54 protein-coding genes (2 of these 54 running past the window's edge) are annotated in these 56,725 nt (G+C 68.0%); 20 read left to right on the top strand and 34 right to left on the bottom strand.

What is annotated here, in order from left to right:
* Both BLV57_RS31250 and BLV57_RS31245 read left to right on the top strand, forming a co-directional pair.
* Positions 1-73, top strand: partial view of an AfsR/SARP family transcriptional regulator gene (locus BLV57_RS31250; RefSeq protein WP_091294862.1) — the 3' end only. It extends 2,561 nt beyond the left edge of the window; 73 of the gene's 2,634 nt are visible here — the last part of the coding sequence; its start codon lies beyond the left edge, outside the window; the stop codon is at positions 71-73.
* Positions 74-161: 88 nt separating this feature from the next.
* Entirely contained in the window at positions 162-638 is a 477-nt protein-coding gene (locus tag BLV57_RS31245) for a hypothetical protein (RefSeq protein ID WP_091294860.1), read from the top strand.
* On the opposite strand, the gene BLV57_RS31240 is transcribed toward BLV57_RS31245, so the two are convergent.
* Entirely contained in the window at positions 635-1,357 is a 723-nt protein-coding gene (locus BLV57_RS31240; protein WP_091294859.1) for a YidC/Oxa1 family membrane protein insertase, read from the bottom strand. The two genes, BLV57_RS31245 and BLV57_RS31240, sit on opposite strands and share 4 nt — an antisense overlap.
* Before the next feature lie 65 nt (positions 1,358-1,422).
* Positions 1,423-1,695, bottom strand: a complete 273-nt coding sequence (locus tag BLV57_RS31235; RefSeq protein ID WP_091294857.1) for a DUF6412 domain-containing protein — start codon at positions 1,693-1,695, stop codon at positions 1,423-1,425.
* Positions 1,696-1,901: 206 nt separating this feature from the next.
* Between BLV57_RS31235 and rho the strand changes: the two genes are divergently transcribed.
* Positions 1,902-2,972 (top strand): transcription termination factor Rho, encoded by a 1,071-nt coding sequence (rho, locus tag BLV57_RS31230; RefSeq protein ID WP_218134907.1) that lies wholly within the window; start codon positions 1,902-1,904, stop codon positions 2,970-2,972.
* Here the strand turns inward: rho and BLV57_RS31225 are convergent.
* The 4 genes from BLV57_RS31225 to BLV57_RS31210 all read right to left on the bottom strand — a co-directional run bounded on the left by BLV57_RS31225 (position 2,969) and on the right by BLV57_RS31210 (position 6,167).
* Entirely contained in the window at positions 2,969-3,736 is a 768-nt protein-coding gene (locus tag BLV57_RS31225) for an SDR family NAD(P)-dependent oxidoreductase (RefSeq protein ID WP_091294855.1), read from the bottom strand. The genes rho and BLV57_RS31225 overlap by 4 nt on opposite strands.
* 95 nt (positions 3,737-3,831) lie before the next feature.
* Positions 3,832-4,563 (bottom strand): hypothetical protein, encoded by a 732-nt coding sequence (locus BLV57_RS43445; RefSeq protein WP_176968887.1) that lies wholly within the window; start codon positions 4,561-4,563, stop codon positions 3,832-3,834.
* Between the two features lie 157 nt (positions 4,564-4,720).
* On the bottom strand, positions 4,721-5,659 hold the full coding sequence (locus BLV57_RS31215) for a hypothetical protein (protein WP_091294851.1): 939 nt from the start codon (positions 5,657-5,659) through the stop codon (positions 4,721-4,723).
* Between the two features lie 7 nt (positions 5,660-5,666).
* Complete coding sequence (locus BLV57_RS31210) at positions 5,667-6,167, bottom strand: toll/interleukin-1 receptor domain-containing protein (RefSeq protein WP_091294849.1); 501 nt, start codon at positions 6,165-6,167, stop codon at positions 5,667-5,669.
* 116 nt (positions 6,168-6,283) lie between these two features.
* Here BLV57_RS31210 and BLV57_RS31205 point away from each other — a divergent pair, with 116 nt between their 5' ends.
* A complete protein-coding gene (locus BLV57_RS31205) occupies positions 6,284-7,558 on the top strand; it encodes an MFS transporter (protein ID WP_245757590.1) in 1,275 nt (424 codons plus the stop codon).
* Here the strand turns inward: BLV57_RS31205 and BLV57_RS31200 are convergent.
* From BLV57_RS31200 to BLV57_RS31125, 16 genes are all read right to left on the bottom strand, one after another.
* A complete protein-coding gene (locus BLV57_RS31200; RefSeq protein WP_091294847.1) occupies positions 7,500-8,705 on the bottom strand; it encodes an MFS transporter in 1,206 nt (401 codons plus the stop codon). The two genes, BLV57_RS31205 and BLV57_RS31200, sit on opposite strands and share 59 nt — an antisense overlap.
* A complete protein-coding gene (locus BLV57_RS31195; RefSeq protein WP_091294845.1) occupies positions 8,702-9,922 on the bottom strand; it encodes an ATP-grasp domain-containing protein in 1,221 nt (406 codons plus the stop codon). Before BLV57_RS31195 ends, BLV57_RS31200 begins: the two co-directional genes overlap by 4 nt.
* A gap of 10 nt (positions 9,923-9,932) precedes the next feature.
* Positions 9,933-11,228 carry an ATP-grasp domain-containing protein gene (locus BLV57_RS31190; RefSeq protein WP_091294844.1) on the bottom strand — a complete coding sequence of 432 codons (1,296 nt, stop codon included), beginning with the start codon at positions 11,226-11,228 and terminating at the stop codon, positions 9,933-9,935.
* A gap of 11 nt (positions 11,229-11,239) precedes the next feature.
* Positions 11,240-12,589, bottom strand: coding sequence for a class-II fumarase/aspartase family protein (locus BLV57_RS31185; RefSeq protein WP_091294842.1), 1,350 nt, complete (start codon positions 12,587-12,589; stop codon positions 11,240-11,242).
* A complete protein-coding gene (locus BLV57_RS31180; protein ID WP_091294840.1) occupies positions 12,586-14,547 on the bottom strand; it encodes an FAD/NAD(P)-binding protein in 1,962 nt (653 codons plus the stop codon). Before BLV57_RS31180 ends, BLV57_RS31185 begins: the two co-directional genes overlap by 4 nt.
* A gap of 8 nt (positions 14,548-14,555) precedes the next feature.
* Positions 14,556-14,891: a hypothetical protein gene (locus tag BLV57_RS31175; protein WP_091294839.1), complete on the bottom strand. Its 336-nt coding sequence runs from the start codon at positions 14,889-14,891 to the stop codon at positions 14,556-14,558.
* A 27-nt stretch (positions 14,892-14,918) separates the two neighbouring features.
* The gene (aroF, locus tag BLV57_RS31170; protein WP_091294837.1) at positions 14,919-15,959 is read right to left on the bottom strand and encodes a 3-deoxy-7-phosphoheptulonate synthase; all 1,041 of its coding nucleotides are present in this window, start codon (positions 15,957-15,959) and stop codon (positions 14,919-14,921) included.
* A gap of 163 nt (positions 15,960-16,122) precedes the next feature.
* On the bottom strand, positions 16,123-17,781 hold the full coding sequence (locus BLV57_RS31165; protein ID WP_091294836.1) for a class I adenylate-forming enzyme family protein: 1,659 nt from the start codon (positions 17,779-17,781) through the stop codon (positions 16,123-16,125).
* Positions 17,782-17,886: 105 nt separating this feature from the next.
* The gene (locus tag BLV57_RS31160) at positions 17,887-18,633 is read right to left on the bottom strand and encodes a prephenate dehydrogenase/arogenate dehydrogenase family protein (protein ID WP_218134906.1); all 747 of its coding nucleotides are present in this window, start codon (positions 18,631-18,633) and stop codon (positions 17,887-17,889) included.
* A 98-nt stretch (positions 18,634-18,731) separates the two neighbouring features.
* Positions 18,732-20,813: an aminodeoxychorismate synthase component I gene (gene pabB, locus BLV57_RS31155; RefSeq protein ID WP_091294832.1), complete on the bottom strand. Its 2,082-nt coding sequence runs from the start codon at positions 20,811-20,813 to the stop codon at positions 18,732-18,734.
* Positions 20,814-20,827: 14 nt separating this feature from the next.
* A complete protein-coding gene (locus BLV57_RS31150) occupies positions 20,828-21,118 on the bottom strand; it encodes a chorismate mutase family protein (RefSeq protein WP_091294831.1) in 291 nt (96 codons plus the stop codon).
* Positions 21,119-21,152: 34 nt separating this feature from the next.
* Positions 21,153-21,635 carry an ATP-grasp domain-containing protein gene (locus BLV57_RS31145; RefSeq protein WP_091294829.1) on the bottom strand — a complete coding sequence of 161 codons (483 nt, stop codon included), beginning with the start codon at positions 21,633-21,635 and terminating at the stop codon, positions 21,153-21,155.
* Positions 21,636-21,711: 76 nt separating this feature from the next.
* Positions 21,712-22,311, bottom strand: a complete 600-nt coding sequence (locus BLV57_RS31140) for a mycothiol-dependent nitroreductase Rv2466c family protein (protein WP_091294828.1) — start codon at positions 22,309-22,311, stop codon at positions 21,712-21,714.
* A 27-nt stretch (positions 22,312-22,338) separates the two neighbouring features.
* On the bottom strand, positions 22,339-22,791 hold the full coding sequence (locus BLV57_RS31135) for a hypothetical protein (RefSeq protein WP_091294826.1): 453 nt from the start codon (positions 22,789-22,791) through the stop codon (positions 22,339-22,341).
* Positions 22,792-23,052: 261 nt separating this feature from the next.
* Entirely contained in the window at positions 23,053-23,625 is a 573-nt protein-coding gene (locus BLV57_RS31130; protein WP_143047187.1) for a hypothetical protein, read from the bottom strand.
* 17 nt (positions 23,626-23,642) lie between these two features.
* Positions 23,643-24,569 carry a hypothetical protein gene (locus BLV57_RS31125; RefSeq protein WP_091294823.1) on the bottom strand — a complete coding sequence of 309 codons (927 nt, stop codon included), beginning with the start codon at positions 24,567-24,569 and terminating at the stop codon, positions 23,643-23,645.
* Positions 24,570-24,752: 183 nt separating this feature from the next.
* Here BLV57_RS31125 and BLV57_RS31120 point away from each other — a divergent pair, with 183 nt between their 5' ends.
* The 9 genes from BLV57_RS31120 to BLV57_RS31085 all read left to right on the top strand — a co-directional run bounded on the left by BLV57_RS31120 (position 24,753) and on the right by BLV57_RS31085 (position 31,687).
* The gene (locus BLV57_RS31120; RefSeq protein WP_091294821.1) at positions 24,753-24,956 is read left to right on the top strand and encodes a hypothetical protein; all 204 of its coding nucleotides are present in this window, start codon (positions 24,753-24,755) and stop codon (positions 24,954-24,956) included.
* A gap of 460 nt (positions 24,957-25,416) precedes the next feature.
* Positions 25,417-25,920, top strand: coding sequence for a hypothetical protein (locus tag BLV57_RS31115; protein WP_091294819.1), 504 nt, complete (start codon positions 25,417-25,419; stop codon positions 25,918-25,920).
* 23 nt (positions 25,921-25,943) lie between these two features.
* A complete protein-coding gene (locus BLV57_RS31110) occupies positions 25,944-26,513 on the top strand; it encodes a DUF3558 domain-containing protein (RefSeq protein ID WP_176968886.1) in 570 nt (189 codons plus the stop codon).
* Positions 26,510-27,748, top strand: a complete 1,239-nt coding sequence (locus BLV57_RS31105; protein ID WP_091294817.1) for a hypothetical protein — start codon at positions 26,510-26,512, stop codon at positions 27,746-27,748. The genes BLV57_RS31110 and BLV57_RS31105 overlap by 4 nt, the downstream gene beginning before the upstream one ends.
* A complete protein-coding gene (locus BLV57_RS31100) occupies positions 27,748-28,491 on the top strand; it encodes an ESX secretion-associated protein EspG (protein WP_091295143.1) in 744 nt (247 codons plus the stop codon). The genes BLV57_RS31105 and BLV57_RS31100 overlap by 1 nt, the downstream gene beginning before the upstream one ends.
* Positions 28,492-28,662: 171 nt before the next feature.
* On the top strand, positions 28,663-29,037 hold the full coding sequence (locus BLV57_RS43010; RefSeq protein ID WP_143047185.1) for a hypothetical protein: 375 nt from the start codon (positions 28,663-28,665) through the stop codon (positions 29,035-29,037).
* A gap of 33 nt (positions 29,038-29,070) precedes the next feature.
* Positions 29,071-29,814 carry an ABC transporter ATP-binding protein gene (locus tag BLV57_RS31095; protein WP_091294815.1) on the top strand — a complete coding sequence of 248 codons (744 nt, stop codon included), beginning with the start codon at positions 29,071-29,073 and terminating at the stop codon, positions 29,812-29,814.
* Complete coding sequence (locus BLV57_RS31090; RefSeq protein WP_091294813.1) at positions 29,811-31,073, top strand: hypothetical protein; 1,263 nt, start codon at positions 29,811-29,813, stop codon at positions 31,071-31,073. The genes BLV57_RS31095 and BLV57_RS31090 overlap by 4 nt, the downstream gene beginning before the upstream one ends.
* The gene (locus BLV57_RS31085; RefSeq protein ID WP_091294812.1) at positions 31,070-31,687 is read left to right on the top strand and encodes a hypothetical protein; all 618 of its coding nucleotides are present in this window, start codon (positions 31,070-31,072) and stop codon (positions 31,685-31,687) included. Before BLV57_RS31090 ends, BLV57_RS31085 begins: the two co-directional genes overlap by 4 nt.
* Before the next feature lie 5 nt (positions 31,688-31,692).
* Here BLV57_RS31085 and BLV57_RS31080 read toward each other — a convergent pair whose 3' ends face one another.
* Positions 31,693-34,827 carry an AfsR/SARP family transcriptional regulator gene (locus tag BLV57_RS31080; protein ID WP_281244445.1) on the bottom strand — a complete coding sequence of 1,045 codons (3,135 nt, stop codon included), beginning with the start codon at positions 34,825-34,827 and terminating at the stop codon, positions 31,693-31,695.
* A 272-nt stretch (positions 34,828-35,099) separates the two neighbouring features.
* Complete coding sequence (locus BLV57_RS31075) at positions 35,100-36,530, bottom strand: glycoside hydrolase family 28 protein (RefSeq protein ID WP_091294809.1); 1,431 nt, start codon at positions 36,528-36,530, stop codon at positions 35,100-35,102.
* A gap of 192 nt (positions 36,531-36,722) precedes the next feature.
* Between BLV57_RS31075 and BLV57_RS31070 the strand changes: the two genes are divergently transcribed.
* Positions 36,723-37,910, top strand: a complete 1,188-nt coding sequence (locus BLV57_RS31070) for an alpha/beta hydrolase family protein (protein ID WP_091294807.1) — start codon at positions 36,723-36,725, stop codon at positions 37,908-37,910.
* Positions 37,911-37,959: 49 nt separating this feature from the next.
* Here the strand turns inward: BLV57_RS31070 and BLV57_RS31065 are convergent, their stop codons facing one another.
* The 5 genes from BLV57_RS31065 to BLV57_RS31045 all read right to left on the bottom strand — a co-directional run bounded on the left by BLV57_RS31065 (position 37,960) and on the right by BLV57_RS31045 (position 43,772).
* Positions 37,960-39,960 (bottom strand): FG-GAP-like repeat-containing protein, encoded by a 2,001-nt coding sequence (locus tag BLV57_RS31065; RefSeq protein WP_091294805.1) that lies wholly within the window; start codon positions 39,958-39,960, stop codon positions 37,960-37,962.
* 109 nt (positions 39,961-40,069) lie between these two features.
* Positions 40,070-40,975: an alpha/beta fold hydrolase gene (locus BLV57_RS31060; RefSeq protein WP_091294802.1), complete on the bottom strand. Its 906-nt coding sequence runs from the start codon at positions 40,973-40,975 to the stop codon at positions 40,070-40,072.
* Complete coding sequence (locus tag BLV57_RS31055) at positions 40,972-42,033, bottom strand: tartrate dehydrogenase (RefSeq protein WP_091294801.1); 1,062 nt, start codon at positions 42,031-42,033, stop codon at positions 40,972-40,974. Before BLV57_RS31055 ends, BLV57_RS31060 begins: the two co-directional genes overlap by 4 nt.
* A gap of 56 nt (positions 42,034-42,089) precedes the next feature.
* On the bottom strand, positions 42,090-42,974 hold the full coding sequence (locus tag BLV57_RS31050) for a LysR family transcriptional regulator (protein WP_091294799.1): 885 nt from the start codon (positions 42,972-42,974) through the stop codon (positions 42,090-42,092).
* 24 nt (positions 42,975-42,998) lie between these two features.
* On the bottom strand, positions 42,999-43,772 hold the full coding sequence (locus BLV57_RS31045) for a heparin lyase I family protein (RefSeq protein WP_091294796.1): 774 nt from the start codon (positions 43,770-43,772) through the stop codon (positions 42,999-43,001).
* 211 nt (positions 43,773-43,983) lie between these two features.
* Here BLV57_RS31045 and BLV57_RS31040 point away from each other — a divergent pair, with 211 nt between their 5' ends.
* Complete coding sequence (locus BLV57_RS31040; RefSeq protein ID WP_091294795.1) at positions 43,984-45,195, top strand: family 8 glycosyl hydrolase; 1,212 nt, start codon at positions 43,984-43,986, stop codon at positions 45,193-45,195.
* A gap of 53 nt (positions 45,196-45,248) precedes the next feature.
* Here the strand turns inward: BLV57_RS31040 and BLV57_RS31035 are convergent, their stop codons facing one another.
* The gene (locus BLV57_RS31035; protein ID WP_091294793.1) at positions 45,249-47,990 is read right to left on the bottom strand and encodes an ATP-binding protein; all 2,742 of its coding nucleotides are present in this window, start codon (positions 47,988-47,990) and stop codon (positions 45,249-45,251) included.
* Positions 47,991-48,126: 136 nt separating this feature from the next.
* On the opposite strand from BLV57_RS31035, the gene BLV57_RS31030 reads away from it, so the two are divergent.
* Positions 48,127-49,290 (top strand): sensor histidine kinase, encoded by a 1,164-nt coding sequence (locus BLV57_RS31030; RefSeq protein WP_176968884.1) that lies wholly within the window; start codon positions 48,127-48,129, stop codon positions 49,288-49,290.
* A 337-nt stretch (positions 49,291-49,627) separates the two neighbouring features.
* On the opposite strand, the gene BLV57_RS31025 is transcribed toward BLV57_RS31030, so the two are convergent.
* The 4 genes from BLV57_RS31025 to BLV57_RS31010 are packed head-to-tail and all read right to left on the bottom strand — an operon-like array spanning position 49,628 to position 52,440.
* Positions 49,628-50,032, bottom strand: coding sequence for a PPOX class F420-dependent oxidoreductase (locus BLV57_RS31025; RefSeq protein ID WP_091294790.1), 405 nt, complete (start codon positions 50,030-50,032; stop codon positions 49,628-49,630).
* A 16-nt stretch (positions 50,033-50,048) separates the two neighbouring features.
* Positions 50,049-51,302, bottom strand: a complete 1,254-nt coding sequence (locus BLV57_RS31020; protein WP_245757589.1) for an alginate lyase family protein — start codon at positions 51,300-51,302, stop codon at positions 50,049-50,051.
* A gap of 46 nt (positions 51,303-51,348) precedes the next feature.
* Positions 51,349-52,182, bottom strand: coding sequence for an alpha/beta fold hydrolase (locus BLV57_RS31015; RefSeq protein ID WP_091294789.1), 834 nt, complete (start codon positions 52,180-52,182; stop codon positions 51,349-51,351).
* Between the two features lie 21 nt (positions 52,183-52,203).
* A complete protein-coding gene (locus BLV57_RS31010) occupies positions 52,204-52,440 on the bottom strand; it encodes a hypothetical protein (protein ID WP_091294787.1) in 237 nt (78 codons plus the stop codon).
* A gap of 155 nt (positions 52,441-52,595) precedes the next feature.
* Between BLV57_RS31010 and BLV57_RS31005 the strand changes: the two genes are divergently transcribed.
* The 4 genes in view from BLV57_RS31005 to BLV57_RS30990 are tightly spaced (each overlapping or abutting the next) and all read left to right on the top strand, a layout consistent with a single transcriptional unit that may run on beyond the window.
* Positions 52,596-53,531, top strand: a complete 936-nt coding sequence (locus BLV57_RS31005) for an ABC transporter substrate-binding protein (protein WP_091294786.1) — start codon at positions 52,596-52,598, stop codon at positions 53,529-53,531.
* Positions 53,518-54,393 carry an amino acid ABC transporter permease gene (locus BLV57_RS31000; RefSeq protein WP_091294784.1) on the top strand — a complete coding sequence of 292 codons (876 nt, stop codon included), beginning with the start codon at positions 53,518-53,520 and terminating at the stop codon, positions 54,391-54,393. Before BLV57_RS31005 ends, BLV57_RS31000 begins: the two co-directional genes overlap by 14 nt.
* A complete protein-coding gene (locus BLV57_RS30995; RefSeq protein ID WP_091294782.1) occupies positions 54,386-55,156 on the top strand; it encodes an amino acid ABC transporter ATP-binding protein in 771 nt (256 codons plus the stop codon). The genes BLV57_RS31000 and BLV57_RS30995 overlap by 8 nt, the downstream gene beginning before the upstream one ends.
* Positions 55,153-56,725 carry the 5' portion of an aminotransferase class V-fold PLP-dependent enzyme gene (locus BLV57_RS30990; RefSeq protein ID WP_091294780.1) on the top strand. 140 nt of this gene lie beyond the right edge of the window, so only the first 1,573 of its 1,713 coding nucleotides appear in the window; the start codon lies at positions 55,153-55,155; the stop codon falls past the right edge of the window. The genes BLV57_RS30995 and BLV57_RS30990 overlap by 4 nt, the downstream gene beginning before the upstream one ends.

The raw sequence follows: 56,725 nt of genomic DNA, 5'->3' as shown, positions 1-56,725 counted from the left end.
AAACAGCAGGTCACAAGGTTGTGAGCGAACTCGTGAAGCATTGACGAAGATCAGTGGGGCACCTGGTTCCTGAGTGTCACATCCGGGGTGTGTTTGGCGAAGTTATGGCGGTGCCGCCGAAGCTCCAGCGCGTTGGGATCCACCGACTCTGGAGGCACTCCATGCGCGTACTCCCGCGGCTGGCGGTGGCCGTCACGGCCATCGGAGCGGCGCTCTTGTTCACTACGGGCACCGCTTCGGCCGTCACGAAACTGAGCCAGTCCGCCGCCCAGTCGCAGCTGGGCGGCGCCGGCATCACCCACTCGTCGAGTGGTGGCTGCACCAACCGGTACGTCTCGACGTGCACGTCGTACGAGCAGATCAACCAGAGCACCGTGAGCCAGGCGATCACGCTCAAGCGGTCCAGCGGCTGCGCGATCAACATCACCGGCGGCACCGAGGTCGGGCACGCCTCCGGCACCTACAGTCACTGGAACGGCTACAAGATCGACATCTCGCACAACAGCTGCATCGACTCCTACGTCAAGAACAGCTTCACCTACATCGGGCTGCGTGGCGACGGGTATCCGCAGTGGAAATCCGCCGCCGGGAACCTCTATTGCGATGAGGGCAGCCACTGGGACATCACGTACTTCTAGGCCTCCCGTGTCCGGTCGCGAGGGGAAACCGCTGTGAGGGCGGCGTTTTCCCCTCGCGGCCTCCGGAGCCAGGCGCGTTCGGCGACCGTCCAGGTGGTCGTCGTCAGCAGGTAGAGTCCGGCCGCGAGTGGTACGAAACCGGCGGCCAAGACAGTGCCGTAAGGCAGCAGGCGCAGGAATTTGGGGCTGTCGGGCGATTGCCGGGCCTGCCAGCGCGACGAGAACCAGGCGACGACCGCGAGCAGCGCGGCGAGTCCGAAGTAGACGGGACTGCCGGACAGCGCGGGCCAGTGGGCGCCGAGCGGACTGCCGAAGAGCGTTCCCGCCAGCAGTGAATTCGCTTCGCCCGCCACGGTCGCGGACGAGAAGAGCTGGTACATCACCCAGAAAAACGGCAGCTGGGCGAACATCGGCAGGCAACCGGCGAACAATGAGACACCGGATTCTTCCTGGAGTTTCGCCACTTCTTGGCGCAATCGGTCAGGGTTGTTCGCGTACTTCTTCTGCAGCTTCTGCAGCTCGGGCTGCATCGCCGCGCGGGCGCGTTCCCCGCGAAGAGCCGCCCTGCTCAAGGGATGCAGCAGCAGGCGGACGCACAGGGTGAACACGATGATCGCGACCGAGACGGCCAGTGGGCCGGTGACGGGCTGGGTGATCGAGGCGAGCCAGGTGACGAGGTGATATGCGCCGGAAACGGGCACGTCGAGGAAACCGAACATGGGCAGCACTCCGCTGAAGAAGAAAAGGGTTGGGGGATAAGCGGATTGGCTGCGTAAAGAAAGCGCTACGCAGCCAGGCTGCGCAGTCCGGGTGCGCGGGGGCGCCGTCGCCCTCGGGCGTCAGGGTCTCGTAGGCGCAGGAAAGCCGCGCGTCGCGAACGCTCGCGCAGTGCGGTGGCGCGGCCGCGTACGGGCGAGGACCACAGGGTGAGTTCGCCGCCGTGCGCGTGCGAGACGAGCAGGATGACCAAGAGGCTCGCGGCGAGCACCGAGGCGAAGGCGAGCAGTGCGCCAGGGCTGGTCAGCACCGGAAATGCGAGCTGTAGCAACGTGGACACGCGACCTCCCCTCAGGCTCGGCCGAAGTGTACCGGAAGCGGGGTGCGTTGCGTTTCGGTGCGAAGCCGCGTATGCTGATGGTGCTCCCAGTGGAAGTCGGCTATCTGAGCCGCCCCGGGACCTCTTCCCGAAGTCAGGCCTTCCGGTCTCGCTTCCCTCTTTCCCGCGATCCGTTCTGGTCGCGTTCGCATCCTTGGAGAACACCCATGCCTGAAAACACCATCTATGGAATTGTTGACATACAAACGAAAACCGCGTTCGTCAGGTCCGGCTACAACGCCGGCCCCGACGACGTCCCGCTGCCGCAGGCGACCGTGCGCAAGTACGCGCTGCGCCAAGGCGACGTGATCAGCGGCACTACGACGCACATCGACACCGTCAATGGCGCCGAACCCAGCAGGAACCGCCCCGAATTCACCGCGCTGACGCCGATCCACCCCGACCAGCGACTCCTGCTCGAAACCAAACCCAACCTGCTGCTCACCCGGCTGATCGACCTGGTGATGCCGATCGGCAAAGGTCAGCGCGCGCTGATCCCGGCGCCGCCCAAAGCCGGTAAAACCTCTGTGCTGCAAGGCATCGCGCACGCCTTGTCGGTCAACCACCCCGAATGCGAGCTCATGGTCGTGCTCGTCGACGAACGTCCGGAAGAGGTCACCGACCTGCGGCGGTCCATCGACGGCGAGGTCATCGCGTCGACCTTCGACCGACCTCCCACCGAGCACATCGCCGTCGCCGAGCTCGCCATCGAGCGCGCCAAGCGCCGCGTCGAGAACGGCGAGGACATCGTGCTGCTGCTCGACTCGCTCACCCGGCTCGGCCGCGCGTACAACCTGGCAGGGAAACCGTCCGGCCGCATCCTGTCCGGGGGTGTCGACGCCGGCACGCTGCAGCCGCTCAAGCGCTTCCTCGGCGCGGCGCGCAACGTCGAGCACGGAGGCTCGCTGACGATTATCGCCACCGCGCTGGTCGAAACCGGGTCGCTGGCCGACACATTGTTCTTCGAAGAGCTCAAGAGCACCGGCAACGCCGAGCTCAAGCTCGACCGCAAGCTCGCCGAGCGCCGCGTGTTCCCCGCGGTCGACGTCATCGCGTCCGGCACCCGCCGCGAGGAGCTGCTGGTGTCCCGCGAGGAGCTCGCCGTCATGCACGACGTGCGCCGCGCGCTGCACGGCCCGAACGCCACCGAGCAGCTGCTCGACCAGCTGCGCAAGACCGGCTCGAACGCCGAATTCCTGCTCCGCGTTTCCGCGTCGGTCGCCCCGCGCGCCGCTTAACCGCCCATCACGCCGATGTTCGCGCCGCCGCTGACCTCGATGACCTGCCCGGTGATCCACCGGCCGTCGTCGGACACGAGCAGCGCGACGGCGTCCGCGATGTCCGCGGGCTGCCCGATCCGGCCCAGCGCGATCGAGGCCGAGAGTGCTTCGATGATCCCCGGCTGCTCCCGCACCGGCGCGATGAGATCGGTGTCGGTCACCCCTGGCGAGACCACGTTGACCGTGATCTGCCGCTGGCCCAGCGGGATCGCGAGGGTCCGGCCCAGCATTTCCAGTGCGCCTTTCGTCATTCCGTAGACCAGCGCGGCGGGAAGGGGCACCCGGGTGATGGACGAGGAGATCAGCACGACGCGCCCGCCGTCGTTGAGCAGCGGAAGCGCCTGCTGCAGCAGGAAGAACGGTGCTCGCACATTCACCGCGAACGTTTCGTCGAACGTCGTGGGCGTGGCCATGGTGAGTGAACCGGGGCCGCCGGAACCGGCATTGCTGACCAGAATGTCCAAAGGACGGCCATCGAGGCCCGCTTGGAGACCGGTCAGCAGGTTTTCCACATCTCCGTCGACACCCAGCGGCGCCTTGACCGGAAACGCGGCGCCACCTTCGTGTTCGATGGCCGCGACCGTCTCCTTGGCGGCGGTGTCGCTGCTGCCGTAGTGCACGGCGACGAGTGCGCCGTCGGCGGCCAGCCTGCGGGCGATGCCGCGGCCGATGCCCCGCGACGCTCCGGTCACCAGCGCGGTCTTGCCGGTCAGGTCCGCCATCGAAATGCCCCTTGTCGGTCGATCCGGTGCGTGCTGGATCCACCTTGGCGCAGCGCGCTCACTGGCGGCGCACTGTCGCCCGATACGCCGTCAGGTCAGCGCGGCCGGGCAGAGGCGAGCACGCTGTCGAAGATCTCGGCCGACTCGGCCCAGCTCGCCTCCGAGGACGAGGTGTAGACGACGTAGTCGGTGTTGCCGATACGCCAATAAACCCCGCGCGCGTGCGTGGGCTTACCGCTCTTGGTGAAGGTGAACTCCCAGTCGACGGCTTCGCTCGCGCTCCCGAAGTCGATCTTGTCCAGGCGTACGCGCTGGTAGTCGGTGCTGATGGCGGTGTTGCGCGTCTCGTTGCGCGCGGTGATGTCGAACAAGGAGCCCGATGACGACGACGGGTTGCCGCCGAAGCGGATCAGCCTGGTGGCCTCGTCGGGGTCGGTCGCCTCGCGGTTGCTCGCGACGGCGCCCGCGTGCACCGGCCAGGAGGGTGGCAGCGAAACGACCAGCCCGGCCGGGCCGGTCACCGGCTTAAGTTCCGGGGACGGAGACGAGGTCGTGGTGGTCGTCGTGGTGGACGAGGGCGGGCGGCTGGGGGAGCGCGACGACGAGGGCCCGAGGAGTGGCTCTTGTGTGGCCACCGGCGGCGGGGCGGCGTCCTGCAGGCGCTTGGCGCTGGAGATCGCGACGTAGACGATGCCGGCGACCACGGCGACGGCGAGCGCCAGCACCGCGGTGATGATCGCGGTGGTCCAGCGCCGGGGGCGCGGGGGCACGAGCACGGCGAACCGGTCCGTGTCCATTTCGCTGGACGGAGAGCTCCCGTCGGACAACGCGTTGTCCTTTCGTCGGCCGCCACTGCTTTTGTTTCAGTTCAGGATCGACCCTGGAGAATTCAAATTCAAGCCGTAACAATAGGTGGCTTCGGGCGATATCGGCAATCGGGACAGCCCGGGTTTCGATCGCCGAGGGGGCGACCGAAACCGCGGGTCAGAGGTGGTCCAGCAAGGTGACTGTCCGTGCCGCCACCTCCGCGGGAATGGGCCCGGTGTGACGCGTGTGGGTGACAGTCGACGTGGTGAGCGCTCGTTCGAGCGTGTCCCAGTCGCCGAGGCGCAGTCCGGTTTCCAGCGTGCCCAGTAAAACCCGCACCGCGTCCCAGTCTTGGGCCGAATGGGTCAAATTCGTGAGTAGGTCTCGGATTCGGGCGCGTAATGCGCGCTCACGCCGGAGTTCGGCTTTGCGCGCGCCCGCGACGAGCAGGCGCGGATTCTGCACCAGCAGCCTGCTGGCGTCGAGTTCGCGCGCCAGCAGCGCGGCGAGCAGCCGCGGCTGATGCTGCCGCGCGTCGAACGCCAGCGCGGTCAGCGCGGCGGCCGGGGAGACCTCGCGGGAGAGCCAGTTGTCGGCCAGCGCGGTCAGCGCCGGCGAGGTCGCGCCGGGCGGGAGGATCGGCACGAAGGTCAGCTGCGGCAGGCCGTAGGACATCCGGTCGCGGGCCGCGTCGGCGCGGCGCAGGATGTCGGCCAGCTCGGCGTCGGTCGATCCGTCACCGAGGAGCGCGACCACGGTGTCCGGCAGCTGCGCCAGGCAGACGGCCGCGGTGTCGGAGGTCCCGTGTGGACAGTCGATGAGCACGGCGTCGTACTGGCGGGCGTGGCCGTCGCGCCAGGCCTCGAGCGCGTCGCCGAGACGGCGGTCGGTGTAGAGCGTCTCCAGATCGATCCGTTCGGGCTCGCCGTGGATGACTTCGACACCGTTGTCCCGCGCGGTGATCACCGGAGTGGACGGATCGGTCAGGAACCCGGGCAGCCCCGACCGTTCGACGCACAGCACGCGGTGTCCCCAGCTCGCCAGCGCCGCCGCCGTCCGCCGCGCCAGCTCGGCGGACGGCGGGTGCTCGCGCCGCGCGTAGAAGGTGGTGATCATGGTGGCCTCACAGCTGGGGAAGTGATGGCGGTGGCTGGGCGGGCGGACGCGGATGCGCCGAGGGCCAGGCGCGCCAGCGGGGCACCTGTGGCAGCAAATCGGCCAACGCGAGCGCCAGCTTGCCGACTTCGTCGGCCAGCGAGTCGTAGCGCGGGGTCTGCCGGAAGGACGGGTGCGGGCGGTTCCAGCGCCGCAGATCGTGGCCGGCGAGGCCTTCGCCGGAAAACCGCACCGGGCAGATCAGCCGGCGGCCGGAGAGGCGCTCGCGCAGCCGCATCGACTCCCACTCGCTGAGGCAGCCGGGTGACGTGAAGTACGGCGGCGACCAGATCGGCACCAGCAGCCGGGCGTCGCGCAACGCGCCTTCGTCGGAGAGGACGATTTTCGGTTCCTCGATGAGCTTGGCAAGGCCTCGGCCGAGCAGATCCCGGAAATGATTCACCGTCCACTCCCGTGACGGCCCGGTGCGCGCGCAGCTGAGGAACACGTCGTAGCGGTAGCCGGGCATGGCCGTTCACCGTCCTTTCCACTGTCCGAACGCCGAACGGGTGCTTGACGTGCCGCGCGCGGGGATGGCACGTTCGGTTACCACTTAACGAGGAAGACCGGTTGCTAGGAGACACTGTGGCCCGGAGTGCCCTGCTCAGCCGAATCGCCCCGCCGCCGGGACCGCCGACGGTGCTCGCGGCCGGTCAGTTGACCAACTCCGTCGGCGACGGCGCGTATTACGTCTGTTCTGTCCTGTACTTCACCCGGATCATCGGCCTGTCCCCGACCCAGATCGGTCTCGGTCTCACGATCGGCTGGGCGGTCGGGTTCCTGATGGGCGTGCCACTCGGTCATCTCGCCGACCGTTTCGGCACTCGCGGGGTCGCGACACTGCTCGCGCTTGGCACGAGCATCGCGGTGGGTTCGTTCCTGCTCGTCAGGACTTTCCCGTTGTTCTTGGCGTCGGTGGTCGTTTATGCGACATGTCAGTCCGGGCTCGCCGCGGCGCGTCAGGCGTTGCTGGCCGCGCTGGTCGAACGCAAGGACCGCACGAAGACGCGCGCGTACCTGCAGGCGGTGACGAACGCGGGTATCGCCATCGGCGCCGCGATCGGCGGCCTGGCGCTGCAGTTCGACACCAAGGAGGCCTACCTCGCCGTCATCGGGATGGACGCGGTGAGCTTCCTGCTTTCGGCACTGCTGGTCTTGAAACTGCCACCGGTCGCGCCGGTGCCGCACGTCGAGGGTGAGCCGAAACTCGCCGTGCTGCGCGACAAGCCGTACGCGCTGATCTCCTTCCTCAACATGATCATGTTGCTGCGGATGCCGATCATCAGCCTGGCGACGCCACTGTGGATCACCCAGCGGACCAACGCGCCGACCTGGATGGTCTCCGCGCTGCTCGTGCTGAACACGGCCGCGGTGATGCTGTTCCAGGTGCGGGTGGCGCGAAAAGTGACCGACCTGAGATCGGCGTCGAAAATCGTCACCCAGTCCGGCTGGGTGATGTTCCTGTCCTGTGTCGTATTCGCGTTCTCCCAGATCCACGCCGCCGTCTGGATCCCGGTGGCCATCCTGCTGCTCGCCGCCACCGTGCAGGTGATCGGCGAGATGCAGCAGTCCGCCGGCGCGTGGGAGATGAGCTTCGAACTCGCACCCGCCGACAAGCAGGGCCAGTATCAGGGCTTCTTCGGCGCCGGCTTGCCGGTCGCGAGGATGTTGGGGCCGCTGTTGCTGGTCACGCTGATCGTCGAGTGGGGAGCGCCGGGCTGGATCTTGCTGGGTGTCGTTTTCTTGGCCTCCGGGCTGGCGACCGGCCCAGCGGTCCGCTGGGCCGAGCGCACCCGGCCGGTCACACCGCGACCGGCTCCCGAACCGCTGAACGTGCCAGGAGCACCCGGAACTGACTGAGGATCACCAGCCCGGCCGCGCCGAACAGCAGCGCCATGCCCCACGGCGGCACGATCGAGCCGAGCGAGAGGCAGACCGCGGCGAGCATCTGCGCGACGCGGATGTTCAGGTTGTAGACGGCCATGTACCGGGTCCTGGCCTGCTCCGGGACCATGTTCGCCAGCATCGCCTGCTTCACCGGGACGTTCATCAGCTCACCGATGGTGAACACGAACCCGGCGATCAGCAGCACCCAGCCGGTGTTGGACACGGTCAGCACCATGTACCCGGCCACGAAGATGCCGACGCCACCGAGCAGGCGGACGTTGTCGGAGAGCCGCCGGAACAGCAGATGCGAGAACAACGTGAGGATGACGACGAGAGCGGTGTTCTCGGCGCGCAGGATGCCGAGCAGCTCGATGCCATTGGGCAGATCGTGCGCGAGCCGCACGCCGACGTAGTTGGTCAGCTGCAGCTCGATGCCCATGAACAAGGTCGCGGCCACCATGTACCGGATGAACATCCCGTCCCTGATGACCAGTTTGTAGCCCGCGCTGAACTCCGCCAGCGCCGAAGCGCGCGGTGGCGCGTTTTCGACCACCGGCTTCGTCTCGGCGATGAAGAAGTACGTCACGAGCACGACACCGGCCGTGCAGACGGCGGCGCCGCCGAGCAGCAGCGTGAAGTGTCCGTTGTAGAGGAAACCGCCCGCGAGCCCGCCGATGGCGAGCGCGAGGTTGATCGTCCAGTAGATGAAGGTGTAGACCTGCTTGCGGTCTTCCGGCGTGGTCACGTCGATGATCAGCGCGTCGTTGGCGGGCAGCGAGACACTGGCCGCGAATCGGTTCACCAGGTACGCGCCGTACACCAGGACCGTGTCGCCCCACGAGTCGCCGAGCGCCATCACCGCGAAGGTGATGACGCCGGCGAACTCGGTGAGCAGCAAGGTCTGGCGCCTGCCGCGGGTGTCCGAAATGTGGCCACCCACGAGCATGCCGACGACGCCGAACGAGACCACCACGAACATCAGCACGCCCGCCACCGCGACGCCGTAGCGGAACGCGAGGTAGATGGCCATGAACGAGGTGATCATCGAGTCGAGCAGCCGGTTGACGAACCCGACCCCGATCCGCACGCGCAGGTTCGGGTGCAGCTTCAGGAAATTCATTCGGTGATCACCCGCACCAGTGCTTTGATGAGATCGAGGCGGGCGTCCGTCTCAGCCTCGTCCTTGCCGTGGAACGTCACGAACCCGTGGCGGGTCCTGGAGTCGACGGTCACCGGCAGCGTCCCGCCCACCTCGAACGGGAAGCTGACGTCGCCGACGAACTCCAGATCGCGCACGATGTCCAGCCCGTCGATGGACTTGATCGTGCCGGGGATGAACGAGAAGTAGTGGATCCTCGCGACGTCGCCGCGCGTCTTCGGGGTGATCGGACCGCCCTTGAGCGCGCGGAAGATCTCGCGCTCGAGGTCGAAGCCGGTGGCCATCTGGACCAATTGCGGAATCCTGTCTCCGCCGAGGCGGGCTTGGGATTCGACGATCTTCGGGCCGCGCTGGGTCCAGATGACCTCGGTGTGCACCGGGCCGGTCTGGTAGCCGCTGACGCGCAGCAGTTCCTTGGTCAGCGTCGCGATCGCCTGGGTCTGCGCGGATTCGGCGACCGGGTGGACGTGCCCGGCTTCGACGAAGGTCGGCGGCGGCCCGAGTATCTTGCGCGTGACGCCGATGACGTGGTGCTCACCGCGGATCGACATGCTCTCCACGCTGAACTCCGGGCCGTCGAGGTACTCCTCGATCAGCACCGGCCCGTCGTAGTCGTAGGACTCGAGCAGCTTGCCCCAGTCGGCGAGCTGTGAGCGGTCGGTCAGTTTGAACACGCCCTGCGAAGCGGCGAGGTCGGTCGGTTTGACGACCACCGGAAGCCGGAAGCCGTCGAGCAGCGCCTCGACCTCCTGCCAGTGGTCGGCGTGCGCGTACTGGACGCTGGAAAGCCCGTGCGTGGCCAGCAGCTTGCGCATCTCGTGCTTGTTGTTGAGCAGCCGGATCGACCGCGGCGGGTTGACGGCGGCGCCGAGCTCGTCGGCGATCTCGTAGGCGGGAACCATGCTGGCTTCCATGCCGACGTGATAGACGAGCTCGGCACCGGTGTTCTGGACTGCTTTCCCGATGACCCTGGCAAGCTCCTCCCGGTCGGTGAAGTCGGCGTACATGAGTGAGTCGGCGTGCTGTTCGACCTCCTTCAGGTACTCGGGGAAGTTGAATCCCGGCGGCATCATCGGACCCATGCCCGGGTCCCAGATCGCGCAGACGGCGAACCCCTCTTGCGTGGCCTTCTCGACGAAGGCCTTGTAGGGCATCACCATCACAAGTGGGGTGACCATGTCCTGCTCCTTACTTCTCGACCTTGATGGTGATGGCCTCGCGGACCCGGTTCTCCAGTTCGTCGAGCTCCTTCACGGTCGGGGCGTCGATGAGGAAGGTGACCGCCCTGTCCTCGGACGCGCTGAGTTCGGTGAGCGTCGTTCCCTTTCCTTTCAGTACGAGCAAGGCTCGCAAGGTGGGCGGGTCGTCTTGGGCACCCGGCTTGATCTCCGGCCACAGGCCGTCCTCGCCGAGCCAGTGCGGCTCTATGCCGTCCCAGTCGAGGACGACGTCGGCGAGCGTGCCGAGTTCGTGCTCCAGGTAGATTTGCCGGGCGTGCCTGGCCGGAGCCGGGTAGCTCGCGTCCTCGCCCAGCGCGATCTTCGTGATCTCGGGTTCGGCGGCCGCGCCGGTGGCGAGTCCATAAAGGACCATGATCCCGTCGCCGGGGGTGCGGGCCGCGACCTCCATCAGGAAGGGGTTCCCTTCGGCGTCGACGCGCCATTCGGCGTGCGCGATGCCGTTTTCGAAGCCGAGCTTGTCGAGCATCTTCTGGTTGGCGTCGAGCAGCGCGTCCTGGACGTCCAACCGGTCACTGGGCACGCTGTGGGACAGCTCGACGAAGGTGCGGGCGTGCGAGTCGGTCGTCTCCTTGCGGGTGACCGAGGTGAAGATCGCCTTTCCGTGCTGGACAAGGCTTTCGACCGAGAACTCCTGGCCGACGACCTTGGCTTCGACGAGAACGGTCTCGTGCTCCGGGTAGGTTTGGAGCTGCTGGTGCAGCTCGTCCCAGTCGTCGACCATTTCGACGCCGGAGCTGGAGTGACGGCTGGCGGGCTTGACCACGGCGGGGAAGCGCACGTCCTCGGGGTGCAGGGTGTCGCGCTCGCCCGCCGGGAGCACTATGGACAGTGGACTGAACTCGGGCAGGTAGAACCGCTGCAGGTACTTGCTGCGGCAGACCCGGGTGGCGCGCAGGCCGGGGCTCGGCATGCCGAGCGCGTCGGCGAGGATGCCGGTGGGCTCGACGAGGGTCTCCCCGACGGCGAGCACACCGGCTATCTCGTACTTCTCGCGCCACGCCTGCCCGAGCGCGACGACGCCGGCGTTGTAGCTGCCTTCCTCGCTGACACCGCCGTCGATGAAGCCGATTTCGTGGATCATCGAAGCCGGGTGGCCGGGCTCGGCCACCCGGGCGAACGCCTCATCCCGCCAGCGCGCTTGGGTGATCAGGAGGATCTTCAGCCCGCGCTTCGCGAGCTCGGTCAGGTACAGCGAATTGCGGCAGACCACGCCAAAGGTTCCGGTCAGGATGAATGCTTCCATGGGTACTACTTTCAGGAGATGTGGTTACGGAGGACCAGGTCGGTGAGCGCCGGGGCGTCGCCGACGTACTGGGCCGGGTCGAGCAGGTCGCGGACCGCGGCCGGGTCGAGCTGGGGCAGTTCCGACGCCAGCAGGTCGACCAGGTCGGCGCCGGTGGCGGCCGACTCTTCGATGAGCCGGGTGAGCAGTTTCTTGGCCGGAGCCTTGCCCAGCAACGGCGCGAGCACCGCGCCGAGCTTCTCCGACACGACCGCGCTGCCGGTCAGGTGCAGGTTGTCCCGCATGACCTCGGGCTGAACCCGCAAGCCGCTCGCCAATGAGGCCGCGTTCGTGGCCGCACCGGCCGCCAGGCGCAGGATTTCCCGCAGTGGCTGCCATTCCGCGTGCCAGCCGCCCGCCGACCGCTCGTCCTCGACGACCATGCTCTGGTACAGCACCAGCGCGTACGCCGGGATCTGCCGTGCCGCGGTCATGATCAGCGTCGAGTACACCGGGTTGTGCTTCTGCGGCATGGCCGAAGAAGCGCCACGGCCCGGCGCCGACGGTTCGGCGACCTCGCCGATCTCGGTCCTGGTCAGCACCTGGACGTCGAGTGCGAACTTCCCGAGCGCGCCCGCCACGAAGACCAGCGCGCCCGCTATGTCCGCGATCGGGGTGCGGATGCTGTGCCATGGCACCGAAGGCTCCAGCCCGAGGTGCCGCGCGAACGGCTCGATCAGCTCGATCCCGCCGCGGACACCGGCCTGCGCCGCGTACTCGCCATAGGCCGACAACGTGCCGGCCGCGCCGCCCAGTGAAGCGGGCAGCACCACGCGCTCGACGCGCTCGATCGTGTCCAGCACCAGCTTCAGCCAGACCGAGGCCTTGAGCCCGAACGTGATCGGCACCGCGTGCTGGGTCAGGGTCCGGCCCGCCATCGGGGTGCGCCGATGCTGCCGCGCGAGCTCCGCCATCCCCTCCGCGCACGACCTGAGCTCGGTCACGATCCGGTCGAAGACCCTGGAGGTGACCAGCATCATCGCCGAGTCGAGGATGTCCTGGCTCGTGCTGCCGCGGTGCACGTAGTCGACGGCGTAGTCGTCCATCGACTCCACCACCGCGGTCAGCTGGGCGACCAGCGCGACGACCGGGTTGGCCGTCGCGTGCACCCCGGCGGCCAGCCCGCGCGGGTCGAGCCGCTCCGCGGAGCAGGCGGCGACGATGACACGAGCCGCTTCGGCCGGGATCACGCCGAGCTCGGCCTGCGCACAGGCGAGCGCGGCCTCGGCGTCGAGCATGGCCTGCACCCACGCGAGGTCGCTGACCAGCTCGTCGACGCCCGTGCCTGCCCAGCCGGGTGCCAGAATGCCGAAGTCCGTCATAGGCCGGCCGCCGAGCTGAAGCGCAGGGACGCGGCGGACAGGCTGGCACGCGCCACGGCGTCCGCGTCGGCCACGATCACCGAGTTGACCCCGGGCCGGATGCCCGCCGCGGTCACCCAGTGCACGGCCTCGGTCGGCACGCCGAACGCGAACCGGCGCGGGTGCGGCTGCCGGGCCGCGCCCACCAGGTTGTACGGCCGGTTCGACACCGCGAGCCCGCCGGTCTGGTAGTGCCCGCCGGTGTTGCTCGGGATCCGGTAGACCCGTGCCTCGCCACGCGCCAGGAGACTGCCCATCAGCGGGTCGGTCGTGCGGCGCAGGTCGGGCTCGGGCAGCCGGGCCTCGATCAGCGCGGTCGCGCGGAGCACCTGCTCGGGGATCTCGCTGGAGCCGACCTGGAAGCCGAGCCCGTCGTCCGGGGTCTCGACGATCATGCCGGGGCCCACCATCTCGATGACGTCGGCCTCGATCAGCGCGACCAGCTCCTCGATCCGCCGCGCGGGCGGGCCGATGGACACGAACGCGTTGAACGGGGTGTACCAGCCGAGCAGGTCGTCGCGGTAGGAGTCACCGGACAGCCCACCGTGGTCGACGATCAGCCGGATCTCGTTGCGGAGGTCCCGCATGACGTCGAGAGCGGCCTTCAGGGGGCTGGACACGTTGCCGCGCTTGGCTTCCTTCACGTCGTTCGACAGGTAGGGGATCAGCCACTCGCGGTACTCGGCGGCGTCCGCGAACTTCTTCTCGCCGTACGGCTTCGAGATCGCGTGCCAGTCCCAGCGCTCTTCCGGTGCTATGCCCGACCGTTCGAGCAAGGACTCCTCCGCCGCGGATTCGATCCGCGTGAACGGGTCGAACCGGTTAGCGTCGCCGGCGTCCTCGATCTCCAGCGCGCGGTAGCGGCGCAGGAACGTGTCCGCGTCACAGCCGCAGTGCCGCTCGGTGAGCAGCGTCGAGTAGTAGACCGCGCGGATCTCGCGGTCGATGAGCGGCCAGACCTCCGTGCGGAAGTTCGCCCGGTGGCCACGGCTGGCGCGCTGCCGGAAGCCGGCGACGACGTCAGCCGTCAGGAATATGGCGTCGTGACGGCCGTACGGGCCCTTCTGGTTCTCACCACGCGCGTGGTACGGGATGCCGCGCCGGGACCCGGTGATGATCCTCGGCTCGGCGCCGGACGGGTGGTAGACGAGCTTTCCGTTGCCGTCACGGGAGAATTCCCCGCCGCGGCCGACGGTCAGCAGTGCCATGTAGTCGAAGAAGTTGAGCCCGAGTCCCCTGAGGATGGTCGGCTGACCCGGCTCCAGGAACCCGAGGTCGAGGTCGGCCGGGTTGATCGGCGGGATGTAGTCCAGGCCCTGGCGGGCCGCGTAGTCGGCGAGCGAGCTCTCGCTCTCGGTCGGGATGCTCGGCAGGTGGCCCTGCGTGAGCACGACGGCGTCCAGGCTCTCCAGCGTGCTGCCGTCGGACAGCGTGACGGTCTGCGTGCCGTCCGAGTCGTCGGACAGCGAGGTCGCCGTCAGCGCGTGCAGTTCGATCGACAGATGGTCCACTGTGGTCTTCAGCAGATGCCGCAGCACCCACTGCAGGTAGTGACCGTAGAAGGCGCGCGACGGGTAGGAGTCGGGGCCGAGCCGCTTGGCCTCTTTTTCCACCCACTCCGGCACTTTGCCCGCGAACGTGTGCACGAACCGGGCCCAGTCGTGCAGGCTCGGGCCTGGCACGACCGGGCCCGCGCAGTCGACCGAGTCGTCGGCGAACATGGTGATCTGCGAGGCGACGGTGTTCATCAGCAGCTCGGTGGACTGCGAAGTGCGCCAGACGTTGCTGCCGCCGAGGATGTGCGGGTCGACGACGTGCACGGTCACGTGCTGCGTCGGGTCTCGGTCACGGGCGTTGGCGCACAGTCTTTCCAGGACGGAGAGGCCTCTTGGCCCGGCACCGATGATGCAGAGTTCCATAGTTTCTCCTAGGCGGCTTTCACGAGTTCAGTGCCGTGCGAGGCTGCGAAGCTGGCTCGGCAGGTGCGGACTATCTGCTGGGTCGCCGGGGTGTCCGGGGTCTCGCCGCAACGGGGACAGGTCAGCACGACCACGCCCAAGAGGTCATCGACGGCCACGGACAGCGGGTGGTCACACCCGCGGCACCAGCGGTGCCCGGTCACCGGAATCACGTGCAGTGGCGATGAGACGCATTCGTGTGCCCACCGGCGGTGGTATCGGCAGCTGATCCGCTCGTGCGGATCGAGGCCGCGCCGGTCTTCCGCGAAATCCTCATCGGCCAACACCGAGTCCAATGTGGACATTGGTCTCACCCCAAAGAAAAAGTGCTCTTACGCGAAGTCGGGGGCGGGCCGGACGACACCGCCCATCTTGCGGCCGATACCCATGGCGAGCAGCTCCAGCTTGGTCATCAAGCCGCGGAACGCCTCGGGCACGAGTGCCTGCTTGCCGTCGCAGAGCGCCTGCTCCGGCTGCACGTGGATGTCGATGAGCAGCGCGTCGGCGCCCGCGGCGGCCGCGGCCAGCGTCATCGGCTCCACCAGCGCGGGAATGCCGACCGAGTGGCTCGGGTCGACCATCACCGGCAGGTGCGAACGCTGCTTCATCAGCGCGACCGCCGACAGGTCGAGGGTGAACCGGGTCGAGTGCTCGAAGGTGCGGATCCCGCGCTCGCACAGCACGACCTGGTCGTTGCCCTGCGCGGTGATGTACTCCGACGCGGCGAGCGTCTCGTCGACCGTGCAGCCGAAACCGCGCTTGAGCACGACCGGCAGGCCCGCCTTGCCGACCTCGGAGAGCAGCTCGAAGTTCTGCATGTTGCGGGCGCCGATCTGGAACCCGTCGATGGTCTCGGCGAGGCGCTCGACGTGGCGCGGGTCGACGCACTCGGTGAGGATCGGCAGGCCCGTGTGAGCGCGAGCTTCCTCCAGCAGCTCGAGCCCGGCCCAGCGCAGCCCCTGGAACGAGTAGGGCGAGGTGCGGGGCTTGAACGCGCCGCCGCGGAGGCCGACGGAACCGTACTGCGCGGCGACCGAGGCGGTGGCCAGCATCTGCTCGCGGTTCTCGACCGCGCACGGCCCGCCGAAGACGGCGACGGAGCCGTCACCGACCTTGGCGCCGCCGATGTTCACGATGGTGCCCTCGGGGCGCAGCTCGCGGCGGCCGAGGCGGAAGTCGCCCTTGGACGCGACCTCGTGCTTCGGGGCAGGCAGCCCGGCCGGGGCGGGGATCTCGGTGCCAGGGCCCTTCGCGATGACCACTATGGAATCCCCGAGTTTCACTGAATTCGCGGTCGTGCCGGTGGAGTCGAAGTGCTGCAGCCAGCCGTCGACGTTGGTGCCGGCGGCGAAGACCAGAAGCGACTCGGACATGACTTTTCTCCTCAGAACAGGTGGGGTGGGTGTGGGATAAAGCGGGCTTTATATCGGGGTGCTTTTCCCCGATATAAAGCACGCTTTATCCCGGGTGTGGTGTGGAACGCGCAGGCCCCCTCCGCCGAGAGGGGTCGGCGAAAGGGGCCTGCGCGTGAAGGCGTTACGCCGAAGCGACGTAACGCGGGTCTGCGGTGGAGGTGTAGGTCTCCAGCGCGCTGTACTTCTCACGCAGCTCGCGCTTGAGCACCTTGCCGGTCACGCCGACCGGGAGGTCCTCCTCGAACTGCGCGATCTCGAGCACGCCGACCGGCAGGTGGCCCGCGGCGACGAGTGCCTCGTTCGCCAGCGCCAGCAGCTTGTCGGCTTCGACGACCGCGTCGCCGGTGGTGACGACCGCGACCGGGACGATCTGGCCGTCCCGCTTGCCCGCCACGACCGCGGCGTCGATGACGTCGGGCACGTCGGCGAGGATGACCTCCTCCATGAAGACCGAGTAGCCGACACCGTTCGCGGTTTCGATGGCGTCGACCGAGCGGTCGACCAGGAAGTGGTCGCCGTTCTCGTCGCGGTACGCGTTGTCGCCCGTGAGCCAGTAGCCCGACAGGCGGCTGCGGTAGGTGATGTCGGAGTTCGCCCAGTACCCGGGGGTGATGGCGGGGCCACGCGCCCCGAGCAGGCCGATCTCGTTGTCTCCCGCGATGGTGCCGTCGGCACGCAGCACGACGACCTCCGCGACCCCGACGGGCTTGCCGGCGCACCGGTCGTTGCGCGCCGTGTCGAGGTTGCGGATCTTGAGCAGCACGCCCCAGCCGAGCTCGGTGGTGCCGAGCCGGTCGAAGAACGCCGACTGCGGCTTGTCCTTGCTCCGCAGTCCCAGGATGTGCTTGATGTGCGCCTCGTGCACGGCGTCGCCGATGGACACCCACACGTTCACCGAGTCGAGCACGCCGGGCTCCAGCTTCAGGCCCGGGATCTCGGAGTAGGCGTGTGCGAAGGACATGACCGCGGTGGGCTTGTACTCCGCGACGTCCGCGATGAGCTCGTCACCGGGACGGTCGAAGGCCGCGATCGTGTTGGCGCCCGCCAAGACCGCGTACGTGGTGTACGCGATACAGCCGAGGTGCGACTGCGGCAGCGACGTCATCGTGAGCGCGCCGGGGTTCTCCTTGTGGTCGACCAGCCGGAACTTCGGACCGGCCACGATGGACTGGTGCGTGTGGATGGTCGGCTTCGGGATGCCCGTGGTGCCCGAGGAGTGCAGGATGGTGACCGGGTCCTCGTTGACGTGCTTGAACCGGCCCTCCGGCGGCAGCACGGCCGCCGGGGGAGCGGGCTGCTCCTCGACGGTCGTGATCCACTTGAGGTCCAGCTCGCCGGCGCCGATCTTGTCGAGCCGTGCCTGGTCGACGTACAGGCCGACCGGGGTGGTCTGCCTGATCAGCGACTGGGCGATCTCCTTGGACGCGTTGCTGTTGATGAGCACCGCGATGGCCCCGATCTGGGCCAGTGCGTAGAAGTGCACGGAGTACGCGAACGAGTCCTCGAAGTAGACGGCGACCCGGTCACGCGGGACGACACCCTTGCCGCGGTACCAGACCGACCAGCTCTGCACGAGCTTGTCGAGCTCCAGCAGGCTGAACTCGTGCTGCGGCTCGCCGTCGGTGTTGATGACCGGACGCTCGGTCCGCAGGAAGGTCTTGTCGGGTGCGGGGCTGTGCGCGATCGCCGAAGGGAGCAGGTTCCCGCCGCCGACGGTCTCGTCAGCGCTGAGCTTGGCACGCTGGTCCGGCGACAGGATGGTCTCGATCGACAGAGTCATATGGGTACGCCTTTCGGTCAAGAGAATGCGGGTCGTTACTGCGCGATGTCTGAGTGCTGAGGAAGTCGTTTCGTGGTCGCTTCCCCCTTCCGTGCGTTCGGAAAGTCAGAGGGTCTTGAAGGCCTCGGCGCACAGGTCCTGGTAATGGACCAGGTCGGTGCCGAGGAAGTCACGCAGGCTGTCGAGCACCGTCGTGAAGGCGGCCTCGTTCCCGGTTTCCACCATCTCGGCGAGACGGTGGATGTTGCCCGCCAAGGCTTTCCGCGCCGGAGTGGCCTGCGGATTGCCCGCCTGGACGTCCCAGTAGACCTCTGGGGTGCCCGAAGCGACCCTGGCGAGCAGGGCGAGCATGGTCTTGTGCGGCGGCGGCGCGATCGCGCTGAGCTCCTCGATCCCGACGTCGAGCTCGGTCAGCGCGAGGCCGAACGAGAGCACCGCGGCGTGCGTCAGCGCCTGGCTGGCGCCGGCGAGCCGGTCGTGCTCGTGCTCGGTGACCTCCACGATGCGCGCGCCCCAGCTTTCGATGAGGCGCACCAGCTCCCGGCCGCGCGGCCCTTCGCGGACCACGACGGCGGCCACCGGCCGTCCCTCGAAACCCAGTGAGGGCGCGAACATCGGGTTGACGCTGAGCATCTCGCCGTCGTCGTACTCACGGGCCGCGGTCACGAACGGTTCCTTGACCGAGAGCGTGTCGACCAGGAGCGCGTCCGGCCGCATGGCATGCGAGATGCCGCTGAGCGCTTTCAGCGCCACCGGTTCCGGGACGGCCAGCACCACGAGGTCCGCCTTGCCGAGTTCTTCGGCCAGCGCGGCGTCGATCTTCGTGATGTCACCGCCGGCCGAAGCGTCCACGATGGTCACCTCGGCCCCGGAACCCCGGAGGCGGCCGGCGAACAAGCCGCCGACCGCCCCCGTACCACCCACCACCACACAGTGTCCTAATCGGACGGTCATGGGATCGCCGTCTCGAGCACGGCGGTGATCATCGCCCGCGACTTGACCGAGGTCTCCTCGAACTCCTCCTCCGCGTCGGACAGCGCGATGACCGCGCCGCCCACGCCGAAGCTGAGCTTGTTCTCGGTCGCCACCAGCGTGCGGATGACGATGTTCAGGTCGACCGCGCCCGCCAGCGAGAACCAGCCGATCGCACCGGAGTAGACGCCACGCGGGCCTTCCTCCAGCCGGTCGATGATCTCCAGCGTGCGCAGCTTCGGCGCGCCCGTCATGGACCCGCCCGGGAAGGTGGCGCGGACACAGCCGACCACCGACTCCTCGGCGCGCAGGGTGCCGCGGATGGTCGACACCAGCTGGTGCACCGGCGCGTAGGTCTCGACGTCGAACAGCTTCGGCACGTGCACCGAGCCGATCTCCGAGACGATGTTGAGGTCGTTGCGCAGCAGGTCGACGATCATCAGGTTCTCCGCCTGGTCCTTCTCATTGCTGAGCAGGTCCTGGCGGAGCGCCTCGTCCTCGGCCGGGGTCGCGCCGCGCGGGCGGGTGCCCTTGATCGGCTTGGCCTCCACGCTGCGGTCGGTGCCGATCGACACGAACCGCTCCGGAGACGCGCTCAGCACGGCCACGCCGGGGAAGTCCAGCAGCGCGCCATAGGGCACGGGGCTGATCTGGCGCAGATAGCTGTACGTGGTCAGCGGATCGATCTTCGCGTCGAGCTCGATGTGGTTCGTCAGGCAGATCTCGTACGACTCGCCGTCGCGGATCTCCTGGAAGCACTCGTTGATGCGCTTGAGATACGCGTCCTTGTCGTGCCTCGGCAGGATGATCTGGTGCGACTCCGGGTCGGCCATGCCGACGAGCTTCGGCTTCGCGACCGGCTCGACCACCGGCTCGGTGAGGTCGAACAGCTTGTCACCGGTCGCCGCGAGCCAGCCGTCGGCCTCGCCATCGTCCTCTTTGGACAGAGCGAGCAGATAGGCCGTCTTCTCGACGTGGTCGATCGCCACCATGCGGTCCGCGAACAACACGGCCGCGTCGGGCTCGTCAGGGTTGTACTCGTGCCGCGCGCCCGCTTCGACCTTGAGCTCGTAGCCCAGATAGCCGACGTAGCCCAGGTTGAACTCGAACGGCAGGCCTTCCGGGACGGGCACGACCCGGTTCCGCAGCTGCTCGTCGAGGTACTCGAAGAACGGCTGCTCGACGCGCTCGACGCCGGAGGCGGTTCGGACGGTCACCGAGGCTTCGCTGTTGCGGAACGTGACGTACTCCGCGAGCGGCCCGGAACCGTCCCCGATAAAGGAGAACCGCGACAGCCCCTCGATGACCGAGCTGCTGTCCAGCCAGAAGCTGTGCTCGTTGCCCGCGAACAGCGCCCGGTACACGGCCTCCGCGTCCGGCAACACGTCGAGCTTCCGGACGTGCACCTGATACGCGGCGGGCGCGGATTCCGTGACGGCCTCGGCGGGGTCTGGCCGGGTTTCGGCCGGGGCGGCCACGGCCGGGTTGGCGGAAAGCGCCAGGTCGCGAAAGTTGGCGAGCAGTTCCCTCCCGAACTCGCTGCTGATCGACTCGGGGTGGAACTGCACGCCCCAGATCGGCAGCTCGCGGTGCCGCACACCCATGACGATGCCGTCACGCGTCCAGGCGATCTCCTCGAGCTCGTCGGGCACTTTGGTGGCCGCGAGCGAGTGATAGCGCACCACGTTGTACGGCGACGGCAAGCCCTCGAAGATGTCGGCGCCGGTGTGCACGACCGGCCAGACCCGGCCGTGCATCGGCTCCGGCGCGTGGTCGACCGTGCCGCCGAACAGATGCACGATGCCCTGGTGGCCAAGGCAAACGCCGAGTACCGGCAGCCCGCTTTCGAGGATCGTCCGCGCGCTGACCCCGAAATCTCGTTCACGGTCGGGGCTTCCTGGTCCGGGCGAGATGACCACGCCGTCGTACGCGCTGAAGTCGATGCTCGCGAAGTCGGCGTCGTTGCGCACGACGTCCGGCGCCTGGCCGTTGACCTCGCCGAGCAGCTGGTACAGGTTGTAGGTGAAGGAGTCGTAGTTGTCGATCAGCAGTGTGCGCATGGTTCTCAGGCCTCTCAGGAGGTCGGGACGCCGATGACGAGGTCCTCGACGCGGCAGGTTTCGGCGATGATCAGGTCGTAGAGCCGGCGCAGGAAGTCGGTGTCGACACCGTTCGCCTCGCCGTACCGGGCCGCGCGCTGCTGGACGATGCCGATCCGGTGCGGCTGCATCATCGGGACGTCGTGCTCGCGCTTGTACTCGGCGATGTCCACGCAGATCCCGATCCGGGTGCGCAGGACGTCGAGGAGCTGCTCGTCGGTGCGGTCGAGCTGAGAACGCAGTGCTTCCAACAGGTTTTCGGGCATGACAAAGAGACCCTTCGAAGTCATCGTGGGCGATTCAGGCGGCGAAGCGGTCGACGAAACAGTCCGTCGTGATGCCGAACGGCGCGTCGAACAGGATCGAACCGGGCAGCTCCGCCCGGATGCCGGCCGGCGCGTTGGACAGCACGGGTTCGAGCCGTACCGCGCGCCTGCTGACGGCGTTGTCCACGTAGATCTGCCGCGCGCGGCGGCGCGGCGCCGGGTGGTGCTCGACCTCGCCGAGCCGTTCCCCGGTCGCGAGGTGCCACAGCGCGGCGATGTCCTCGGGCACCCAGGTCGCGAACGCGACCAGCACCGGCTGCCCGCGGGACATCTGGAACTCCGCGTGCGCCGTGCCGTCGGTGACCGCGTGGCGGCGCACGGCGTCGACGTTGGCCTCGAAGAGCAGGTTCTCCTCGCCGATGCTCAGTTCCGCGGGGGAGATGTGGCCACGCTCGTGCTCCGTGGCGCCGTGCCAGACCACTTTTCCGTGCCGCACCAGCGACTGCACTGAGAACATGGGAATCCTCCTCCTGGAACGACGAACGCCCTGCCCGGATGTCCCGGACAGGGCGTTCGTCTGTGTATCTGGCCTTTTAGTCGTAGCTCAGGTCCCCGGTGCGGGTCCGCTTGAGCTCGTAGAAGTACGGGTACTCCGACATGGTCCGCGCCGCGTCGAACAGCTTCGCCGCCTCTTCACCGCGCGGGATCTTGCTGAGCACCGGCCCGAAGAAGGCGACACCGTCGATGTGGATGGTCGGCGTGCCGACCTCCTCGCCGACCGGGTCCATGCCCTCGTGGTGGCTCTTGCGCAGCGCTTCGTCGTACTCGGTGCTCTTCGCGGCGGCGGCGAGCTCGGCGGGCAGGCCGACCTCGGCGAGCGCCTCCTTGATCACCACGTCGAAGTCCTTGTTGCCCCCGTTGTGGATCCGGGTCCCCAGCGCGGTGTAGAGGTCGCGCAGCACCGGCTCGCCCTTGAGCTGGGCGGCCGCGATCGCGACGCGCACCGGTCCCCAGGCGCGGTCGCAGAACTCGCGGTACCACGGCTCGAGCTCGCGGCCTTCGTTGAGCACGCCCAGGCTCATCACCCGGAAGCGCAGGTCGATGTCCCGCTGCTGCTCGACCTCCAGGATCCACCGCGAGGTGATCCAGGCGAACGGGCACGCGGGGTCGAAGTAGAAGTCGACGGCCACCATGGTTTTGTAGTCTCCTTGTCGGTTTCGTTACGCCGCTGGGGAAAGCTCGACGGCGGCGAGGTGGTGCGCGGCGCGGCGGGCGGTGCCGATGACGGCCGTCCACAGCGTCGGTTGCTGACGTGGCGATGGCGCGAGCACCCACTGGTGGTCGCTGGCGGGCAGCACCAGCTGTTGTCCGTGCGGGATCGCGTGGACTCGCAGCCTATCCAGGTCGGCGGGCACCGATTGGGTGACCACCGGCCTGGTCAGGAACGTCCAGTTCGCGTCGCCCGCGATGACCGGGCCGGCGAGCATCGCGATCCGCAGCCCCGCGAGCACCTGCTCGCCGAACTCCGGTGGCATGGTGATCGCGTCGAGCGCGTCACCCGTGGCGATCAGGAGCCGTCGCGTCCGCACTTCGATGGTGACCGGCGAGCCCAGCAGTTCCCAGTAATGCGTACGGACTGCGGCCAGTTCACGCAGCGAAGGCGTCGCGGTCATGATGGTCTCCTGATGTATATAGGGGAACCTCTCGGGTGAGGGGAGTGAGTGGGCATGATTGTGCCGTGGGGAAAGCATGACACTTCGCCGGAGCCGGTGTCAACAACCTCTTTCAAGTTTTCGGTCAAGATTGTTTCGGGCATGCGAAAAAGGCATGAGGGTAGCCCTCATGCCTTTTTCGGGAAATGCGAAGAAAGATCCGTCGGCGCCGCGCGGAAGGCGGATCGGCCGGTGTTTACTCGAGCTGTCTGGTCACTGGTTTCATGCTGCCCGTCCCGGTGTTCGCCAGGTGACGCGCTTGGCGCGCTGGATCTTCCGGTTCAGCAGCATCCACTGGTCAGGACGGACGACGTGCGGGCGGTGCTGTCTCGGAACATCCTCCGGCGCGGGCATTTCCGCCTCGTCCTGACCGGCGGAGGGGCCCGCCGGGTCGGGGTGCACGACCGCGTGCGCCGCCCGCGAAAGGCCGGCCACCTGGCCCGCGAATTCCGCGGCCGCCGGGTGCCGGACGAGCCAGTCGAAATGAATGAGCAGGAAAGTGCTGAGCTGCCAGATACCGCTCAGGTTCGGGCTGCGGACACCGCGTTCTTCGACGATCATCTTCGCCCACGAAGAAAGCGTCTCAACCATTTCGGTGCGCACCTCGCCGGATTTCTTCACCGTGCGGTCGAAAGTGAGCACGTCGACGCAGTCGTCGTACAGTTTCGGCAATCCGAGCAAGTCGTTTTCGAGCCGGTCGCGGCAGACCAGGCAGATCTGCAGGCCGGGCAGCGCCTCGCGGGGCGTCTCGGCGTCGCCGTTGGATTCGCAGCCGGGGGTTTGGCAAACAGACATGGTCTTCTCCCTGTGGTTCATGATCCGGAAACCCGCATCCCGAGCCCGCGGTCGAGCGCGGCGCGGTGCAGTCTGGCGGTGAGGTGGGCGTCTGGCAGGTTCGTGCTGAGCAGTTCGACCAGCACGACGTCGTCCAGGCGTTGCCGCCCGGTGTGCGAACCGCTCAGCAGCGCGCCGAGGTCCGCTTCGATCAGGCGGCGGCGGTGCCACCCCTTGAACCGCTTCTGGCGGTGGGGGCCGGTGCTCTGCGCGGCCCTGTGCATCGTCACAAAATAGCGGTGCGAGTTCTCGTCGAGAAGGCTCGCGTCGTCGACATAGACCTGATCCACGCCGTCGACGACGGCGTCCGGGAGGTCCACGCCCCCGGCGTTGATCACCACCGCTCCTTTCGCGAGCTGTCCGATTTCCAGCCGCCCGAGCCCGGCGTCCGCGGCGATCACCAGGTTCGCGCCCAGCACCGCCTCGTTCACCCCGCTCGTGACGGAAAGGCCGATGCCGGCCAGGTCGAGCTGGTCGAGCACCCTCGGCTCGACCGGTGACCAGCCGCCGTCGTTGCCCGCGCACACCGCGACGTGGCTGACGTCGGACACGTGCTTGGCGAGGACGGTGAGCTGCAACTGAGCCGCGAGACCCGATCCCAAGACGGCGGCGGTCACCACGCCGGGAGCCAGCAGCTCACGGGCGGCGAGCGTCGCCAGCGCCGCGGCGCGGACCTGCCGCAGACTCGAGACCGGGATAAGACATTTCGCCCCGGTACACGACTCCTCGTACATGGCCAGCTCCGCGGACGGGATCGAACCGTGCTCGGGCCAGGGATGAAGTTGTCCTTGTGCCGTCCACCCCGCGCCGCCGATCAGCTGCTCGACGAGCACGTCGACCGGATTGATGTCATCGAGCGCGCTCCACAGTTCTTCGGTGCTGAGGTGAAGGATTGGGCTGGTCATCTCGACTGCCTCTCCTCGGGTGGGTGTTTGCGATGGAGATGACTCTCCTCAGCCGTCCTTTGGACCCGCTATCGATCCGCTATCGCCGACCCGAAAGCGCACCAGAAGCCTATCGATGGCGCGCCCCTGTCAACTGGTTTCAGCCCGCCACCAGGGCAAACACCACCAGACAGGAGCAAGAAGATGACCATCACCCGCAAGCTCGCCGCCACCGCAGCCGCCACCGCCATCGCTGGCCTCGCCTTCCTTTCGGCCTTCGCCCCCAGCGCCTCGGCCGACACCCACTGGAACACCGCCGGCGACCCGGTCTGCGCCGCCGACACCCACTGGAACGGCACCGAGTGCGTCGCCGACACCCACTGGGGCTCCGACGACACCCACTGGTGACCACCACCCGCCGCCCCGGTCGAGTCCCCGTTCCGAGCGGATTCCCGGGCCTGACGTGACCACGTCGTTCCGGCGGCGACGTCCCCCTCCGGTCACGTCCAGCGATTGAAGTTCCCCCAGCAGGATTTCCAGGGGATCCATGCTGCGCACATTCGCTGTTCTTTCTCTGGCATTCCTGGCGCCTCCGCCGCGCCCAACCCTTCACTTTCAACGGCCTCCGAATAACCTTCGCCCGCGGCGACGGCCTGCGTGACGGCGGTCAAGCCGACCAGCGGGATTTCGGCAGGTGTTCGCTGACCGTCGGCGTCCGTGCCGACGAGACCATGAAGCCGCCGAGGCCGCGATCGTGACCGTCAAGCAGCGGTGACGCACCGTGATGGTGATTTCACGGGAACCGCACCCGCGGTGATCGACGTCGTAGTACCGTGGAGGCGCTCTGACGTGGGAGGGGAATTCGGGAATGGCGGAGCCGGACAGATCGCAAGCGCCTGACCAGGGCGCTTCCGGGCGAGCGGGATATCTCTCCCCGGAGGAGCAGGCCAAGCGCCAGCGCCAGGACGAGCAGGCCGACCGCGGCATGAACATGGGCACGGTCGCCATGTACAAACGCCGCGACGCCGAAGACGCGGCCGCGAACGCGGCTGCCTCGGGCGGCGGCTACAAGATGGACGTCGCCGCCATGCGCGCCCTCCTGCCCAAGTGGCAGTCCATTGCCGACAAACTCGGCGCTTTGGTCAAGGACGCCGAGCAGTTCCTCCAACTGCCTCAGCCCGCCGAAGACGACGGCAGCAGCCTCCAGATGAAAGCCGCGAAGAAGCACGCCAGCGCGTACATGGCGAGCGTGCGCGAGCAGCGCGACTATGCCGAAGGCTATGCCGCGGCCCTGGACAAGGCCATCAAAGCGACCGATCAGCAGAATCAGGCCGCGGCGCGGACTCTCGACAAGCATGGACGGGATCGTTGATGCGGTTTTTGACACCTGGGATCTTGCTGCTGGCCGTCGGGCTCGTCCTGAGCGGCTGCTCGAAAACGACTCCGGGGAATGCCGCGACGGTGCCGCCCTCCAGCCCGGGGACCAGTGCGTCCGATCCGGCGGTGCCGCAGGTGTCCGATCCACTCGAGGTGAGCAAGTTCGAGCAGGACCCCTGCAAGGCGCTCACAGCCGACCAGGCCCGGGAACTGGCGAGCTTGGCGACCACCAACGTCACCAGTGGTACGGCGGGACCGATTTGCGGCTGGCGGGACGGCGACCGCAACGAGATCGCCTTCGGCTTCGTCCACGCCAACGGCCTGGCTGACTCCTACCGCAACCACCAGCCAGATGATCCCGGCTACTTCGTGCCGGTGCCCAGTGTCGCCGGCTACCCGGGGGTTTTCGCCTCGATATCGGACGGCCGCCCTGATGGCGTCTGCACGCTGGCCGTCGGAGTCCGCAACGACGTGGTGATGACGGTGACGTCGCTGATGAACAGTTCGTCGCCGTATCGCAAAGATCCGTGTCCGCTGGTGCAGAGGGCCGCGGAGGCGGCGATCGCCACCATCAAGGGGGCCAAGTGACCGAGTACAACGCACCGCAGATCATCGCGTTCGTCAAAGCGGGCAAAGGTCCGAGCGGTCTTTTCTCCGGTAGTGACCAAGCCGCCAAGATGTCGCAGCTGCATCAGGAGATCGCCCAGGAGATGCAGCAACTCCAGGGCGCGATGGAGCAGCATTGGGAAGGCGACGCGGCGGGCAAGGCGTATTCCGGTGCCGGGCCGCTGGTCCAGGCCTCCCAGGTCAGTGGTGAGCACCTGGCGAAAGCCCAGAACCTCTACACCGGCCAGGGCAATTCGTACCAGCCTTTGAAGAGCACCGTGGACTCCGTGGGCGACCTCGGCGAGCGGCCCTCGGACGACTGGGTGAGCGATACGCCGCTTTCGTTCCTGTCGAATCGGTCCGATGAGATCGCGAAGTGGGACGAGAAGGCCAAGCGGGTCGTCGACAGCTACAGCACCTATCACGGCCAGTCCACCGACAACTCGGGGCAGTGGCCGCAGCAGTACGGGGAACTCGGGTTGCCGCCGAGCGGGGCCGATATCAAGCCGAAGACCGACGATGGCACCGGGCCGGGGCCTGGGCCAGTGCAGCCGGGGCCTGGGCGCAAAAGGACCGGCGAGCCCGGTGGCGAGACCGTGTCGCCTCCCGGAGGCGGCAGCCGCCACGACGTCAGCGGGCTGCAGGACACCGGTGGGCCCACTGGTAACGACACCAAGCCCGGTGAGCACAAGCCGGGCGAGCAGTCCGGCAGTACTGGAGACGGACAGACGCACACACCTACCGACACGAAGCCGTCGCAGACCACGGGGACGACGCCGACGGAATACCTGCCGCCGAACACGCCGAGCGGGATTCCGCCCAAGGATCCGACCTACACGCCGACCGGCTATGGGAACCCGAACGGCCCCAGCAACGGGCCCGGGGCGTTCCCGGTGACCGGTGGCGGTGGGTACGACTCGGCGCGCGGGGGAGCGGGGACCGGCAAGCCGGGAGCTGGTGGTCCCGGCGGGAACCTTGGCGGCGGGAAAGGCTCCGGCGTGGGCACTTTCGGTCAGCAGGGTCCCGCGGTCGGCGCGCGGCCTGGGGCGATCGCGGGGAGGCCGGGTGCGCCGGGCATGGGTGGCGCACCGATGGGGCGCGGGCAGAAGGAGGAGGACTCCGAGCACGAGCGGCCCGACTATCTCATCGAGGAAGACCCGGACGACGCGTTCGTCGGTGAGCTGCCCAAGACCACGCCGCCGGTCATCGGTGCGTGATGCTGGTCCTCCACAGAGAGGTCGTCCTCCCGGTCGAATGTCTGGTGCTGGGTGCGGCGATCGCGCGGGTGCCGTTGCCGGTGCTGATCGAGCCGGAGCCGGTGTGGCGCAGCCCTGACGAGGAGCGCATTCGGCGCGACCGTGTGCTGCAAACGCTTGCGGAGGAAGGGTTTTGGGACGGCGAGCGGCTGAGCGAGGACTTCGAGGGGACACTCGTCGTGCTCGGTCGGGGCAACCGCGAGTTCTCCGCGGTGGTCGAATCGCCGTCCATTCGGTACCGCCTGCAGGTCGCGGCGATCGGCCGGGCCGCGGTTTTGGCTTGCTACGTCCCGGAAAGCGGCCAGGTGTTGCTGCGCCGAGCGAGGGCCGACGCGCTGGCCGAGGACTTGGTGCTGGAACTGCCCGATGTGCCCGCCGGCGGCGGGTGGGGGATTTCGGTGCCGGAGTCCGAGCTGCGCGACGCGATCGACGGGGCGCCGCCTCGGCGGGATGTGCGGCAGGTGCTTGATCTGGTCGCGTTGCCGCGGACCGGGGGCGGGCAGATCTACGCCGGTTTCCGCGACGGGGTGCACGCGTATCGGCGGACCGGCGATAGTTGCTGCACGTTCTATGACACCGAGTATGGCCGTTATGTTTTCTCGTTTTCCGGTGAACCCGGGTATGAGCGGTACGTCAATGTCGCGCAGGGGCGCACGGATACGTTGGTGGCCAAGGCTTACGAGATGCTCGATCAGCTGACCTGAAATCACTCGTACGATATGTGGCCATGGTTTTGACCCACTTGTACCTTGGGATGATCGGCAGGGGAGGGCCGGTCGCACTTAGAGGGTGGGTGTCGGAAGGTTTTGCTCCCCTGATCGTGTGCTGACCATACGAAGAGGGGGCTTTTCGGTATGTGCAAGGCTCAGTGGGTCATGGGTGTGCTGACCGCCGGTGCGGTGAGCGCTGGCGGCGTTGCGATGGCGTCACCGGCTTGGGCTGCGAACACGGCCTCGCCACTCGGCTGCGGACTCTATGCTAAACGGACCGAGATATTCGGTTCGACCTTGAGAGGTTACGGTGACCGTTCCGGCTGCGGAGACAACGACAAGGTCAATTACCTGTGGGTGCGGGTGATGAAGCATGTGGCGTTCTTTCCGGACATCGCGGTGGCTGTCGCGAATACCACGCTCGTGTCCAACGCCGATTTGGCCGCCTTGGGTCAGTGTGCTGGACATGGCTTGTACTACACGATGACCTCGGATTCGCGGGGTAATGCCGTGGAATCGGATCGTTCCGAATTTTGCTGACCACTCGGCATCGACGATGATGGAAGCTACACGGTGCAGATAAGCCTGGACGACCTTGGTTTCGCGTACGGCCGCAAGACCGCGCTGCATGAGGTCAAGTGGGTGATTGATGCGGGAGTCACCGGTCTGCTGGGGCCGAACGGGGCCGGAAAGACGACGCTGCTTTCGGTACTGATCGGCTTACTGAGGCCGAAATCCGGCACGGTCACCATTCGCGACGCCGAAGGCGGCGCCGTTGTCTCGCCGCGTTTCGGGTTTGTGCCCCAGCGATTCTCGCTCGCTGGCGAGATGCGGGTGGCCGATACCGTTTCCTACACCGCGTGGATCAACGGCGTGCCGCGCCGGGAGTGCGCGGCGGCGGCCGAGCAGGCGCTGCGAGCCGTCGCGTTGGCCGACAAAGCAGATGTCCGGGTGCGGTCGTTGTCCGGTGGGCAGCGGCAGCGGCTCGGGCTGGCGGCGGGGATCGCGCATGATCCCGAAGTGCTCGTGCTCGACGAGCCGACCGCCGGACTGGATCCGGGCCAGCGTCTGCGGGTCCGTGAGGTCATCGATGGTATCGGCCGGACGCGGACGGTGCTGCTGTCCACGCACCTGCTCGAGGACGTCGAGCACCTTTGCCAGCGGGTCGGTGTGCTGGTGAACGGGCGGATCGTCTTCACCGGCACCGTCGAAGAGCTGGCAGCGGTCATGGACGAGGGTTCGGCGCGCGCCGGACTCGGTTCCCGCTTCGAGCGTGGCTACGACACGCTGATCGACACACTGGGGGACTTCGAATGAAGCGGCCGTGGTTCTGGCCGCTGGGACCGGCGAGTGTCCTCCTGCCATCAGCCGCGATTCTCGTCGTGGTGCTCGCGGGGACGTGGCCGAGGCTGGGATGGCCTTATCCGCGGTGGGTGGAGACCTCGACGCAGTTCCATCAGCAGTTCCTGTGGGCGGGCATGATCGCGGGGACCGCGGCGTGCTTCTACGCGGTACGGATGAACAAAGGCGATCGGCTTTTCGTCCAGCCGCGTGCGCCGCGGTTGGGCGGGCCGGTGGCCTCGCGGCACCTAAGCCTGCTGATCGGCTGGTATGCCGGTGCCTATTCGCTCGCGCTGGCGCCGCTGGTCGTCACCACGGCGTTGCGGGGAGTGGGCAGCCCGGATGTTCCGGTGATGGTGTCCGGCGTCGTCGCGATGGCCGCCGCGACCGCACTCGGATACGCGATCGGCACGGTCGCGCCGGCGCTCCTCGCCGTGCCGATCACCGCCATCGGGTTCTACGCACTGCTCATCGCCGGCTTCGCCAACCAGGGTGACTGGTCGACGGTCGCCCCGGTGCTCTTCAACGAGCCGAAACTCGGCCAACGCGAATCCACGGCGCTGGTGATCTTTCGTACCGCGCTGTTCTCCGTGGTGGCGCTTTCGGCGATCGGCTTGGCGGTGACCTTGCTGCGGGGGATGGCGATGGGTGTTTCCTCGATGCGGCGTTGGGGAGCTGTCGTGGCGTACGTGGTCCTTCCGGTCTCAATGGCCGCTGTTTCCCTGACCGACCCGCCGGTGCTGTTCGCTGTTGAGCAAGATCCGTCGTCGCGGTGCGAACGGGCACTCGAGCTCACGTTTTGCGTGCATGCGGACAATGCGCCGAGGATGCGGCAGCTCATCGACAGGGTTGAGCCGTTGCTCGCGCGCTATGGCAGCAAGCCGGTCCAATTCGACCAGATCTGGGACCAGTCTCTCGTGATGGGCGGAATCTCCACCGACAAGGTCGGGCAGGCTCGGATCGTCTGGATTCGCGGGGATGGGGTCATCGACCTTGGCGGGGTGGACACCGATCTCGCCGGGATCTACGCCTGCGCGGCGGGACCGGACGCGCCACCGCCGCCTCAAGCGTCCGCGATCTCAGAGGACATCGATCGGTTCTTGGCCAGCACCGGCGCGCCCGATTCCGGAGCCTTCGCCGGGATGAGCGTGGAGCAGGTGCAGGGGTGGATTCGTGACCACCAGCGCAAGGTGGCCACGTGCGCGCTCACTGACGAAGATCTGCCGCGCCGGTGAACCGGATCCTGCTGCGGAGCCGATCCGGGGTCGCGGCGCTCGTGATCGTGGTCGCGTTGTGGGGACTTTCGGCGGCCATCGGCCGGTGGACGATCATCGTCGACCTGAACAGGACGGGCTTGGACAACCGGATGCCCGCCGCGGAACTCTGCGCGATCGTCGGCGCGACCTTGCTGGCGATGCTGACGCGGCCGCGGTTCTGGTCGTGGGATCGGGTGGGGACTTGGCGGGCGCGGGTGGTCGCGGGGGTGGTCGCCGCCGCGGGGATCGGGCTGCCCGCGGTGTGCGTGCCGGTCGTGGTGCCGGGGCTTCCGGACGGCACGCCGTGGCTGTGGGTGCTGGCGAACGCGCTGGTGCTGGGTGCGCTCGTCCAGCTGGTCTCACCGCTGCTGAGTCCGCTGGCTGCGGGGGTGTTCGTGCTGGTCATGTGGTTCGTGTGTGGGGTGGTCAACAATGTGACACCCGGGATCTGGCTGCCGATCGCCGGATATCGCGAGGCCGATGGCCGGTGGATCGCCGCCGGTGTGCTCGGCGTTGCCGCGATCGTCGTGCATGTCAGGACTTGCGGGATCACGAGCTGGGCATATCGGCGGTACGACAAAGAGGAGGGCTAGGCCGCTCAGGCGTCGACGGCTCCGTTCGTGAGGAGGGCTCGGCGGGCTGTTTCGAGCTGGGTGCGCCAGCGGACGGACTCGGCGGAGTCGACCGTGCGCAGCAGCTCGGTGGCCTCGTCGATCTCGCCGCTGGCCGAAAGGACGTCGCCTTCGGCCGCGTGGGCTTCGGAGAGGAGGACCAAGGTCTTGGCGTGCCAGAGCGAGGAGCCGAGTTCGTCGAAGAGGCGGCGGGCCTCCGAGAGGTGTTCGGCGCTTGTCGCGGTGTCGCCCCTGGCCAGTGAGATCTCGCCGAGCGCGTACTCGGACTGGGCTTCGATGAGGCGTTCGCCGACGCGTTTGGCCAAGGACAGGGCGTGGACCAGGGTGGTCTCCGCGTTGTCGAGCCTGCCTTCGCGGTGGCGGACGCGGCCGAGTCCGTACAACGCGTAGGCCTCGCCGATGCGGTCGCCGATGTCGCGGACGATGCGCAGCGCGCGGTGGAGCGCCTGGCGGGCGAGCTCGATCTTGTCGCCTGCCACGTACAGGTCGGCGAACCGGTAGAGGACCTGGGCTTCGACGCGGAGGCAGTGCACGTCCTGGCAGATGGTGAGCGCGTCGTCGAGCATCTCCTGGGCGCTGTCGGCGTCGCCCTCGTCGATGCGGAACTTCGCGAGGCTGCAGAGCACGTGCGCGACGCCGATGCGGTCGTCGACCGAACGCATGATCTCGAGCGCCTTGGCGTACTTGTCGAGCATCGCCTCGGGCTGTTCGTGCACCCGGTCGACGTAGGCGGCGTTGCGGAGCACGAGTGCGACGCCGTGCTGGTCGCCCTCGGACTCGAAGATCGCGAGCGCGTCGCGGAAGCACCTTTCGGCTTCGTCGAGGCGCTTTTGGAACATGTGCAGCGTGCCCTGCGAGTAGAGCATCGCGGCGTGGCCCCGGCGGTTGCCGGTGCGTTCGGTCAGGTCGAGTGCGAGCTGGGTCGTTTCGCGCCAGTCGTCGAAATAACCCTTGGACTCGAACAGGGTCACTGCCGTGAGCGCGAGGTCCCAGCAGAGCTCGTCGAGACCGGCGGCGGCCGCTTGGCGGATCGCGGCGACCAGTGCGCGGCGCTCGGTTTCCCACCAGGTCGTCGGGTTGCCGACCGTGTCGGTGTCGGCGGGCTCGGGCGGCTCCCAGCGGGGGGCGTCGCCGTGGAGGATCGTGAAGTCGCCGCCGTACTCCTTGCGGTGCGCGGTTTCCGCGAGGGAAAGCCAGGCGCCGCTGACCCTGGTGAGCGCCGCGTCGCGCTCGGCCGCTGTCTCTTCTTCGACCAGCCGCTCCCAGGCGTAGACGCGGATGAGGTTGTGGAAGCGGTAGCGCAACACGCGCTCGGCCGGATACTCGACGGTGTCGAGGACTTGCGCGTCGACCAGGGTTTCGAGGATGTCCTCGGCGTCGTCGAGGTCGGTGTCGAGCAGCGCCGCCGCGGTCCATGCCGGGAAGTCCGAAGCCCGCATCAGCGCGAACAGCCGGAAAAGGCGCTGTGCCTGACTGCTGAGGCTGCGATACGTGAGGCCGATGTTCGACCGGAGTTCGAGGCCGCGGTGGGCGAGTTCGTCGAGCCGCTTCGCCTCGTCGCCGAGGCGGCGGACCAGGCCGCTGATCCGCCAGTGCCGTTTGGAGGCCAGCCGCGCGCCCGCGATGCGCAGCGCGAGCGGGAGGCCGTCGCAGAAATTGACCAGCTCCAGCGACGACTCGGGCTCGGCTTCGACGCGCTCGGGGCCGACGATGTTGCCCAGCAGCTCCAGCGACTGCTCGGCGTCGAACACGTCGACGTCCACCCAATGCGCTCCGGACAGACCGGACAACCGGGCACGGCTGGTCGTGATGACCGCGCAACTAGGGCTTCCGGGGAGCAACGGGACCACTTGCTCTTCACTCGTGACGTCGTCGAGCACCACCAGCAAACGTTTGCTGGCCAAGCGGCTCCGGTACAGCTCGGCGCGTTCTTGCAGGTCTTCCGGCACGGCCGTGCCCGCGACGCCGAGCGCGCGTAGGAAACGGGCTAGCAGTTTCGCCGTGCGGTCGTCGTCGTTGGGGGACTGCAGATCGGCGTAGAGGTGACCGTCCGGGAAGGTCTCGGCGAGCTCGTGTGCCGCTCGGATGGCCAAACTGGACTTTCCGACGCCGCCTTTGCCCGAAATGGACACGATCCGGACCGCATAGGACGCCATCGACGGGTCGGGATCGTCGGCGAGGATCTGCTTGATCTCGGACAAATGCCGCTCGCGGCCGGTGAAGTCGGCGATGCTGGCAGGCAGCTGGCGCGGCGCGACGAGCTGCTCGGCAGGCGCGGGAGGGCGGTGTTCTTCGGCGGGAGAGCTGGGAAGCGCGGCGAGTGCGGGTTCGGGCGCCGCCGGTGCTTCGCGGAGGTTGAGGCCGGGGTCGCGGTTGAGGATCGCGCGTTCGAGTTTCTGCAGCTCCTGGCCGGGTTCGATGCCGACCTCGTCGATCAGCGTCGCCCGCGCGCGGCGGCAGACCTCGAGCGCTTCGGCTTGGCGGCCCGCGCGGTAGAGCGCGAGCATGAGGAAGCCGTACAGGCGCTCACGCAGGGGGTTTTCGTCGATGAGCGCCTGGATCTCGCCGCTGAGCCGCTCGTGCCTGCCGAGCGCCAGGTCGAGCCGGACGCGTTCCTCGACGGCCGCGAATCTTCGGTCCTCCAACAGAGCGGCCCCGCGCTGGACGAGATCGCTGGGGATCCCGGCGAGGGCGGGGCCGCGCCAAAGCGCGAGCGCTCTGCGTAGGGTTTCCGCTGCTTCGCTGGTGTTTCCCGCTTCGGAGTGCTCGCGCGCGGCCAGCACCTGCGCCGCGAATTCCTCACTGTCCAGGTCGGACGATGCGATTTCCAGCAGGTAACCGGGTGGCCGGGTGCGGATCGCGCCCGGCTGCCCGTTGTCACCGAAAAGCTTGCGCAGCGCGGAGATGCAGATCTGGATCTGCCCGCGCGCCGTCGACGGCGGCGAGGTGTCCCAGACCGCGTCGATCAGCTGCTCGACCGGGGTGACCCGGTTCGCGTTCAAGGCCAGCATGGACAAAACCACGCGCTGCCTTGGTCCCCCCAGGTCCAGAGACCGGTCTCCCACGACCAGTTCTGGTGGACCAAGCAGTCTGAGTCCCATGTGCCCCTCGCTCCATGAATGCTTGGCGCGATGCCGTGGGCCATGGTAATTCGCGAGAGCGGTTCTGGAGTAGCAAAGGCCTCCTCTATCCCAAAATACGTGCAGAACTTCTAAGGGCCGTTCGACCATTCGGCGGTAGGTATTGGCGTATGGCCAGCAGTCGGTAATCGGTCGCGTTCGGAGTGTGCCCGAAGGCCGGTCTGTGAATTTCCGCCCGAAATTCCGTTTGACAGAACCAACTTTTTCCGCTCTCGGCCTGCGGATGCCCTGCGCTACACCGGCTTGCCGTTCACCTTGACATTGGTGAACACGACGTCCTTCGCGTTGCTGATTGACGGTTTCGCGGTGTCGATCTTGGTGAAGACGCAGTTCGTGGCGTGGAACGTCTCGAGCGGGCTGTCCTCGGATCCGTTGATCTTCACCGCGAACGGCGAGTCGTCGAGCTTGACGTCTTCGATGAAGATGTTGCGCACCTTCGGGTGCACGATGGCGCCGAACCCTGGCCCGGTGAGGCTGTAGTTCATGTCGACGAAAACGCCGCCGCGATCGCACGGGCCGCCGGAGAGCCGCCGCACGTAGATGCCGTCAATTATGCCGCCGCGCCGCTTGTTGGTCTTGAGGTAGACGCCATAGAAGGACTTGTAGGACGAACCGGTGTGAATCCGGTTGTCCTGCGCGAAAACGTTGCGCACCCCGCCGGACATCTCGCTGCCGATGGTGATGGCGCCCCAGCGGCCGTAGTAGTCGTTGTTCTCGATGACGATGTTCTCGCTGGGCACGCCGACGCGGCGGCCGTCGGTGTCCCGGCCCGACTTGATCACCGTGCCGTCGTCGCCGGTGTCGAAACTGCAGCCGGTGATGTGGACGTCCGAGCAGCTTTCCGGGTCACAGCCGTCGACCATCGCGCCGCGGCTGTAGACCTTGACGTTCTTCACGGTCACGTTCTGCGAAAGAACGGGGTGAATGGTCCACATGGCCGGGTTCTTGATCGAAACGTCCGATATCAGGATGTTCTTGCATTTGTAGAACTGGATCATGTTCGGCTTGAGGTAGTGGCCGCTGCCGTACTTGCGGTCGGCCACCGGCACCCCGTCGACGGCCTGTTTCTGCAGTTTGTCCCAGTCCGGGCCGCGTTTGTCGTCGTAGCCGAACCAGGGCCCGTTCTTCGCGTCGCCGTCGAGCGTGCCGCCGCCGGTGATCGCCACGTTGGTCTGGCCGTAGGCGTAGACGAACGGCGAGAAGTTCATGCACTCGATGCCCTGCCAGCGGGTCGACACCAGCGGATACGAGGCGGCATCGGTCTTGAACTTGATCGTCGCGCCAGCCGCCACGTTCAGTTCGACGTTGGACAGGAAGTGGATCGCGCCGGTCTTGTACGTGCCGGACGCCGGCACGAGCACCCGGCCGCCACCCGCGGCGTTGCACGCGGCGATAGCGTCCTTGAACGCCTTGGTGCAGTCGACCTTCCCGTCGCCCTTGGCGCCGTAGTCGAGGATGTTGAACGTCTTGTTCGGGAACGTCGGCGGCACGATCCTGGCGAGGATGACCGGTACCTGATCCCACGGGTCGGCGGCGGCCGGGCCGGCGAGCGCGCGCGGGACGGCCTGCGCGCCCGGCGCGGCGACCAGTGCGCCCGTGACGAGGAGGCCGCCGGCCAACCCCGCTGTCTTCAGGAAGTCGCGGCGAGAGCTGCCACTGGTCATGCGAACGCCTCCGTTGGCTTTCGAACCCGGTGATATATGATGTATAGAATGCGATAGCGAACGGACCTGGTCAACAAGCCGATGGTCGGGTTTCGCACGGCGTGAGAAGCGGCGGTCGTAGGGCGGTCCCCACCTCAGGCTCTCCGGTTCACCGGCTGGGACCGCGAGCGCGGGCGCAGCAGGCTTGACCGCATGAAAACACTCCGCACCAAGGTGGTCGCGACCGTGCTCGCGGCCGGGTTGCTGCTGACGACGCCCGCGATGGCCGTCGCCGGTCACCCGGCACGCGGCGCGCTCGTGAGCCAGGAACTGGTCCAAACGCTCGACCAAAGCGACCTGAAAGGCGCGTTCGGCCCCTTCTCGGACAGCCGGGCCAAATACGGCGTCGACGCCTACCGCGTCGTCTATCGCACGATCGACGCGAACGGCCGCCCGACGACCGCGAGCGGTCTCGTCGCGCTCCCGCGCCGCGCCGGGTCGCCGCGGGTCGTTTCGTACACGCACGGCACCAGGACCGGCCGTGACGACGTGGCGTCGATGACGCCCGAGACCATGGACCGGCCCGCCGTGTTGCTCATCGCGTCGGCCGGGTACGCCGCGGTCGCGCCCGACTACCTCGGCCTCGGCGCCGGGCCAGGATTCCATCCGTACGGCGACAAGGCTTCCGAAGCGACAGCTTCGGTTGACCTGCTCAAGGCCGCGCGCGAGTTCGCCGCGCGGCAGCATCGCAAGCTCGACCGCGACGTCTACCTCACCGGGTTCTCCCAGGGTGGCCACGCGGCGATGGCGCTCGGCAAGGCGCTGCGTGACGGCGCCGACCCCGGCTCACGGGTGCGCGGGCTCGCCCCGATCAACGGGCCGTACGACGTCCAGCACGCCGAGCTGCCGGGTGTGCTGGACAACGGCGAGGTGGCGCCGGAGACGGGCACCTTCTACCTGGCGTACTGGACGGTTTCGATGAACCGGCTGCACCGGATCTACGACCGCCCCGAGGAGGTCTTCAACCCGGGCTACCTGGGCGTGGAGGCGCTGTTCGACGGCAGCCTCGGCGAGGACAAGATCTTCCCCCAGCTGCCGCCGCGTCCGGAGCTGCTGTTCACGCCCCAGTACATCGAGCGGATGCGGCACCCGGCGGGTGGCCTTCTCGACGCCATCAGGGCGACCGACGGGACGTGCTCGTGGCGGGTCACCGTGCCGATCCGGCTCTTCGCCGCGCGCGGCGACACCGACGTCACGATCACCAACGCGAAGCACTGCCAGGCCGAGCTGGCCAGGCGCGGTGTCGAAGCGCCGGTGACCGATCTCGGCGGGATCGATCACTACGCCTCGTTCTTCCAGGCGCTCCCGCAGGTGCTCGGCTGGTTCGACGGCCTGAAGTAGTCGTGAGTGGTATGGCCGGTTAGAACCGGCCATACCACTCACGACCCCGTTACGGAATCAGCTGAGCTGACTCGGCCTGGTAGTTGTTCGGGCCGGAGTCCCACTGCTCGGTCGGGTGGTTGACGCCGGTCGGGGTCGCGTACGAGACGAAGATGCGGACCCAGCCGTTGCCGTAGTTGTAGAACGCGCCGAGGTCGGTGCGCCCGTCGCCGTTGTAGTCACCGGAGACCCAGCGTGACTGGCCGAGTTCCCAGTTGCCGTTGCCGGTCTCCCAAGTCGCAGCCGGGTCGAGGAAACCGGTCGGTGTGCCGTACCAGGTGAACATCTTGGTGTTGGCGTTGCCGAGGTCGTACAGGCCCGCGATGTCGGCGCGGCCGTCGCCGTTGTAGTCGCCCGCGATCCAGCGCGCGTTCTCCGCGGCGTAGTTGCCCGCGCCGCTGAACCACTTTTCGACCGGGTTGACGTTGCCGCTCTCGGTCGAGTACGCCACGAAGATCCGGACCACGCCGCCGCCGTAGTTGTAGTTGGCCGCGAGGTCGGTGCGGCCGTCGCCGTTGAAGTCGCCGCTGATCCAGTTGGCGCGGTAGGACTCCCAGTTGCCGGGCCTGCTGTCGAAGCGCTCGACCGGGTCCGCGAAACCGTCGGCCTTGCCGGTCCAGACGTAGAGCTTGGTCTGCGCGTTGCCGAGGTCGTAGAAGCCGCCGATGTCGGTCTTGCCGTCACCGTTGAAGTCGCCCGCGACCCACTTGGCGTTCTGCGCGGCCGTGTTGCCGAACCCGCCGTCCCACTTGACGACCGGGGAGTCGAAGCCGGTCGCGTTCGCGTAGAACACCCACAGCTTGGTGAGACCGTCGTTGTAGTTGTAGAACGCCGCCGCGTCGGTGCGGCCGTCGCCGTTGAAGTCACCGCTGAGCCAGCGTGCGCGGTAGGCCTCCCAGTTGCCAGGGGTGGTCTCCCAGCGCTGGGTCGGGACGCCGAGCGCGGGCGAGCCGCCGTTCCACACGAAGATCTTGTTCGACGCGCCACCGGTGTCGTACGAGGCGGCGATGTCGTCGCGGCCGTCACCGGTGAAGTCCGGGCGGCCGGTCTGGCCCTTGACCGTCGCCGAAACCGGCTCGGACGCGGCGCCGGTGCCCGGCACGACGCGGTAGTACCAGGTCTGCTTGGCGGGCAGCGCCGCGTGCGTGAACGACGGCGTGGTGACCGTGCCGAGCAGCGTGGCCGGGCCGACCGGCACCTCGGGCGAGGTCGAGCCGTAGACCTTGAACGAGGAGTACCACAGTGGACGCCAGCTCAGTGCGATCGCGTGCTGCGTGGCGGGAACCGCGGTCAGCGCGGTGATCTGGCGCTCCAGCCAGCCATCCAGATTGTCCACGCGGGACTCGACGGCGCCGTCGCGTGTCTCTGTCTCACCGACGCAGCCGTGCTGCAGCGAGGTGCTGTGCAACGCGACGACCTCGACGCCGGTGTCGGTCTCGCGGAACGCGGGCCCGCCCCAGTCGCCCTTGCAGATGGCTGCGTCGCCCGAGACGTCAATGGTCGTCCCGGCCACCGAGGTCACCGAAAGCGTTCCGGCATAAGGCTTCGCGGGAGCGTTCTCGGTATCGGTACGGCCGAAACCGGCCACTCGCAGCCGTTCGCCCGGCGCGGGCGCGGCGGTGCCGACCCGCACCGGGTCGATGCCGGTGACCGGGCTCGCCAGCTTGGCCAGCACCACGTCGCGGTCCGGCCTGGTGACCAGGTCGACCACCGCGCGCGACTGCGACCCGAGCGTCGCCTGCGTGGCGACCTTCGGCGCGCCACCCTGGCCCGCGTTCTCGGTGAAGCAGGCGTTCGCCGAGAGCACCCACTGCGCGTCGATCAGCACGCCGGAGCAGGTCCGGGTGCCCACGGTCAGTTTCGCGACGAACGAGTAGGCGTCCCCGAGCGAGGGGCCGCCACCCGCGATGGCGCCTGCGGGCGCCGCGGCGAGTGCCGCGCCCGCGGCGACCGTGGCCAGTGTCGCAAGAAAACGGGTGGCCAGAAAACGGCCAGTACGTGTCTGTCTCATCAAGTCCCCAGATTTTCCTCGCGCACCAGAAAATCGGCGCCCTTTTTCGATGCTGAAAAAGGTGCCGATTCCTGGTCGAGCGCGACTACCCCAGTAGTGACACCCGAGGCTAGCAGGGGGCGACGACCGTGGCCAAGAACGCCTGGAAGGCACTCACGAGCTCGAGCGGCGCTTCCTCCGGCACGTAGTGATCGGAGGGCAAGGCGTAGCCCTGCACGTCGGTGGCGTACTCGCGCCAGACGTTGACCACGTCGTAGGTCCGGCCGACGAAACTGTGCCTGCCCCACAGCGCGAGCACCGGGCAGGTGACGACCAGGCCCTGAGCCGCGTCCGCGTCGTCGTGCTCCAGGTCGATCGAGGCGGCCGCGCGGTAGTCCTCACAGGACGCGTGAATGGCGGCCGGGTCGGAGAAGCAGCGCACGTACTCGCGCAGCGCGGCCGGGTCGAACGGCACGCCACCTTGATGGCGTGCCTCCATTCTGGACCGCACCCAGAACTCGGGATCGTTCCCGATCAGCCGCTCGGGGATCCCGTCACCCGCCGCGAGGAAGAACCAGTGGTAGTAGCCGAGCCCGAAATGCGTGTCGGCCCGCTGGAACGCGTGCAGCGTCGGCACCACGTCGAGCACGGCCAGCGCGGTCACCGCGCCGGGGTGGTCGAGCGCGAGCCGGTGCCCGACGCGGGCGCCGCGGTCATGGCCGAGCACGGCGAACCGGTCGAACCCGAACGCCCGCATCACGCGCACCATGTCCAGCGCCATCACGCGCTTGGAGTAGCCGGCGTGCTCGGCGCCGGACGGTGGCTTGTCGCTGTCGCCGTAGCCACGCAGGTCCGCCAGTACCACGGTGTGCTCGGCGGCCAGTAGCGGCGCGACGTGATGCCAGATCAGGTGGGTCTGCGGGTAGCCGTGCAGCAGCAGGACCGGCGGTCCCTCGCCGCCGACGACCGTGTTGATCCGCACGCCGTCGGCGTCCACCGACCGCCGCGTGAACGAGGCGGGCAGTGGCACGCTCATCGCAGGTACTCCACGAGTTTCGCGGTGAACTCGGCGGTCGTCGCGGTGCCACCGAGGTCGGGGGTGCGCAGGTCGGTCTTGGCCAGCACGGCGGCCATCGCGTCGGTGATGTCGGACGCCGCCGCGGGCAGCCCGAGGTGCTCGAGCATCATCGCGGCCGCCCAGATCGCGCCGAGCGGGTTGGCGATGCCCCGGCCCGCGATGTCCGGCGCGGAGCCGTGCACCGGCTCGAACATGGACGGGAACTCGCGGCTGGGGTTGATGTTCCCGGCCGGCGCGATGCCGATGCTGCCGGCGACGGCGGCCGCCAGGTCGGACAGGATGTCGCCGAACAGGTTGGAGCCGACGATCACGTCGAACCGGCCGGGGTGCAGCACGATCTTGGCGCACAGCGCGTCGATGTGCTCCTGGTTCCACCGCACCCCGGGGAACTCGACGGCCCGTTCGCGCACGATCTCGTCCCAGAACGGCATGGTGTGCACGATCCCGTTGGACTTCGTCGCCGAGGTCAGCCGCCCCTTGCGGTGCGCGGCCAGCTCGAAGGCGTAGTCGACGATGCGCGTGATGCCGCCGCGGGTGAACACGGCCTCCTGCACGGCCATCTCCTCGGGCAGGCCCAGATTGTGCCGCCCGCCGATCTCGCTGTACTCGCCCTCGACGTTCTCCCTGACCACGATGAAGTCGACCTCGCCGGGCACCGCGCCGCGCAGCGGGCTCTCCACGCCGTCGAACACCTTGATCGGGCGCAGGTTCACGTACTGGTGGAACCGGCGGCGGATCGGGATCAGCAACCCCCACAGCGAGAGGTGGTCGGGCACCTCCGGCCGCCCGACGGCGCCGAGGAAGATCGCGTCGTGGTCGCGGAGCCTGTCGATGCCGTCGGCGGGCATCATCGAGCCTTCGCGCAGGTAGCGCTCGCACGACCAGTCGAACTCGTCGTAGGTGAAGTTCAGGTCGTGCTTCTTGCAGACCACGTCGAGCACGTCGAGCGCCGCGGGGGTGACTTCCTGGCCGATACCGTCACCGGGGATGAGGGCGATGTGGAAGTTCTGGGTCATGAAGGAAGTTTGAACAGGCGGCTACCGGTCCGTCTAAGACGAGTAGTCGACAACCCTTATAGCTTTGACCTATCAACCGCCGCGGACAGGAATTCACGGGCGGCCGGTGTGATCGGGCCGATACGCCGCGCGAGGGCTATGTGCAGGTAGGCGGGCGGGTCGAGCTGCAGGACCTTGGCTCCGGCGGCCTCCGCGAGTGTGGTCCAGGCGTCGGTCAAGATGGCCATACCGGCCCCCTTAAGCACTAGGGGGAGGATGGCTTCGCGGTACTCGGTTTCGATCGCGATTGTCAGGTCGACACCCGCCGCGCGGATCTCGTCGACCAGCCTGCGCATGCCGGTGCCCTCCTGGCCGACGATCAGCCGCTGCCCGGACAGCTGCTCGTGCCGGACCGCGGCGCCGGGCGGGAACGGGCTGTCCGGCGGCACCACGAGCACGAACCGCTGCTTGCTGACCGGGGTCATCAGGATGCCGGACGCGGTGGTCGGCTCGCTGCTGCCGAGCATGCCGATCTCGGCGATGCCGGTGCGGACCATGTCGAGCACGTGCTTGGCGGTGAACGCGGCGCGCACCACCACCGAGACACCGGGCCGCCGCGCGGTGAACCGGCTGATCATGCTGCTCAGCGGCTCGACCGACTGCGACGGCATGGTCGCGATCTCGACCCGCCCGGTGGTCAGCCCGGCCACCGACTCGACGCTGGCGCGCGCGAAGTCCATCCCGTGCACCACCTGCCGGGCGGGTTCGATCAGCGCGTGGCCCGCTTCGGTGAGCATCACCTTGCGGCCGACGCGGTGGAAGAGGTTGCTGCCGAGGTCGCGTTCCAGCGCGCGGATGGCCTGTGACAGCGACGGCTGCGCCAAGTGCAGCGCACGGGCGGCCGCGTTGATGCCGCCCTGGTCGACCACGGCCAGGAAATACTCGAGCTGGCGCGCTTCCACCCAGCAACCTCCCCCACGACCTCGTCAGAGTGCTACGTCAGCGTACGTCGTGCCGAGCTTGGCGCCGTTGAGAAAGGCGGAGGCTTTGCCACTGTTGCCGCCGGAACGGTAGATGCCCCACTTGTGGTTGAGGTGGTCGCCCCAGATCGTCGGGCCGGGGTAGCGGGTCTGTCCGTTGCTGAACGTCTGCTGCTTGCCGTTGACCCAGAACTCGGTCCAGCCGTCGTTCCCCTTGCTGATCTTGTAACCGATGACGAAGCTGTTCCACGAGTTCAGCGGGAAGTTCATCGACCAGATGTGCTTGCTGGAGCCGTTGGGGTTGGTGAGCTGGAAGTTCAGCTTGCCGTCGCCGACCGTCCGCAGCACATAGGGCCCGGACTGCGGCTTCCCGGCTTCGTATCCGGAAATGTGCAGCTGGTAGACCGAGACCCACTTGTCGTTCGGGTTGATGCCCTGCCATAGCGAGCGCCAGCCGATGTACTGGGTCTGGCCGAGCATCGAGTTGTCGATGCGCAGCACCGAGCCGTCCGGTTTGCGGAGCCCGCGTGTCTCGCAGCGCTCCTTGCCGTTGGCCCAGTCGGTGATGTCGTACCGGAAACACTGTCCGTACTTGCCCTGCGGGTCGGCCGCTACGCCGATCGTGCCGGGATCGGTCTCCAGGCCGTCGAACACCTTGGTGCCGCGTGCGGGATCTCCGGTCCACAGCACGCTTCGGACCGCTGCCGCGGGCGGGACGGTGAGCAGCAGTGGAGTGGCCGCGAGCGCGCCGAGAGCGGTACGCCTGCTGATGGGGGACATGGAACCTCCGCGGTCTTCAGCGCGCTTCGGTGCGCGCAGGGGTGGTGACGGCGGTGAGGCAATCCTCCGACGGACTGGTCCGATCGGCAACTCAGTCGCACAGAGTAATAGTTAGGAAAGTTTCCTAACACCCTTGTATTCGCGGTGTCGCACGTGTCACGCTTCCCAGCATCGCCGCCACTGACAAAGCCGTCCTGAGGTGAGGAGAGCGATGAGAAAGACTTTGGGTTTGGTGGCCACGGCGGCCACGCTCGCTGCGGGACTCTTCGGGGTTTCCGCGGGAGCCTCCGCCGCGACGCAAGCGAGTTCCTACGTTCCCGGCACGATCCGGCCGTCCGCCTCGCAGGCGGTGCAGGACGCGGCGCTGATGAAGTACTACGACTTCTGGAAGAAGAACTTCCTCACCACCAAATGTGGTTCCGGGACGTACGCGGTGCTGTCCAAGGACGCCGACCACTCCTTCGTCGCCGAGGGCGAGGGCTACGGCATGACCATCGCCGCGCTGATGGCGGGCAAGGACTCGCAGGCGCACGCCATCTTCGACGGCATCTTGAAGTTCGTGAAGTTGCACCCGTCGGTGAACAACAAGGATCTGCACGCCGCGGAGCAGGACGGCAACTGCAAGAGCGTCAACGGCAGTGACTCCGCCACCGACGGCGACCTGGAGATCGCGTACGGCCTGCTGATCGCGGACAAGGTCTGGGGCAGCGGCGGCACGTACAACTACAAGGCCGAAGCCGTGCGCGTCATCAACGCCATCAAGAAGAGCGAAGTCAACTCCAGCACCAAGTTCATGCGCCTCGGCGACTGGGCGACCGACAGCAAGTACACCAACAGCTCGCGCTCGTCGGACTGGATGCCGGGTCACTTCCGCGCGTTCGAAAAGGCCACCGGCGACGCGACCTGGGGCGCGATCCGCAGCAAGCACGAAGGCGCGGTCTCCTCGCTGCAGTCGTCGTACGCGTCGAGCACCGGCCTGCTGCCCGACTTCGTGGTGAACACCAACAGCACCCCGAAGCCGGCGGGCTCGAACTTCCTCGAGGGCCCGAACGACGGCAAGTACAGCTGGAACGCCTGCCGTGACCCGTGGCGCCTCGGCGCCGACGCCATCACGGCCGAAGGCAGCGCCGCGCTGAACCAGGTGAAGAAGATCAACACCTGGATCAAGTCGAACACCGGCGGCGACCCGTCGAAGATCGTCACCGGGTACTCGCTGAGCGGCTCGAAGCTCGAGAGCGACAAGCACCCGTGCTTCACCGCGCCGTTCGCGGTCGCGGCGATGACGGACCCGGGCAGCCAGGCATGGCTGGACAAGCTGTTCACCAGCATCACCAGCTTCTCGCCGGACGCCACGGACTACTACGGCACCGGCATCACCGTCCAGGTGCTCATCATCCTGAGCGGCAACTTCATCGCACCGTAGTGCCCGGGATTTAGCGGGCTTTATCCCGGGAAAAGCGCCCGGGATAAAGCCCGCTAAATCTCTTTTCGCTGGGTCACATAGGTCGCGAGTGCCGAGCGCGACTTGATGTGCAGCTTGCGGTAGATCCGGCTCAGGTGTGCTTCGACGGTTTTCCGGCTCAGGAAAAGCCTTTCCGAGATTTCGGTGTTGCTCAAGCCCTCGCCGACCAGCTCGGCGAGCTGACGTTCGCGGTCGGTCAACGCGTCCGTCGACGGCCTCGGGCGACGTGCCGCGAGCCGGCGTTCGAAGTCGACGGCTCGCTGCACCAACCGGTTCGCCTCGTGCTCGGCCGCGGAGTTCTTCGCGGTGGCGAACTGCAGGCTCGCACCAGCCAGATCTTCTTGCTCCATCAGGAGTTCGCCGAGGCGCAGGCGCGCCTGGATCTCGTCGACGCCCGCGCCGTAGTCCGCGAAACTCCGCACCGCGTGCGTCGCGCTCGCCACCGCGGCCGCCAAATCCCCTTCCTGGCCCAGAATCTGCGCCGACGCCAAGTCAGCGTGACCTCGCTGGAGCACGGAGCCGAACACTTCCGCGGACCGTTGCGCGTCACTCGCCCATTGCCGCGCGGAGTCCAGGTCGCCGAGAATCGCGGAGGCCGCGGCCGCGGTGAACATCCACTGCGCGCCATTGCAGGAGGGAAGCACGGCCATCGACTGCCGCCGTGGCTCGAGAATCTCCAGTGCCTCGCCGGGAAGTCCTTGGTACAGGCGGATTCTCGCGAGAATGCTGCCCGCGACCTGACCCCACCACGAGCGCGGATCGGTCAGCTTCATCGCGCGGCTGGCCAGCAGCGCCGCCTGCGCCGCGCCCTGGTGTTCCAGCACCGCGTTGGCGCGCAACGCCAGCGCCATTCCTTGGAACTGGGTGTCGCCGAGCGCGAGCGCGGTCTCTTCGGTCGTCTCCGCCGTGGCCAGCGCCGCCGAGACCCGGCCGAGCTGCAACTGGACGTAACTGAGGCAGGTGAGCAAATAAGGCAGCTGCATGGCCTGCTTGGCCACGCGCGCGATCCGGATCCCGCGCGTGACGTGGCGGAGCGCGTCGGCGGGCCGGTCGGTGAGCGCCTCGGCCCACCCGAGTTTGCCGATCGCGTCGAGACTGCGGCCGAACGCCTCGTCGTCCAGCTCGTCCGCCAGTTCCGCCGCGCGTGCCCGCGAGCGATGGGTGGCGCTGCCGCCGTACGCGTCGGCCAGCGCCAGCGCCGCGTACCCGGCGAGCCGCCGCTCGGCGCCCTCGTGCGCGGACGCGATCCGCAGCGCGGTCCGGAGCTCGGCACGCGCGCGCTGCGGGTTGCCCAGCATCAGCAGCACGGTCCCGAGTTCGATGTGCAGGTCGGCCAGCTCGGGCGAGTCGGCGGGCAGCCGGGGCGCGGCGTCGGTGAGCTTGTCGTCCAGCACCGTCATCGCCTGCGGATAGTTGCCCAGCACACGGTAGAGGAACGCGCAGTTCATCGCGACGCGGACGTCGAACACGACATCCTCGCCGGCGTCCGCGCGCAGCCGCAGCAACACCTCGAGCGCCGCGCCCGGCTTACCAGCGAGGCTGAGCGCTTCGCCGAGTAATAAGGAGAGCCGGCGCGTCAGCTCTCCCTCGCTTATTAAGCGCAACGCCGCGCGAGACCAGGAGATCGTGCTCGTCGGCGCGGTGTGCAGCACCTCGGTGGCCGCGCGGTAGAGCAGCTCGGCCGCCTCGAGGTCGCCGGGCAGCGCGTGGTGGACGACGTGCGCGGCTTGGCGCGCCGCGCTCTCGCCGCGCTTGCCCAGCGTGTCGGCCATCTTCGCGTGGGCTTGGCGCCGCCACTCGATCTTCGAGGTGTCATAAAGGTGCGCGCGCAGTAGCGGATGCCGGAACGTGAGCAGGTTCAGCCTGCTGTGATGCGGGCGCAGCAGGTCGCGTTCGATGAGCTTCTCGACGGCCGAGCCGACGGTCTGCTGGTGCCAGCCGGTGACGGCGACGAGGTCTTCCATGGCCATCGGATCGCCGAGGACGGCCGCCGTCCGGACGAGCTCGGCGTGTTCCGGGGGCAGTCCTGCGAGTTCGCGCCCGACCGCGAGACGCACCGCGTCGGCGCCGGTGTCCCAGCTCGTCCAGGTGCCCTTGCCAAGGCTTAGCAAGGCGTTCAGGTACAGCGGGTTGCCCTCGGTCAGCTCGTGCAACCGTTCGGCCTCGCCGCCGGGCACAAGCCGAGCGGTCTCCTGCTCGGTGAGCGGGTTCAGCACGAGTTCACGTCGTGACCAGCGCGGATGCGCGGCCTGGAGCGCGGCGGCGACGCGATCGGTCAGCTGGCGCGGCCGCCACGCGCACAACAGCACACCGGGAGCGGGCGGCGGGCGGCGCAGCAGATGCTCCATGAACTCGACGCTCGCGCCGTCGCACCAGTGGACGTCGTCGACGCAGAGCAGGAAGCCGGAATCGAGCATCGCGGCGAGCCTGCGGTAGTGCTGATAGCGCAGCAACGCGCCGTCGTCGTCCAGCGCCGCGGCCGGATCGAGCACGTCATAAGCGCCGACGGCCTCGCCGAGCGCGTCGCCGACGGCCAGCATCGGAGTGTGTTTCTCCAGCTCGGAGGCGGTGCCGTAACCGACGTTGAGGCCAAGGCCGCGTGCGTGGCCGTACGCGTGCCGCACGAGGCTCGTCTTACCCAGTCCGGGATCGCCGGAGAGGGTGATGAGGGTCAAGGTGCCGTCGCCGACGGCGCCGAGTGCCGCTTCGATGGTGTCCAGCTCGTGTGCCCGCCCGACCAGATCCACCACGGTCACCGATGGGCCTCCCTCCCTGCCGCGACCTGGAGGAGCTTAGCCGATTAAGGGTTTACACCGATGCTAAGCGGCGCCCGGCCGGAGAAGAATGGAGCTGTTCGGGGAGGTGTCCGGGCTGGGGCGGGGAGAGGGTCTAGTGAGGGGTCCGCGCTTCCGGCCGAAAGTGCTGTTCACCGGCACTTCGGTCGATTTGTCGTCGCCGGTGATCGCACGATGCGTGGCTTTGGTGCCGATCGCGTACCGGATCGCGGCGATGATGCAGATCGTCTGGTCGATCAGGACGGTGTACGGGTCGGGGGAGCCGGTACTGCTCTGGGCGACCGGCGGTCTGCTGCTCGCGGCCAACGTCGGCATCGCCATGTGGATGCGCGCGCGGCCGACCGCGGTGCCACTGGTCGACGTGGTGCACGCGGTGGTGCTCAACATCTTCGTCGCGGTGACGTCGCCACCGCATCTGTACCCCGTGCTGATGGGGATCAGCTGGGCGTACCTGGCGGGCACGGTCGCGCTCTGCACGCTGCTGCGCGGCGTGGTCACCGGCACCGTGCTCGTCGTGGCGAGCGTGCCGCTGCTGGCGATCATGTCCGGCCTGCACAACGGCGAGCTGGTGCCGCTGGCATCGGTCGGCGCCAGCCTCATCCCGCTGGTGATCTGCGAGGTCGTCGCTTTGGTCGGCCTGGTGCTTATCGGGACCTCACTGCAGTCGGTCGCGGACACGTTCGTCAGCCGCGGCCGCCTGGAGGAGCGTGAACGGCACCGCCGCGAAATGCACGACACGGTGTTGCAGGTCCTGGAGTCACTGGCTCTTGCGACGCCCAGCGACGCCGCCGACCCGGCCGCCCGGCTCGCCGAGGTGCGCGGGATCGCCCGCCAGCAGGCGATGGTGCTGCGCCGGAGTCTCGACGAATCCGAGGAACCCGCCGAGGGCCTGTGCGCGCGGCTGCGGACGCTGGTCGGCGAGATGGCGGGGCAGGGGCTGCGCGCTCAGCTGGTCGAATCGGAGATCGCCGACGTGCCCGCGCCGGTCGGCGCGGCGTTGCACGACGCGGCGCGTGAGGCTCTGCAGAACACCATGAAGCACGCGGGGACCAAGGAAGCGGTGCTGCGGGTGACCGAGCTGGACGGTGGCGTCGCGGTGATCGCGCGTGACCATGGCGTGGGGTTCGACGTGGCGGACCGGCCCGCCGGGTTCGGCATCGCGAACTCGATACTGGCGCGGCTGGCCGAGGTCGGGGGCAGCGCTCGCGTCGATTCGACTCCGGGGCGTGGCACCCGCGTCCTGCTCTGGGTCCCCGCCTGACTTGGTCGTGCGTGGGTACGGCCGGTTCTATTGAGGGGAAACCCAAAGGTGGCCTCTCCCGGGCTGGCCGGTGCGGACTTCCTCGGCCTAGTTCGACGTGGTGCCGACCTCGGGGGCACCCTCGCTGCGCGATCAGCCTCAGGCGGGCGCGAGTGGTGACTTTGCTGCATCTAACGGAGCAGAGGTACCACTCGCACAGGGTTTTCGTGGTTGAACGAGGGGCTCCCCTGCTCCGTTGGGTGCAGCAGGGGAACCCCTCGCCCACCGCCTGCCCACAGGAGACCAGGGGTCGTGAGTGTTCCGGCCGGTTCTAACCGGCCAAAACATTCACGAGCTTTTAGGCCATGCCGAGGCGGCGGGTGAGCTTGATCTCGATGACGATGCGCTCGGGGTTCGGGGTCGGCTGCCGGTGGTACCGGACGGCGTAACGGTTTTCCGCGTCACGGACGGAGTCCGCGTCCTCGCGGATGACCGCGAGACCCTCCAAAGTGGACCAACGGCCGCCTTCGACCTGGCTGACCGCGACGGTGGCGCCGTCGGAGCCACCCCGGCGGACGTTGGCGGCCTTGACGCTGCCCCGGCGGCAGATCACGCGGGCCGTCGAGAAGTCCTCGGACACGGTGACCCCGACCGGCACCACGTGCGGCGTGCCGTCCTTCCGGAGTGTGGTGAGCATGCACAGGTGCCGCTCGCTCCAGAACTCACGCAGTGCGTCGGTCGGGGCCTGTCCATTGGTGACCATGCGGCCACCCTAAGGCCTACTTCGACGGCAGATTCAGGGAGATCACCGCAGGCCGCACCGGCCACTGGTCACCGACCGGCGGTGCCGGGACCTTCGGCAGCACGGCCGCGGCCTTGGCGTCGTTCGCCTCCTCGGCCGCCGCGTGCAGGATGTCGATCGCGATCCAGCGGTCGAAGGTGTTGATCTGCTGGTACGGCCACGCCGGCGCGCCCTTTTCGGCGGCCGGGATGAGGAAGTCGACCGCCTTCACGAGGCTGGCGCCGTTGGGCGCGGTGTACTTCCAGAGGTTGACGCCGACGTGGTCGCCGATCTCGGCGAGGCGGCCGAGCGCGGCGAGGTTGAAGTTCGAGTAGTGCCACGACATCGTCCGTGACAGTTCCAGAGGCTGGCTGCCGTCGGCCTTGATCTGCTTGGCGATGCGGTTGGTCTTGACGCTCTCGACGATCGCCTTCGCCTGCGCGGTCTTCCCGAGATACAGGGCGATCGTCGCGTTCTGCATGTCGAGCCAGGTGCCGTGGTTGTTGGTGGCGGCCAGCTCGTCCTTCGCCTGCGGGCTGTTCGTCATCCAATCCAGGTACGAGGTCAGCCAGGTCTTCATGCCGGAGCGGTCACCCGACGTCCACCCCGGCGCGCCGGAGTCGAGGATCGCGAGCGCGTCGACGACCGAGCTGAACGACTGCGTCGAGTCGATGATGCCGGTGCCGCGGACCTCGGTGCGGCAGGGGATCCGCTGTGAGTACCGCATGTTCGGGTTCATCTTGGTGGCCGCGTCGAGGAACCACGTGCGCACGGCCAGTTCTGCGTGCTTCGCGTACTTTGCGTCGCCCGTGTAGAACCAGGCCAGCGCCAGCAGCGGGATCGCCTCCCACGCCTGCGCGCGAGTGGTGTGGTCGCTGATCGCGTCGGCCTCGGGGTTGCGCTGGCCGTCCTTCGACACATAGGGGCAGCCGTCGGGGTTGTCCGGCGTCTTGGGCTTGCTCGCCCACCAGTACGGCGCCTGGCTCATGTAGTCGTGCTTGTCGCCGCTGGGCGGGGTCTGGTTCTTGCTGGTGACCGACCACGGGCCCTGCGTGAGGTAGGCGTCCGCCTTCGCGAGCACCGACTTCAACGCCGCGTTGGGCTTGCCGTTCAGCTTCTGCTTGATCCGGACGAGCTGGGCGCCGTCCAATACGACCGTTTTCGGCGTGGTCGTGGCCGCTTCGGCCATTCCGGTGGGCAGCAGGCCCACCGTCAATGCCACCGCCAGCAGCCCTGAAAGCCATCTGCGCACGCTGAATCACCCTTCGACGGTTCGGCGGCGGCGGAGAACTGAAAGCCTAGTGCGCGCCGAGGTGTTCCAAAAGGACCGCCGTGAGTGCGTCCGGGACCTCTTCCAGCACCCAGTGCGAGACGTCCTCGAACATCTCGAAGCGGTACGCCGCGCTGACCCAGTTCTCCGTGTCCAGCGCGGCGACCGAGCCGAACGCGACGTCTTCGGTGCTCCACACGTAGAGCGTGGGGACGTCGATCTTGCCGATCCGGCCGTGCGGTTTGCCCGCGCGGTACCAGTTCAGCGCGGCGGTGAGCGCGCCCGGCTCGGACAGCCGGAGGATGTATTCGGCGATCCGGCCCGGCGTCACGCGGTAGTCGAACATCTGCCGGATGGCCTCGAAGTTGTTCGCGCTCATCTTGCGCTCGGTGGTGCGCGGCTGCCGCCACTCGGTCATGTACTGCGACCGCAGGTGCTGGTCTTCGTCGGTCTTGTGCGCCTCGGCGAGCGCGGCCGGGTGTGGCGTCGAAACGGCCGTCAAGGTGCGCAGCCGGTCGGGGTGCTGGTCGGCCGTGTGCCAGGCGACGGCGGCGCCCCAGTCGTGGCCGACCAGGTCGAACCGGCCCCAGCCGAGTTCGTCGGCGATCGCGACCACGTCGCCGACCAGGTCGTCGATGCCGTAGTCGACGGCGTTCTCGGGGCGGACACCCGGTGAGTAGCCACGCTGGTCCGGCGCGACCGCGCGGACTCCTTCGCGCTCGAGGCGGTAGAGCACGTCCTCCCACGCGATCGCCGCCTCGGGAAAGCCATGCAGCAGCAGGACGGGCCTGCCGTCTTCAGGGCCGGCGGCGATCGCGTCGAAGGTTCCGGCGGGCGTGGGGATGCTCAGGTGGTCCGTCACACCCCGCACCCTAAAGGAGCGCTAAACCGGGACGGCCCAAAGCTCCACCCACAAGCCCTTGTCCCGGCACTCGTAGGCCTTGAAGCCGTGGGTTTCCACGTACCACTGACCGTCCGAGTAGCACTCCCAGCCTTGGGAAGCCGGGTAGTTCCACTGGTGCTTCATTATCCAGCTGTCCCCGGCGAAGGCGGGCTGCGCCACCGCGATCGATGACGCCAGCGCGCCCAGGACGGCCGCGGCCGCGATCTTCTTCTTCACTTGATGAATCCCCAGATTCTCTTGTCGAACACGTGCCGGGACAAACAACCACGAACCGGACCGCTGTGTCCCCCGAATGGGTTAATTCAACATTTTGTTGACGTCTTCAACTCGTCGTTGTAGCGTCTGCGGCCATCGAGTCCCCGGAGGTGGCCATGTCTGTTGTTCGATGGTGCGCGCTGCTCGCGGCGGCGTCGCTGGTCACGGCTTGCGGAGGTGGCCCGGACGGCGCGGGAGGCGGCCAGCAGGCCGCCTCCGCCAGCCCGATCCCCGACACCAGCGCGATCGTCAAAGCGGTCCAGAAGGATCCGCAGGTCGCGGCCGGTTTGCCCGCCGCGATCACGCAGGCGGGCAAGCTGAAGCTGGCGTCGAACATCCAGTCCGCGCCCAACAACTTCTACTCGGCCGACGGCAAGACACCGATCGGTTTCGAGGTCGACCTCGCCAAGGCGATCGGCGCGAAGCTGGGCCTGGCCGTGGCGCACGAGGACATGGCGTTCGGCTCGCTGATCACCAGCCTGCAGTCCGGCCGGATCGACCTGACCATGGCCGGGATGAACGACACCGCCGAGCGGCAGAAGCAGATCGACTTCGTGGACTACTTCCAGTCCGGCATCACCATGATGGTCCGCAAGGGCAACCCGGACGGGATCTCCGGCCCGGATTCCTTGTGCGGCAAGGCGGTCGCGGTCGTGCAGGGCACGAGCCACCAGAAGTACGCCGAGGAGCAGAGCGGCAAGTGCGTCGCGGCGGGCAAGGGGCCGGTGACCGCGACGGCCACCGACAGCGACACGCAGAATCAGAACCAGCTGCGCACCGGCCGGGTCGCGGTGCTGCTCAACGACCTCCCGAGCGCCGTCTACATCTCGAAGACCGCCGGTGACGGCCAGTTCTTCGACGTCGTCGCCGGTGAGCCGATCAACGGCGGCCCGTACGGCATCGGCGTCAACAAGGAGAACAAGGGACTTTCCGAAGCCGTGCGCGGCGCGCTGCAGGCGCTGATCGCGGACGGGACGTACGGCAAGATCCTGGACGCGTGGGGTGTCCAGTCGGGCGCGCTGAAGCAGGCTGGGCTCAATGGCGGAAAGTGAGTACCCGATCGTCCGGCTGCGGCACTGGGGCCGGTGGATCAGCGGGATAGTCGTCATCGGGCTGCTGGGCGCGCTGGGTTTCGCGTTGGCGCAGGCCAAGATCTCGTACGGGTCGGTGCCGGAGTTCCTCTGGTACCGGGTGATGGCCGTCGGCCTGTTCAACACCGTGGTGCTCGCGGTGATCGCGCAGGGCAGCGCCATCGTCATCGGGATCGTGATCGCGCTGATGCGCCGCTCGGCCAACCCGGTGGCACGCTGGTTCGCGATCGGTTACATCTGGCTGTTCCGCGGCTTGCCGGTCCTGTTGCAGATCCTGATCTGGTATAACCTCGCGCTCGTCTTCGACACCATCTCGATCCCGTTCTTGATCCATGAGCAGACGAACGTGCTGATCAGCGCGTTCGTGGCGGCGCTGCTCGGCTTGGCGCTCAACGAAAGCGCGTACATGGCCGAGATCGTCCGCGCCGGGCTCAACAGCGTCGACAGTGGACAGACCGAGGCGGCCAAGTCGATCGGCATGACGCCGGCGGCGACGCTGCGGCGGGTGGTGCTGCCGCAGGCGATGCGGGTGATCATCCCGCCGACCGGCAACGACTTCATCAACATGCTCAAGGGCACCTCGATGGCTTCGGTCATCGGCGTGACCGAGCTGATCCATGCGGCCAACAACATCTCGTCGCACAACCTGCTGGTGATGGAAACGCTGCTGGCGGCCGCGATCTGGTACATGGTCGTGGTGACCGTCGCCGGGGTCGGGCAGCACTATCTGGAGCGGTCGTTCGAGGCGGGCACCGCTTCGGGGCCGTGGTCACGCGCGACGCGGGCGTTGCGCACCGCGCCGCTGAGGAGGGCCAGTGTCTGAGCCGTTGCTGCGCGCGGTGGGCGTGCGCAAGAGTTTCGGGCACACGGAGGTACTGCGCGGGATCGACCTGGACGTCCACAAAGGACAGGTCGTCTGCCTGCTCGGACCGTCCGGCGCCGGGAAGAGCACGTTCCTGCGCTGTGTCAACCACCTGGAGACCATCGACGGCGGCCAGGTCTGGGTCGACGGTGAACCGATCGGTTTCCAGCTGCGCGGCGGCAAGCTGCACGAGCTGCGTGAGCGCGAGGTCGCGCGGCAGCGGCGTGACATCGGCATGGTGTTCCAGCGGTTCAACCTGTTCGCGCACCGCAGCGTGCTGGACAACGTCGTCGAGGGGCCGACGCGGGTCCGGGGCGTGCGGCAGGCGGAAGCGCGGGCGTCGGCGATGGAGCTGCTCGACCGGGTCGGGCTGGCGCACCGCGCCGGCGCCTTCCCGGCCCAGCTCTCCGGCGGGCAGCAGCAGCGGGTGGCGATCGCGCGTGCGCTCGCGATGAAGCCCAAGCTGATGCTGTTCGACGAGCCGACGTCCGCGCTGGATCCGGAGCTGGTCGGCGAGGTGCTCGAGGTGATGCGTGACCTCGCGGGGGAGGGGATGACAATGGTGGTCGTGACACACGAGATGAGCTTCGCCAGCGAGGCCGCCGACGAAGTGGTCTTCATGGCCGACGGCGCGGTCGTCGAAACGGGACCGCCGTCGGAGGTGCTCGTCGCGCCCAAGCACGAGCGGACCAGGCAGTTCCTCGCGCGGGTGCTCGCCGCATGAGGATCTCGCCGGACTATCTGGTCCAGTTCGACGAGCCGTCCACGTATCTCGACTTCGCCCGCTTCGGCCCGCCCTCGCACGCCGTGCTCGACACGACGGCCCAACTGCTCAAGGAGACCACCCGCGCCGGAGCGTCCACAGTGGACGAGCTGATGCGCCAGGAGCAGCGCGCGAAGGCCGCCGCGGCACGCTTGGCGGGCAGCGACACCGACCACGTCGTGCTGGTGCCGAATACGAGCGCCGGCCTTTTTCAGGCCGCTTTCAACTCGTCGGGCGAGGTGCTCGTCTCACCGTCGGAGTTCCCGGCGAACACTTACCCGTGGGCGCGCGCGGAGCAGGCGGGCCGGGTGGTCGTGCGATCGCTGGGCGCCGGTCCCGTCACCCCGTCACTGGTCGCTTCGGCACTGACGCCGGAGATTTCGGTCGTTTCGGTGAGCGCGGTCGACTTCCGCACGGGCTACCGGGCCGACCTCGGCGGCATCCGGGAGGTCATCGGCGACCGGCTACTGGTGGTCGACGGCATCCAGGGCTTCGGCGTGATCGAGACGCCATGGGAGGCGGCCGACGTGCTCGTCGTCGGCGGCCAGAAATGGCTGCGCGCGGGCTGGGGCACGGGTTTCGTGGTCCTCTCGGACCGCGCGCTGGAGCGAATGGACCCCGTGCTCTCCGGCTGGACCGGCGCCCGCGACCCCGGCCTGTTCGACGACGAGATCCACCCCGCCGAGTCGACGGCCGCGAGCTGGTCGATCACCAACCTCAGCCCGGTCACCTCGGGCGCCTTCGCGGCCGCTTTGGAACTGGTCGAAGAAGCGGGCGTCACGGCGATCGCCGGCCGTATCGCCGAACGCGTCGGCGAACTCGAGGAAGTCGTGCTGTCCCTGGGCGGGACGGTGGTGTCCGCGGTCGATCGGCGGGCCGGGATCCTGGCTTTCACACTGCCCGACTTCCCCGCCGAGGCCGTCGGCGCGGCATTGACCGGCGACGGGATCGCGTGCACTGTCCGTCCGCAGCACGTCCGGCTGTCACCGCACGCCTCCACTACGGCGAGTGCGGCAGTGCTGGTGCGCTCGGCTTTGGCTGGATTGTCGCGTCCCGTGTCGCATGCGGTCTCTTTCGCGGCTTCTCAGGCTTCGCATGGCTTATTAACGGCCTTGATCCCGGCGGTCGAGGGACTGGCGACGATGCTCGGGCCCGGCAATGAGGTAGTGCTGCACGATCTGGCGCGGTTGCCGGACTCGATCGTCGCCATCGCGGGCGGGCTCACCGGCCGGACCGCGGGCGGGCCGATGACGGATCTGCTGCTGGGCTTGGTGCGCCGGGGGACGACTTCCGACCTCACCGATTACGAGACGCATGGTCCCGACGGCAGGCCGATCCGGTCGTCGACGATGTTCCTGCGCGACGAGAACGGCGTCGCGGTGGGCTGTTTGTGCGTCAACAGCGAGCGGCCTGGGCCCGCTTTGGGCCCGGCGACCCGGGAGACGTTCCCGCCGGATGTCGACAGCCTGCAGCGGTTCTTGATCGAGCGGGCGGTGGGGAAGGCCGGGATCCCGGTCGACCTTATGAAGA

Source organism: Amycolatopsis xylanica, assembly GCF_900107045.1.
Lineage (GTDB): Bacteria > Actinomycetota > Actinomycetes > Mycobacteriales > Pseudonocardiaceae > Amycolatopsis > Amycolatopsis xylanica.
The sequence above is the reverse complement of the archived record's forward strand: the minus strand, read 5'-3'. Positions and strand labels throughout refer to the sequence as shown.

Coding starts and splice junctions, on each gene's coding strand:
- rho (WP_218134907.1), top strand. CDS start 1,902: ATGCCTGAAAACACCATCTATGGAATTGTTGACATACAAACGAAAACC.
- BLV57_RS31130 (WP_143047187.1), bottom strand. CDS start 23,625: ATGTCTGTTTGCCAAACCCCCGGCTGCGAATCCAACGGCGACGCCGAG.
- BLV57_RS31070 (WP_091294807.1), top strand. CDS start 36,723: ATGAAAACACTCCGCACCAAGGTGGTCGCGACCGTGCTCGCGGCCGGG.
- BLV57_RS31065 (WP_091294805.1), bottom strand. CDS start 39,960: ATGAGACAGACACGTACTGGCCGTTTTCTGGCCACCCGTTTTCTTGCG.
- aroF (WP_091294837.1), bottom strand. CDS start 15,959: ATGTCCGAGTCGCTTCTGGTCTTCGCCGCCGGCACCAACGTCGACGGC.
- BLV57_RS31045 (WP_091294796.1), bottom strand. CDS start 43,772: ATGTCCCCCATCAGCAGGCGTACCGCTCTCGGCGCGCTCGCGGCCACT.
- BLV57_RS31060 (WP_091294802.1), bottom strand. CDS start 40,975: ATGAGCGTGCCACTGCCCGCCTCGTTCACGCGGCGGTCGGTGGACGCC.
- BLV57_RS31115 (WP_091294819.1), top strand. CDS start 25,417: ATGGCGGAGCCGGACAGATCGCAAGCGCCTGACCAGGGCGCTTCCGGG.
- BLV57_RS31185 (WP_091294842.1), bottom strand. CDS start 12,589: ATGACGGACTTCGGCATTCTGGCACCCGGCTGGGCAGGCACGGGCGTC.
- BLV57_RS31150 (WP_091294831.1), bottom strand. CDS start 21,118: ATGCCCGAAAACCTGTTGGAAGCACTGCGTTCTCAGCTCGACCGCACC.
- BLV57_RS31000 (WP_091294784.1), top strand. CDS start 53,518: ATGGCGGAAAGTGAGTACCCGATCGTCCGGCTGCGGCACTGGGGCCGG.
- BLV57_RS31125 (WP_091294823.1), bottom strand. CDS start 24,569: ATGACCAGCCCAATCCTTCACCTCAGCACCGAAGAACTGTGGAGCGCG.
- BLV57_RS31245 (WP_091294860.1), top strand. CDS start 162: ATGCGCGTACTCCCGCGGCTGGCGGTGGCCGTCACGGCCATCGGAGCG.
- BLV57_RS31075 (WP_091294809.1), bottom strand. CDS start 36,530: ATGACCAGTGGCAGCTCTCGCCGCGACTTCCTGAAGACAGCGGGGTTG.
- BLV57_RS31140 (WP_091294828.1), bottom strand. CDS start 22,311: ATGGTGGCCGTCGACTTCTACTTCGACCCCGCGTGCCCGTTCGCCTGG.
- BLV57_RS31040 (WP_091294795.1), top strand. CDS start 43,984: ATGAGAAAGACTTTGGGTTTGGTGGCCACGGCGGCCACGCTCGCTGCG.
- BLV57_RS31200 (WP_091294847.1), bottom strand. CDS start 8,705: ATGAATTTCCTGAAGCTGCACCCGAACCTGCGCGTGCGGATCGGGGTC.
- BLV57_RS31190 (WP_091294844.1), bottom strand. CDS start 11,228: ATGGAAGCATTCATCCTGACCGGAACCTTTGGCGTGGTCTGCCGCAAT.
- BLV57_RS31100 (WP_091295143.1), top strand. CDS start 27,748: ATGCTGGTCCTCCACAGAGAGGTCGTCCTCCCGGTCGAATGTCTGGTG.
- BLV57_RS43010 (WP_143047185.1), top strand. CDS start 28,663: ATGGGTGTGCTGACCGCCGGTGCGGTGAGCGCTGGCGGCGTTGCGATG.
- BLV57_RS31145 (WP_091294829.1), bottom strand. CDS start 21,635: ATGTTCTCAGTGCAGTCGCTGGTGCGGCACGGAAAAGTGGTCTGGCAC.
- BLV57_RS31025 (WP_091294790.1), bottom strand. CDS start 50,032: ATGGTCACCAATGGACAGGCCCCGACCGACGCACTGCGTGAGTTCTGG.
- BLV57_RS31135 (WP_091294826.1), bottom strand. CDS start 22,791: ATGACCGCGACGCCTTCGCTGCGTGAACTGGCCGCAGTCCGTACGCAT.
- BLV57_RS31180 (WP_091294840.1), bottom strand. CDS start 14,547: ATGGAACTCTGCATCATCGGTGCCGGGCCAAGAGGCCTCTCCGTCCTG.
- BLV57_RS31090 (WP_091294813.1), top strand. CDS start 29,811: ATGAAGCGGCCGTGGTTCTGGCCGCTGGGACCGGCGAGTGTCCTCCTG.
- BLV57_RS31055 (WP_091294801.1), bottom strand. CDS start 42,033: ATGACCCAGAACTTCCACATCGCCCTCATCCCCGGTGACGGTATCGGC.
- BLV57_RS31080 (WP_281244445.1), bottom strand. CDS start 34,827: ATGGGACTCAGACTGCTTGGTCCACCAGAACTGGTCGTGGGAGACCGG.
- BLV57_RS31165 (WP_091294836.1), bottom strand. CDS start 17,781: ATGACTCTGTCGATCGAGACCATCCTGTCGCCGGACCAGCGTGCCAAG.
- BLV57_RS31120 (WP_091294821.1), top strand. CDS start 24,753: ATGACCATCACCCGCAAGCTCGCCGCCACCGCAGCCGCCACCGCCATC.
- BLV57_RS31210 (WP_091294849.1), bottom strand. CDS start 6,167: ATGCCCGGCTACCGCTACGACGTGTTCCTCAGCTGCGCGCGCACCGGG.
- BLV57_RS31195 (WP_091294845.1), bottom strand. CDS start 9,922: ATGGTCACCCCACTTGTGATGGTGATGCCCTACAAGGCCTTCGTCGAG.
- BLV57_RS31240 (WP_091294859.1), bottom strand. CDS start 1,357: ATGTTCGGTTTCCTCGACGTGCCCGTTTCCGGCGCATATCACCTCGTC.
- BLV57_RS31005 (WP_091294786.1), top strand. CDS start 52,596: ATGTCTGTTGTTCGATGGTGCGCGCTGCTCGCGGCGGCGTCGCTGGTC.
- pabB (WP_091294832.1), bottom strand. CDS start 20,813: ATGCGCACACTGCTGATCGACAACTACGACTCCTTCACCTACAACCTG.
- BLV57_RS31215 (WP_091294851.1), bottom strand. CDS start 5,659: ATGATCACCACCTTCTACGCGCGGCGCGAGCACCCGCCGTCCGCCGAG.
- BLV57_RS31225 (WP_091294855.1), bottom strand. CDS start 3,736: ATGGCGGACCTGACCGGCAAGACCGCGCTGGTGACCGGAGCGTCGCGG.
- BLV57_RS31175 (WP_091294839.1), bottom strand. CDS start 14,891: ATGTCCACATTGGACTCGGTGTTGGCCGATGAGGATTTCGCGGAAGAC.